57 protein-coding genes (1 of these 57 running past the window's edge) are annotated in these 55,670 nt (G+C 67.0%); 37 read left to right on the forward strand and 20 right to left on the reverse strand.

The annotated features are described in order from the left end of the window. Window positions 1-73: 73 nt before the first annotated feature. From accB to ACFPPA_RS16355, 7 genes are all read left to right on the forward strand, one after another. Window positions 74-526 (forward strand): acetyl-CoA carboxylase biotin carboxyl carrier protein, encoded by a 453-nt coding sequence (gene accB, locus ACFPPA_RS16325; RefSeq protein ID WP_377321840.1) that lies wholly within the window; start codon window positions 74-76, stop codon window positions 524-526. 10 nt (window positions 527-536) lie between these two features. Continuing rightward, window positions 537-1,904, forward strand: coding sequence for an acetyl-CoA carboxylase biotin carboxylase subunit (gene accC, locus ACFPPA_RS16330; protein ID WP_377321842.1), 1,368 nt, complete (start codon window positions 537-539; stop codon window positions 1,902-1,904). A 92-nt stretch (window positions 1,905-1,996) separates the two neighbouring features. Next, window positions 1,997-2,962, forward strand: a complete 966-nt coding sequence (gene prmA, locus ACFPPA_RS16335) for a 50S ribosomal protein L11 methyltransferase (protein WP_377321844.1) — start codon at window positions 1,997-1,999, stop codon at window positions 2,960-2,962. A 104-nt stretch (window positions 2,963-3,066) separates the two neighbouring features. Continuing rightward, entirely contained in the window at window positions 3,067-3,924 is an 858-nt protein-coding gene (locus tag ACFPPA_RS16340; RefSeq protein WP_377321846.1) for a zinc-ribbon and DUF3426 domain-containing protein, read from the forward strand. 142 nt (window positions 3,925-4,066) lie between these two features. Then, window positions 4,067-4,369, forward strand: a complete 303-nt coding sequence (locus ACFPPA_RS16345) for a helix-turn-helix domain-containing protein (RefSeq protein ID WP_377321848.1) — start codon at window positions 4,067-4,069, stop codon at window positions 4,367-4,369. Between the two features lie 67 nt (window positions 4,370-4,436). Next, entirely contained in the window at window positions 4,437-6,047 is a 1,611-nt protein-coding gene (gene purH / locus ACFPPA_RS16350) for a bifunctional phosphoribosylaminoimidazolecarboxamide formyltransferase/IMP cyclohydrolase (protein ID WP_377321850.1), read from the forward strand. 96 nt (window positions 6,048-6,143) lie between these two features. Continuing rightward, complete coding sequence (locus ACFPPA_RS16355) at window positions 6,144-6,854, forward strand: glutathione S-transferase (RefSeq protein ID WP_377321852.1); 711 nt, start codon at window positions 6,144-6,146, stop codon at window positions 6,852-6,854. Window positions 6,855-6,863: 9 nt separating this feature from the next. Here the strand turns inward: ACFPPA_RS16355 and ACFPPA_RS16360 are convergent, their stop codons facing one another. Beyond that, entirely contained in the window at window positions 6,864-7,295 is a 432-nt protein-coding gene (locus tag ACFPPA_RS16360; protein WP_377321854.1) for an EamA family transporter, read from the reverse strand. A gap of 75 nt (window positions 7,296-7,370) precedes the next feature. After that, window positions 7,371-7,889 carry a DUF2782 domain-containing protein gene (locus ACFPPA_RS16365; RefSeq protein WP_377321856.1) on the reverse strand — a complete coding sequence of 173 codons (519 nt, stop codon included), beginning with the start codon at window positions 7,887-7,889 and terminating at the stop codon, window positions 7,371-7,373. Between the two features lie 358 nt (window positions 7,890-8,247). On the opposite strand from ACFPPA_RS16365, the gene polA reads away from it, so the two are divergent. The 4 genes from polA (at window position 8,248) to ACFPPA_RS16385 (ending at window position 14,354) form a co-directional block, all read left to right on the forward strand. Then, entirely contained in the window at window positions 8,248-11,001 is a 2,754-nt protein-coding gene (gene polA, locus ACFPPA_RS16370) for a DNA polymerase I (RefSeq protein WP_377321857.1), read from the forward strand. Between the two features lie 361 nt (window positions 11,002-11,362). Continuing rightward, window positions 11,363-11,581: a hypothetical protein gene (locus ACFPPA_RS16375; RefSeq protein ID WP_377321859.1), complete on the forward strand. Its 219-nt coding sequence runs from the start codon at window positions 11,363-11,365 to the stop codon at window positions 11,579-11,581. Between the two features lie 71 nt (window positions 11,582-11,652). Continuing rightward, the gene (gene uvrD, locus ACFPPA_RS16380) at window positions 11,653-13,848 is read left to right on the forward strand and encodes a DNA helicase II (RefSeq protein ID WP_377321861.1); all 2,196 of its coding nucleotides are present in this window, start codon (window positions 11,653-11,655) and stop codon (window positions 13,846-13,848) included. 152 nt (window positions 13,849-14,000) lie between these two features. Next, window positions 14,001-14,354 (forward strand): hypothetical protein, encoded by a 354-nt coding sequence (locus tag ACFPPA_RS16385; protein WP_377321863.1) that lies wholly within the window; start codon window positions 14,001-14,003, stop codon window positions 14,352-14,354. 19 nt (window positions 14,355-14,373) lie between these two features. Here ACFPPA_RS16385 and ACFPPA_RS16390 read toward each other — a convergent pair whose 3' ends face one another. The 3 genes from ACFPPA_RS16390 to ACFPPA_RS16400 are packed head-to-tail and all read right to left on the reverse strand — an operon-like array spanning window position 14,374 to window position 17,611. After that, on the reverse strand, window positions 14,374-15,630 hold the full coding sequence (locus ACFPPA_RS16390) for a heme biosynthesis HemY N-terminal domain-containing protein (protein WP_377321865.1): 1,257 nt from the start codon (window positions 15,628-15,630) through the stop codon (window positions 14,374-14,376). Then, window positions 15,627-16,784 (reverse strand): uroporphyrinogen-III C-methyltransferase, encoded by a 1,158-nt coding sequence (locus tag ACFPPA_RS16395; RefSeq protein ID WP_377321867.1) that lies wholly within the window; start codon window positions 16,782-16,784, stop codon window positions 15,627-15,629. Before ACFPPA_RS16395 ends, ACFPPA_RS16390 begins: the two co-directional genes overlap by 4 nt. Window positions 16,785-16,840: 56 nt before the next feature. Then, the gene (locus ACFPPA_RS16400; RefSeq protein WP_377321868.1) at window positions 16,841-17,611 is read right to left on the reverse strand and encodes a uroporphyrinogen-III synthase; all 771 of its coding nucleotides are present in this window, start codon (window positions 17,609-17,611) and stop codon (window positions 16,841-16,843) included. 90 nt (window positions 17,612-17,701) lie between these two features. Between ACFPPA_RS16400 and ACFPPA_RS16405 the strand changes: the two genes are divergently transcribed. The 3 genes from ACFPPA_RS16405 (at window position 17,702) to ACFPPA_RS16415 (ending at window position 19,183) form a co-directional block, all read left to right on the forward strand. Then, window positions 17,702-18,175, forward strand: a complete 474-nt coding sequence (locus ACFPPA_RS16405; RefSeq protein ID WP_377321870.1) for a YiiD C-terminal domain-containing protein — start codon at window positions 17,702-17,704, stop codon at window positions 18,173-18,175. A gap of 56 nt (window positions 18,176-18,231) precedes the next feature. Beyond that, window positions 18,232-18,645 carry a hypothetical protein gene (locus ACFPPA_RS16410; RefSeq protein WP_377321872.1) on the forward strand — a complete coding sequence of 138 codons (414 nt, stop codon included), beginning with the start codon at window positions 18,232-18,234 and terminating at the stop codon, window positions 18,643-18,645. A gap of 94 nt (window positions 18,646-18,739) precedes the next feature. Next, window positions 18,740-19,183 (forward strand): rhodanese-like domain-containing protein, encoded by a 444-nt coding sequence (locus ACFPPA_RS16415; RefSeq protein WP_377321874.1) that lies wholly within the window; start codon window positions 18,740-18,742, stop codon window positions 19,181-19,183. An 82-nt stretch (window positions 19,184-19,265) separates the two neighbouring features. On the opposite strand, the gene ACFPPA_RS16420 is transcribed toward ACFPPA_RS16415, so the two are convergent. Beyond that, window positions 19,266-20,321, reverse strand: a complete 1,056-nt coding sequence (locus ACFPPA_RS16420) for a 2Fe-2S iron-sulfur cluster-binding protein (protein ID WP_377321876.1) — start codon at window positions 20,319-20,321, stop codon at window positions 19,266-19,268. 60 nt (window positions 20,322-20,381) lie between these two features. Here ACFPPA_RS16420 and ACFPPA_RS16425 point away from each other — a divergent pair, with 60 nt between their 5' ends. The 5 genes from ACFPPA_RS16425 (at window position 20,382) to ACFPPA_RS16445 (ending at window position 23,980) form a co-directional block, all read left to right on the forward strand. Next, window positions 20,382-20,822 carry a hotdog fold thioesterase gene (locus ACFPPA_RS16425; RefSeq protein WP_377321877.1) on the forward strand — a complete coding sequence of 147 codons (441 nt, stop codon included), beginning with the start codon at window positions 20,382-20,384 and terminating at the stop codon, window positions 20,820-20,822. An 85-nt stretch (window positions 20,823-20,907) separates the two neighbouring features. Beyond that, window positions 20,908-21,855: a serine/threonine protein kinase gene (locus ACFPPA_RS16430; RefSeq protein WP_377322236.1), complete on the forward strand. Its 948-nt coding sequence runs from the start codon at window positions 20,908-20,910 to the stop codon at window positions 21,853-21,855. Between the two features lie 60 nt (window positions 21,856-21,915). Further along, the gene (locus tag ACFPPA_RS16435; RefSeq protein ID WP_377321879.1) at window positions 21,916-22,350 is read left to right on the forward strand and encodes a hypothetical protein; all 435 of its coding nucleotides are present in this window, start codon (window positions 21,916-21,918) and stop codon (window positions 22,348-22,350) included. A gap of 43 nt (window positions 22,351-22,393) precedes the next feature. Beyond that, on the forward strand, window positions 22,394-22,729 hold the full coding sequence (locus tag ACFPPA_RS16440) for a VOC family protein (protein WP_377321881.1): 336 nt from the start codon (window positions 22,394-22,396) through the stop codon (window positions 22,727-22,729). 60 nt (window positions 22,730-22,789) lie between these two features. Further along, a complete protein-coding gene (locus ACFPPA_RS16445) occupies window positions 22,790-23,980 on the forward strand; it encodes a class I SAM-dependent rRNA methyltransferase (RefSeq protein WP_377321883.1) in 1,191 nt (396 codons plus the stop codon). 7 nt (window positions 23,981-23,987) lie between these two features. Here the strand turns inward: ACFPPA_RS16445 and ACFPPA_RS16450 are convergent, their stop codons facing one another. Next, a complete protein-coding gene (locus ACFPPA_RS16450) occupies window positions 23,988-25,181 on the reverse strand; it encodes an NAD(P)/FAD-dependent oxidoreductase (RefSeq protein WP_377321885.1) in 1,194 nt (397 codons plus the stop codon). Window positions 25,182-25,307: 126 nt separating this feature from the next. Between ACFPPA_RS16450 and ACFPPA_RS16455 the strand changes: the two genes are divergently transcribed. The 4 genes from ACFPPA_RS16455 to ACFPPA_RS16470 all read left to right on the forward strand — a co-directional run bounded on the left by ACFPPA_RS16455 (window position 25,308) and on the right by ACFPPA_RS16470 (window position 28,668). After that, entirely contained in the window at window positions 25,308-26,753 is a 1,446-nt protein-coding gene (locus tag ACFPPA_RS16455) for a DNA recombination protein RmuC (protein ID WP_377321887.1), read from the forward strand. Window positions 26,754-26,830: 77 nt separating this feature from the next. After that, the gene (locus tag ACFPPA_RS16460) at window positions 26,831-27,634 is read left to right on the forward strand and encodes a hypothetical protein (RefSeq protein WP_377321889.1); all 804 of its coding nucleotides are present in this window, start codon (window positions 26,831-26,833) and stop codon (window positions 27,632-27,634) included. A 102-nt stretch (window positions 27,635-27,736) separates the two neighbouring features. Further along, window positions 27,737-28,330, forward strand: a complete 594-nt coding sequence (folE, locus tag ACFPPA_RS16465) for a GTP cyclohydrolase I FolE (RefSeq protein WP_377321890.1) — start codon at window positions 27,737-27,739, stop codon at window positions 28,328-28,330. 2 nt (window positions 28,331-28,332) lie between these two features. After that, entirely contained in the window at window positions 28,333-28,668 is a 336-nt protein-coding gene (locus tag ACFPPA_RS16470) for an EF-hand domain-containing protein (RefSeq protein WP_377321892.1), read from the forward strand. A 16-nt stretch (window positions 28,669-28,684) separates the two neighbouring features. Here the strand turns inward: ACFPPA_RS16470 and ACFPPA_RS16475 are convergent, their stop codons facing one another. Next, on the reverse strand, window positions 28,685-30,424 hold the full coding sequence (locus ACFPPA_RS16475) for a winged helix-turn-helix domain-containing protein (RefSeq protein WP_377321894.1): 1,740 nt from the start codon (window positions 30,422-30,424) through the stop codon (window positions 28,685-28,687). Between the two features lie 189 nt (window positions 30,425-30,613). Between ACFPPA_RS16475 and ACFPPA_RS16480 the strand changes: the two genes are divergently transcribed. Continuing rightward, entirely contained in the window at window positions 30,614-31,063 is a 450-nt protein-coding gene (locus ACFPPA_RS16480; RefSeq protein WP_377321896.1) for a hypothetical protein, read from the forward strand. 40 nt (window positions 31,064-31,103) lie between these two features. Here ACFPPA_RS16480 and ACFPPA_RS16485 read toward each other — a convergent pair whose 3' ends face one another. The 5 genes from ACFPPA_RS16485 to ACFPPA_RS16505 are packed head-to-tail and all read right to left on the reverse strand — an operon-like array spanning window position 31,104 to window position 35,446. Beyond that, the gene (locus ACFPPA_RS16485) at window positions 31,104-32,309 is read right to left on the reverse strand and encodes an ABC transporter permease (protein WP_377321897.1); all 1,206 of its coding nucleotides are present in this window, start codon (window positions 32,307-32,309) and stop codon (window positions 31,104-31,106) included. Continuing rightward, window positions 32,306-33,040: an ABC transporter ATP-binding protein gene (locus tag ACFPPA_RS16490; RefSeq protein WP_377321899.1), complete on the reverse strand. Its 735-nt coding sequence runs from the start codon at window positions 33,038-33,040 to the stop codon at window positions 32,306-32,308. The genes ACFPPA_RS16485 and ACFPPA_RS16490 overlap by 4 nt, the downstream gene beginning before the upstream one ends. Further along, window positions 33,037-34,593, reverse strand: coding sequence for an alpha/beta hydrolase (locus ACFPPA_RS16495; RefSeq protein WP_377321901.1), 1,557 nt, complete (start codon window positions 34,591-34,593; stop codon window positions 33,037-33,039). The genes ACFPPA_RS16490 and ACFPPA_RS16495 overlap by 4 nt, the downstream gene beginning before the upstream one ends. A 4-nt stretch (window positions 34,594-34,597) precedes the next feature. Continuing rightward, complete coding sequence (locus ACFPPA_RS16500) at window positions 34,598-34,795, reverse strand: helix-turn-helix transcriptional regulator (RefSeq protein ID WP_377321903.1); 198 nt, start codon at window positions 34,793-34,795, stop codon at window positions 34,598-34,600. Window positions 34,796-34,828: 33 nt separating this feature from the next. After that, complete coding sequence (locus tag ACFPPA_RS16505; RefSeq protein WP_377321905.1) at window positions 34,829-35,446, reverse strand: hypothetical protein; 618 nt, start codon at window positions 35,444-35,446, stop codon at window positions 34,829-34,831. 404 nt (window positions 35,447-35,850) lie between these two features. Here ACFPPA_RS16505 and ACFPPA_RS16510 point away from each other — a divergent pair, with 404 nt between their 5' ends. From ACFPPA_RS16510 to ACFPPA_RS16525, 4 genes are all read left to right on the forward strand, one after another. After that, window positions 35,851-36,390 (forward strand): fimbrial protein, encoded by a 540-nt coding sequence (locus ACFPPA_RS16510; RefSeq protein ID WP_377321906.1) that lies wholly within the window; start codon window positions 35,851-35,853, stop codon window positions 36,388-36,390. A 101-nt stretch (window positions 36,391-36,491) separates the two neighbouring features. Next, window positions 36,492-37,217 (forward strand): fimbrial biogenesis chaperone, encoded by a 726-nt coding sequence (locus ACFPPA_RS16515; RefSeq protein ID WP_377321908.1) that lies wholly within the window; start codon window positions 36,492-36,494, stop codon window positions 37,215-37,217. After that, window positions 37,214-39,997 (forward strand): fimbria/pilus outer membrane usher protein, encoded by a 2,784-nt coding sequence (locus ACFPPA_RS16520; RefSeq protein WP_377321909.1) that lies wholly within the window; start codon window positions 37,214-37,216, stop codon window positions 39,995-39,997. The genes ACFPPA_RS16515 and ACFPPA_RS16520 overlap by 4 nt, the downstream gene beginning before the upstream one ends. Further along, entirely contained in the window at window positions 39,994-41,010 is a 1,017-nt protein-coding gene (locus tag ACFPPA_RS16525) for a fimbrial protein (protein WP_377321910.1), read from the forward strand. Before ACFPPA_RS16520 ends, ACFPPA_RS16525 begins: the two co-directional genes overlap by 4 nt. Window positions 41,011-41,030: 20 nt before the next feature. Here the strand turns inward: ACFPPA_RS16525 and ACFPPA_RS16530 are convergent, their stop codons facing one another. Then, window positions 41,031-41,387 (reverse strand): fimbrial protein, encoded by a 357-nt coding sequence (locus tag ACFPPA_RS16530; protein WP_377321912.1) that lies wholly within the window; start codon window positions 41,385-41,387, stop codon window positions 41,031-41,033. Between the two features lie 297 nt (window positions 41,388-41,684). Further along, complete coding sequence (locus ACFPPA_RS16535; RefSeq protein ID WP_377321914.1) at window positions 41,685-42,431, reverse strand: FAD-binding oxidoreductase; 747 nt, start codon at window positions 42,429-42,431, stop codon at window positions 41,685-41,687. A gap of 92 nt (window positions 42,432-42,523) precedes the next feature. Here ACFPPA_RS16535 and ACFPPA_RS16540 point away from each other — a divergent pair, with 92 nt between their 5' ends. The 3 genes from ACFPPA_RS16540 (at window position 42,524) to ACFPPA_RS16550 (ending at window position 45,070) form a co-directional block, all read left to right on the forward strand. Then, window positions 42,524-43,477 carry an ABC transporter ATP-binding protein gene (locus tag ACFPPA_RS16540; protein WP_377321916.1) on the forward strand — a complete coding sequence of 318 codons (954 nt, stop codon included), beginning with the start codon at window positions 42,524-42,526 and terminating at the stop codon, window positions 43,475-43,477. Then, entirely contained in the window at window positions 43,474-44,250 is a 777-nt protein-coding gene (locus ACFPPA_RS16545) for an ABC transporter permease (protein ID WP_377321918.1), read from the forward strand. Before ACFPPA_RS16540 ends, ACFPPA_RS16545 begins: the two co-directional genes overlap by 4 nt. Before the next feature lie 100 nt (window positions 44,251-44,350). After that, complete coding sequence (locus ACFPPA_RS16550) at window positions 44,351-45,070, forward strand: pseudouridine synthase (RefSeq protein WP_377321920.1); 720 nt, start codon at window positions 44,351-44,353, stop codon at window positions 45,068-45,070. A gap of 7 nt (window positions 45,071-45,077) precedes the next feature. Here the strand turns inward: ACFPPA_RS16550 and tsaD are convergent, their stop codons facing one another. Next, complete coding sequence (gene tsaD, locus ACFPPA_RS16555) at window positions 45,078-46,142, reverse strand: tRNA (adenosine(37)-N6)-threonylcarbamoyltransferase complex transferase subunit TsaD (protein ID WP_377321922.1); 1,065 nt, start codon at window positions 46,140-46,142, stop codon at window positions 45,078-45,080. 68 nt (window positions 46,143-46,210) lie between these two features. Between tsaD and rpsU the strand changes: the two genes are divergently transcribed. The 6 genes from rpsU to ACFPPA_RS16585 all read left to right on the forward strand — a co-directional run bounded on the left by rpsU (window position 46,211) and on the right by ACFPPA_RS16585 (window position 51,154). After that, window positions 46,211-46,426: a 30S ribosomal protein S21 gene (gene rpsU / locus ACFPPA_RS16560; protein ID WP_007081639.1), complete on the forward strand. Its 216-nt coding sequence runs from the start codon at window positions 46,211-46,213 to the stop codon at window positions 46,424-46,426. Window positions 46,427-46,629: 203 nt separating this feature from the next. Beyond that, window positions 46,630-47,076: a GatB/YqeY domain-containing protein gene (locus tag ACFPPA_RS16565; protein ID WP_377321924.1), complete on the forward strand. Its 447-nt coding sequence runs from the start codon at window positions 46,630-46,632 to the stop codon at window positions 47,074-47,076. Window positions 47,077-47,272: 196 nt separating this feature from the next. Continuing rightward, on the forward strand, window positions 47,273-47,446 hold the full coding sequence (locus ACFPPA_RS16570) for a DUF1328 domain-containing protein (protein ID WP_377321925.1): 174 nt from the start codon (window positions 47,273-47,275) through the stop codon (window positions 47,444-47,446). Window positions 47,447-47,655: 209 nt separating this feature from the next. Then, window positions 47,656-49,392, forward strand: coding sequence for a DNA primase (gene dnaG / locus ACFPPA_RS16575; protein WP_377321927.1), 1,737 nt, complete (start codon window positions 47,656-47,658; stop codon window positions 49,390-49,392). Between the two features lie 130 nt (window positions 49,393-49,522). Then, a complete protein-coding gene (locus ACFPPA_RS16580; protein ID WP_377321929.1) occupies window positions 49,523-50,143 on the forward strand; it encodes a DedA family protein in 621 nt (206 codons plus the stop codon). Between the two features lie 9 nt (window positions 50,144-50,152). After that, entirely contained in the window at window positions 50,153-51,154 is a 1,002-nt protein-coding gene (locus ACFPPA_RS16585) for a bile acid:sodium symporter family protein (protein ID WP_377321930.1), read from the forward strand. Between the two features lie 20 nt (window positions 51,155-51,174). Here ACFPPA_RS16585 and mgtA read toward each other — a convergent pair whose 3' ends face one another. The 4 genes from mgtA to ACFPPA_RS16605 all read right to left on the reverse strand — a co-directional run. Then, window positions 51,175-53,793, reverse strand: coding sequence for a magnesium-translocating P-type ATPase (gene mgtA, locus ACFPPA_RS16590; RefSeq protein ID WP_377322238.1), 2,619 nt, complete (start codon window positions 53,791-53,793; stop codon window positions 51,175-51,177). Between the two features lie 184 nt (window positions 53,794-53,977). Then, on the reverse strand, window positions 53,978-54,229 hold the full coding sequence (locus tag ACFPPA_RS16595) for a hypothetical protein (RefSeq protein ID WP_377321932.1): 252 nt from the start codon (window positions 54,227-54,229) through the stop codon (window positions 53,978-53,980). A 312-nt stretch (window positions 54,230-54,541) separates the two neighbouring features. Next, window positions 54,542-55,444, reverse strand: a complete 903-nt coding sequence (cyoE, locus tag ACFPPA_RS16600; protein ID WP_377321934.1) for a heme o synthase — start codon at window positions 55,442-55,444, stop codon at window positions 54,542-54,544. After that, window positions 55,445-55,670, reverse strand: partial view of a COX15/CtaA family protein gene (locus ACFPPA_RS16605; RefSeq protein ID WP_377321936.1) — the end only. It continues 953 nt past the right edge of the window; the window shows 226 of its 1,179 coding nt (coding positions 954-1,179); its start codon lies off the right edge, out of view; the stop codon is at window positions 55,445-55,447.

Genomic DNA, 55,670 nt, shown 5'->3' on the forward strand with positions numbered 1-55,670 from the left:
AACTCCCGGCCGCGAGGCCGACCTCATTCCCTTCCAGCCACCCCGGTGGCATGACTGACCAAAGGCTGATCCTATGGATTTGCGCAAAATCAAGAAACTGATCGACCTGCTCGAGGAATCCAACCTCGCCGAACTGGAAATCAAGGAAGGCGAGGAAGTGGTTCGCCTGTCGCGCGTGCCCAAGAACACCGCGCCGGTCGCCGCACCCGTCGCCGTGGCCGCGGCACCCGCACCGGTCGCGGCACCCGTCGCCGCGGCGGTCGAAGTCCCGGCAGCCGATGCCTTGCCCGCCGGCCATGTGGTGAAGGCGCCGATGGTCGGCACGTTCTACGCGTCGGCCAGCCCGGGCACGCCGGCCTTCGTCAAGGTCGGCCAGCAGGTCAAGGCCGGCGAAACACTGGGCATCATCGAGGCGATGAAGATGTTCAACCAGATCGAGGCCGACGTGGCCGGCACCGTGCAGGCGATCCTGGTCGAGAACGGCCAACCGGTGGAATTCGACGAACCCATGTTCGTGATTGCCTGAGGCCGCCCGGATGCTCGAGAAGGTCGTCATCGCCAATCGCGGCGAAATTGCGCTGCGTATCCTGCGCGCCTGCCACAGTCTGGGCATCAAGACCGTGGCGGTGCATTCCACCATCGACAGCAACCTCAAGCACGTCGGTCTCGCCGACGAGTCGGTATGCATCGGACCGGGGCCGTCGGTCGACAGCTATCTCAATATTCCGCGCATCATCGCCGCGGCGGAAATCACCGATGCCCAGGCGATCCATCCGGGTTACGGTTTCCTGTCCGAGCGCGCCGATTTCGCCGAGCAGGTCGAGCAGTCCGGCTTCATCTTCATCGGCCCGACCGCCGAGGTGATCCGGCTGATGGGCGACAAGGTGGAGGCGATCCGCGCCATGAAGGCCGCGGGCGTGCCCTGCGTGCCCGGCTCCGGCGGCCCGCTGGGCGAGGAGACCGACGAGAACATCCGCATCGCCCGCGAGATCGGCTACCCGGTGATCATCAAGGCCGCCGGCGGCGGCGGCGGCCGTGGCATGCGCGTGGTGCGCACCGAGGCACACCTGGCCAACGCCATCACGATGACCAAGCAGGAAGCCAAGGCCGCCTTCGGCAACGATCAGGTGTACATGGAGAAGTTCCTGGAAAATCCGCGCCACGTGGAGATCCAGGTGCTGGCCGATGGCCAGGGCGGCGCGATCCACCTGGGCGAGCGCGACTGCTCGATGCAGCGTCGCCACCAGAAGGTGGTCGAGGAGGCACCGGCGCCCGGCATCACGCCCGAACAGCGCGCGCGGATCGGCAAGGTCTGCGTCGACGCCTGCCTGCGCATCGGCTATCGCGGCGCCGGCACGTTCGAGTTCCTGTACGAGAACGGCCATTTCTACTTCATCGAGATGAACACCCGCATTCAGGTCGAGCATCCGGTGACCGAGTTGATCACCGGCGTCGACCTGGTGCGCGAACAGCTGCTGATCGCCGGTGGCGAGAAGCTGACGATCACGCAGGACGACGTGACGTTCCATGGCCACGCCATCGAATGCCGCATCAACGCCGAGGATCCCGACAGCTTCATGCCGTCGCCGGGAACGGTGAAGCGTTTCGAGGCCCCCGGTGGCCCCGGCGTGCGCGTCGACACGCACCTGTACGACGGTTACAAGATTCCGCCCAACTACGACTCGATGATCGGCAAACTGATCGTGCACGGCCCCGACCGCGAAACCGCGATCGCGCGCATGCGCCTGGCGCTGGCCGAAACGGTGATCGAGGGCGTGAAGTGCAACATCCCGCTGCAACAGCGGATCATGGCCGACGTCGGTTTCCAGCAGGGCGGCCAGAACATCCACTATCTGGAAAAGCGGATGGCGGAACAGAAAGGTCATCCGCCCGCCGATCATTGATCGGAGCACTGGACCGGCACCATGGCGAACCCCGCCGCCTGCTCTCGGCATGCGGCGGGCATCGCCCTGCTCAACTTATCCATGGACTTCCCATGCCCTGGCTCGAACTTTCCCTTACCGTGCGCATCGACCAGCAGCCCGGCGCCGAAGAAGCGCTCGGGGATCTCGGCGCGCTGTCGATCACGCTGCGCGATGCCGATGCGGAGACACCGGACGAACAGGCCATCTTCGAGCCCGGCGTGGGCGAGCTGCCGCTGTGGCCCACGATCACCCTGAACGCACTGTTCGATGAGCACGCCGATCGTCGCGGACTCGTCGAAGCGCTGGGCGAATTGCTGCCATGGCTGGAGCCGGCGCACCTGCAGTTTCACGAGGTTGCCGACCAGGATTGGGAACGCGCCTGGATGGACCAGTTCAAGCCGATGCCGTTCGGCCGGCGCCTGTGGATCTATCCATGGAACATCGAGCCGCCCACGCACAACGAGAGTGGCGACGAGGAACTGGTGGTGGTGCGGCTCGACCCCGGCCTCGCGTTCGGCAGCGGCACCCATCCGACCACCGCGCTGTGTCTGGAGTGGCTCGACGGCCTCGAGCTCCATGGCAAGACGCTGACCGACTTCGGTTGCGGCTCGGGCATCCTGGCAATCGCCGCGCTGAAGCTGGGCGCCGCCAGCGCGGTGGGTGTCGACAATGACCCGCAGGCACTCATCGCGTCGGCCGACAACGCCGAGCGCAATGGCGTGGCCGAGCGACTGACGTTGTTCCTGCCGCAGGATTTTGCCACCGCGGCCACTCCTGCGCATCCTGCGCCCGCGGCACTTGTGCATCCATGCATATCGCCGGCCGACGTCTTCATCGCCAACATCCTCGCCGGACCGCTCGGTGAACTTGCCCCCACGTTTGCCGCAGCCGCCAGAGCGGGAGCACCGTTTGCGATCTCAGGCATCCTGCTCGGCCAACAGGACGAACTGCTGCAGCGTTACGCCGAATGGTTCGAGGAGCTGCGCGTGGACACGCGCGATGACTGGGTCCGCATCAGCGGTCGCCGCCGCTCCTGAGCCGCGCGACGATACCGGTCAACCGGATCGTCGCGATGCATGACCCATGCAGGCGACCCTGGTCATCCTGCTAAGCTTGCGCGGTATTGATCGAAGCGGCCTGCATGTATACCCAATGCCCCGAATGCCTGTCGGTCTATTCGCTGGATGTGCACACCTTTGCGCAGGCGCACGGCCATGTGGTGTGCGGTCACTGCGGAGCCGGCTTCGACAGCGTCGCCACCCTCACCGAACAGCTGCCGCCCGAACCGTTCGTCGAGCTGCCGGTGAACGAGCCCGCGCTCGAACCGCCCTGCGTCGACCTGGTGGTCTATCGCCCGCGGACCGAGCCACCGGCGGTGATCGGGGAAGAGGCGGTCGTCGCCGCCGCGCCGGCAACCGAGGACTTCACCCAGCTGGTGTTTGCGCCCCGTTTTGCCCGCGAGCCGCGGGCGCGCCGCCAACCCAGGCATCCCAGGCACAGCGCACGTCCATCCCGCGCACGTTCTTCCGGGATGCGCCAGTGGCCCTGGGTCATTGCCTGCACCCTGTTGACCCTGTCGCTGGTGGCGCAGCTGGCCTGGGCCGAGCGTGACCCCTTGCTGCGCAACCCCACCGTCGGCGGCTGGCTGCGCAGCAGCTGCAGCGTGCTCGGCTGCGAACTGCCGCTGGTCGCTGCTCCGCAGCAACTGCACCTGATCGCCAGCAACGTGCAGGCCCACCCCAGCGTACCCGGAGCACTGATGATCAGCGCCAGCGTGCGCAACGACGCGGCTTTCGCGCAGCCGTATCCGGTATTGACCATCACCTTGTCCAACGCCCGGGGCCAGCGCGTGGCCATGCGCCGGCTGCAGCCGCGCGAGTATCTCGACGACAGGGCGATTCTTCAGCGCGGCCTGGCCCCGGGAGCCAGTGCCGTACTGCTGCTGGAGGTCGAGGATCCCGGCGACAAGGCTGTCGCGTTCGAGTTCGGCTTCGATTAGCACTTAAAATTATCCCCGCGCACGGGTAGACTCGACCCTCGCGCAGAGTGCCGACCGGCATTCGAAACCCGCCGCGAACTTCAACACCAGTCATAACCACAATCCGCGGCCCATGCAGCCGTCGCTTCGTACGTGAGGGGAGATGCCCGTGAATGCCGTAAGACTGCCTGCTGCCGGGGCCGCAACACAGACCTCGTCGCAAAGTGCAGGCTCGCAAAGTGCATTGAGCGAGTGCGTCAGCCGCACGGTACGCCGCTACCTGGCCGACATCGGCGATACCGAATGTGCCGAGGGACTGCATGCTCTCGTGCTTCGAGAGGTCGAGGTTCCGTTGCTGCGCGAGGTGCTGGCGTTCCATGACGGCAACCAGAGCCGCGCAGCCAGCGCGCTGGGTATCAACCGCGCCACCCTGCGCAAGAAGCTGGCCGCCCACGGCCTGCTGTAACTCCCGCGAAAACAGCCGATCATCCAGACGGCTATAATGAGCGGCTTTCCCCTCCTGGAAACCCGCCATGCCCTCCCCCCAGCTCGTCCCGATTCGTCGCGCCCTGCTCAGCGTCTCCGACAAGACCGGACTGATCGATCTGGGCCGACGCCTCGCCGCGGCCGGCGTGGAACTGCTGTCCACCGGCGGCAGTGCGAAGGCGCTGCGCGAGGCCGGTATCGCGGTCATCGAGGTCAGCGACGTCACCGGCTTTCCCGAGATCATGGACGGTCGGGTCAAGACGCTGCACCCGAAAGTGCATGGCGGCCTGCTCGGCCGACGCGGCACCGATGACGCGGTGATGGCCGAACTCGGCATCGCGCCGATCGACCTGCTTGTGCTGAACCTGTATCCGTTCGAGAGCACCGTGGCCAGGGCGGATTGCACGCTGGAGCAGGCCATCGAGAACATCGATATCGGCGGGCCGGCGATGCTGCGTTCGGCCGCGAAGAACTGGAACGACGTGGGCGTGCTGACCTCGCCCGACCAATACGACGACGCGCTGGCCGAGATCGAGAGCCAGGGCGGCCTCGGCCGGGCCACCCGTTTCAGGCTCGCCGTCGCCGCATTCAACAACGTGTCCAACTACGACGGCGCGATCAGCGACTACCTGTCGGGCCTGCAGCTCAACCCGACGCAGGACGCGATCGCCGGCCACGCCGCCTTCCCGGCCCAGGTCAACAGCCGCTTCGTCAAGCTGATGGACCTGCGCTACGGCGAGAACCCGCATCAGCAGGCAGCGTTCTATCGCGACCTTCATCCGGCGCCGGGGACGCTCGCCACCTTCCGCCAGTTGCAGGGCAAGGAGTTGTCGTTCAACAACATCGCCGATGCCGATGCGGCCTGGGAATGCGTGCGCAGCTTCAGCAAGCCGGCCTGCGTGATCGTCAAGCACGCCAACCCGTGCGGTGTCGCGGTGAGCCTGGAGGGCATCGGCCGCGCCTACGACCTCGCCTACCAGACCGATCCCACCTCGGCGTTCGGCGGCATCATCGCATTCAACCGCGAGGTCGACGGCGCCACCGCGCGCGCGATCGTCGAACGCCAGTTTGTCGAGGTGGTGCTGGCGCCGGCCTATGCCGATGACGCGCTGAAAGCCTTCCTGAAAAAGGGCAACGTGCGCGTGCTGGTCATTCCGCTGCCGACGGAGGGCGAGCTGCTGCACGCCCATCCCGGCAACCACTCGAAGCGGGTCGGCTCGGGTCTGCTGATCCAGACCGCCGACCTCGGCATGATCGACGCGGCGGACCTCAAGGTGGTCACCCGGCGTGCGCCGAGCGAAGCGGAAGTGCACGACCTGATCTTCGCCTGGAAGGTGGCCAAGTTCGTCAAGTCGAACGCCATCGTCTACGCGAAGAACCGCCAGACCATCGGCATCGGCGCCGGCCAGATGAGCCGCATCTACAGCGCACGCATCGCCGGCATCAAGGCGGCCGACGAGAAGCTCGAGGTGCGCGGTTCGGTGATGGCCTCCGATGCGTTCTTCCCGTTCCGCGACGGCATCGACGCCGCCGCCGACGCCGGCATCCGCGCGGTGATCCAGCCGGGCGGCTCGATGCGCGACGCCGAGGTGATCGCCGCCGCCGACGAGCACGACATCGCGATGGTGTTCACCGGCATGCGCCACTTCCGCCACTGAGAGCGCGTGCAACCCTGCAGGAGCACGCTGTGCGCTCCTGCACGCTCCGTAGAGGTGCTCCGTTCCAGCATCGACCTCTTCGCTCCGGAGGCTGCCATGCATTATCAGCTGTATTACTGGACGGGCATTCAGGGCCGCGGCGAGTTCGTCCGACTGGCACTGGAGGACGTCGGCGCCAGCTACGAGGACGTGGCCCGTGTCGAGGGAGACGGCGCCATCGCGCGCTTTCTCGACGGCAGCCATGAAGGTGCCCTGCCGTTCGCCCCGCCGTTTCTCAAGGCCGGGCGACGGGTGATCGCGCAGGTGGCGAACATCCTGCAATACCTCGGGCCGCCGCTCGACCTGGTGCCCGACAGCGAAAGCCAGCGGCTCTACGCGCATCAATTGCAACTGACCGTCAGTGATCTGGTGGCCGAGGTGCACGACTGCCACCATCCGATCGCCAGCAGCCTGTATTACGCGGATCAGCGCACCGAAGCGTTCCGCCGGGCGGCGAATTGGCGGGAGCATCGCCTGCCCCGGTTCCTGGGCTATTTCGAACAGGTGCTGGAGCGCGCCGGCGGTCGCCATGCCCTGCGCGAACATTCGTATGTCGATCTTTCGCTGTTCCAGCTGATGGTCGGGCTGGGCTATGCATTCCCTCGCGCGATGCAGCGCCTGGAGCCCGGATTGCCATGCTTGCGTGCGTTGGCCGCGCGGGTGGCGGAGCGTCCCCGCATCGGAGCCTACCTGCGATCCCCGCGGCGGCTGGCGTTCAACGAGGACGGCATCTTCCGGCACTACCCGGAACTGGACGATTCGCGCTGAACCCGGCGCTCAGAACAAGGCGATCACCATCGCGCCGGCGACGATCAGCATGCCGCCGATCAGCAGCGGCCAGCTCGGCCGCTCACCGAGAAACACCAGGCCGAGCACGATCGCCAGTGCGACGCTGAGTTTGTCGATCGGCGCCACCTTGCTGACCGGCCCCAGTTGCAACGCCCGGTAGTAGCACAGCCACGACAGGCCGGTGGCGATGCCGGACAACACCAGGAACAGCCAGCTGTGCCACGGCAGACCGGTCGGCTTGACCCATTCCTGCCGCAGGCTGAGGATGCCCGCGGTGACGATCAGGATGACGATGGTGCGGATGAAGGTAGCGAGGTTGGAATTGATGCCGACCACGCCGAGCTTGCCGAACAACGCCGTCAGCGCCGCGAACAGCGCCGAGCCGAGGGCAAACAGCAGCCAGCTTTCACGCAGTTGCATCGCGCCGCCCTTCGCTGAAAGTGGGACTCCGATGGGTCCGCTGCCGGGTAACCCTCGGGTCACCCGACGGGAAACTCAGTGGCTGCCGTCGCCCGGCGCCGGCGTGGCGGATTCCGCTTCGCCCGGTTCCGCGGCGGGCGGTTTGCTCTTGCCCCATTCCAGGATCTTGTACATCACCGGACCTACCGGCTTCTGCCCGTGCTCGTCCACCAGCCGCCCCTGGGGATCGACCATGTAGGTTTGCTGGATACCGTTCTTCGGCGTCACCACCACCATGTAGACACGGCCATTGCGGCTGTATTCCTGGATGCTGTTGTCGCCTTGCTGGCGCACCTGCACGTCCGGTATCGAGGCATCCCTGCCCAGTCGGCTATCGCCGCTCTTCATCGCCGGCAGGGTCAGCGGTTGCAGGTTCGGCTTCGCAGTGCCGGCCGGCGACGCCTTGGCGGGCGACTTCGTTGGCGGCGCCACCGCCTTGACCCCCGGATCGTTGATCCCGGGCGGCGGCGGCACCGGTGCCGGTGACGATGACTGGGCGAACACGCTTGCAGCGAACAGGACGCTGGCGGCAGCCAGCAAGGCAGCGGTTTTCATGGCAGCAACCTCGATCGGGGATTTGAGCATAGCAGCGCCTTCGGCGGACTTTCGTGAAGCGCGACGTTTCGCCGTGCATGCGAGAATGGTCGGGGTGTGCTGACCCGTGCGAAGCAGGCCGCGTTGCGCTGCCGTGGTTGTCAGGCGGTGATGTGCAGCGCAGGCCTTGCTCATCGCATGGTCAAGCTGCGCGCCGCCGCATGGCGGACACGACAGGGCAACCCGCAGGGCCGGGTCTGTCTGCCGGCAGCCCCGCGTCATCATTCGGTCGTGTATCGACATACACTTCCTCACTCTTCCTTGTCCCGCCGGCAAACAGCTTCCGGCGCGACCTGCTTCGCATAGGCCAGCCCACCCCATGCCCAAACTCATCCTGATCGACGGCTCTTCCTACCTGTACCGCGCGTTCCACGCGCTGCCGCCGCTGAGCAATGCGCTGGGCGAACCCACCGGCGCCCTGTTCGGGGTGGTCAACATGCTGCGCGCCACGCTGAAGGCGAAGCCGGATTACCTGGCCTTTGTCAGCGACGCACCGGGGCCGACCTTCCGCGATGCGCTGTATGACCAGTACAAGGCGAACCGCCCGCCGATGCCGGACGACCTGCGCGCCCAGGTGGAACCGATGCTGGCGATCGTCGGTGCACTCGGCTTCCCGATCCTGCGCGTGCCCGGTGTCGAGGCCGACGACGTGATCGGCACGCTGGCCATGCAGGCGCAGGCCCTCAGCATCGAGGTCCTGGTGTCCACCAGCGACAAGGACATGGCGCAGCTGGTGGGTCCGCACGTCACCCTGATCAACACCATGAGCAACACCGTCATGGACCGCGCGGGCGTGATCGAGAAATTCGGCGTGCGTCCGGATCAGATCATCGACTTCCTGACGCTCACCGGCGACACCGTCGACAACGTGCCGGGTGTGCCGAAGTGCGGCCCGAAGACCGCCGCCAAGTGGCTGGCCGAATACCCCACGCTGGACGAGGTGATCGCCAACGCCGACAAGATCGGCGGCAAGATCGGCGAGAGCCTGCGCGAGGCATTGCCGCGACTGCCGCTGTCGCGCGAACTGGTGACGATCAAGACCGATGTGCCGCTCGACGTCGCTCCCACCGATCTGACCCAGCGTGCGGCGGACACCGAACAGCTGCGTGCGCTGTACAGCCGTTACGAATTCAAGGCGGCGCTGAAGGACCTCGATGCCGGCACCAGCGCAAGTGGGAGCGACTTCAGTCGCGATGCCTCTGCTCCGGATTCACCAGAGAGCATCGCGGCTGAAGCCGCTCCCACAAACCCGCCCGAATTTTCCGCGCCCGGCGAGTACGAACTGGTCACCACCCAGCCGGCATTCGAGGCCTGGCTGGAGCAGCTGCGCCATGCCGCATTGATCGCATTCGATACCGAGACCACCAGCATCGACGCGATGCGCGCGGACATCGTCGGCATCAGCTTCGCGGTCGAGCCGGGCAAAGCCTGCTACATCCCGCTCGGCCACGACTATCCCGGCGCACCGCAGCAGCTCGATCGCGATGCGGTGCTGCACGCGCTGAAGCCGATCTTCGAGGATCCGGCGCGACCCAAGCTGGGCCAGCACGCGAAGTACGACATCAATATCCTGTCGCTCTACGGCATCGTGGTGCAGGGGTTGCGGCACGATTCGATGCTCGAGTCCTACGTGTGGAACGCTACCGCCACGCGGCACGACATGGATTCGCTGGCGAAGAAATACCTGGGTTACGAGACGATCAAGTACGAGCAGGTGGCCGGCAAGGGGGCGAAGCAGATCTCGTTCTCGCAGGTCGATCTGGACACCGCCTGCCGTTACGCCGCCGAAGACGCCGACATCACCCTGCGCCTGCATCATGCGCTGTGGCCGAAGCTGGAGAGCGCGCCGGCGCTGCGCAAGGTCTACGAGGAGATCGAGATCCCGCTGGTGCCGGTGCTGGCGGCGATGGAGCAACGTGGCGTGCTGATCGACGGCGACGTATTGCGCCGGCAGAGCCAGCAGCTGGGCAAGCGCATGCTGGAGCTGCAGCAGCAGGCCCATGCCGTGGCCGGGCACGAGTTCAACCTGGATTCGCCCAAGCAGCTGCAGGCGGTGCTGTTCGACGAGCTGGGCCTGCAGGCGAAGCTGAAGACCCCGACCGGCCAGCCATCCACCAACGAGGAAGCGCTCGAGGCGATTGCCGACACGCACGAACTGCCACGGCTGATCCTCGACTATCGCAGCCTGGCCAAGCTGCGCTCCACCTATACCGACAAGTTGTCCGGCATCGTCAATCCGCGTACCGGACGCGTGCACACCAGCTATCACCAGGGTTCGGTGGCCACCGGCAGGATCTCCTCGTCCGACCCGAACCTGCAGAACATCCCGGTACGCACCGAGGAGGGTCGGCGCATCCGCCAGGCCTTCATCGCGCCGCCGGGCTGGAAGGTGCTGGCGGCGGATTACTCGCAGATCGAGCTGCGCATCATGGCGCACCTGTCCGGCGACGAGGGCCTGCTGCGTGCGTTCCGCGAAGGCGGCGACGTGCACCGCGCGACCGCGGCGGAGGTGTTCGGCGTGCCGCCGGAGCAGATCAGCACCAACCAGCGCCGCGCCGCCAAGGCGATCAACTTCGGCCTGATGTACGGCATGAGTGCGTTCGGCCTGGCCCGCCAGCTCGGCGTCGACCGCGGCGAGGCCAGCGACTACATGGGCCGTTATTTCTCGCGCTACCCGGGCGTGCGCGCGTTCATGGAAGCCACCCGCGAGCGGGCGCATCGCGATGGCTACGTGGAAACCATCTTCGGGCGCCGGCTGTATCTGGAAAACCTCACTTCCCGCAACCAGGGCCTGCGTCAGGGCGCCGAACGCGCCGCGGTGAACGCACCGATGCAGGGCAGCGCGGCGGACATCATCAAGCGCGCGATGATCGCCGTGGCGGCGTGGCTGAAAGATCGCGATGACACCCACATGTTGATGCAGGTGCACGATGAACTGGTGTTCGAGGTGCGCGCGGATGCCGTCGATGCGGTGCGCGCAGGGGTGGTCGAACGGATGTCCGGTGCCGCGGAACTGGCGGTACCGCTGCTGGTCGATGTAGGCGTCGGTGCGAACTGGGACGAGGCTCACTGAACCGGGGATGCCGTGTCCAGGGCAGCAAACGGAATGCAAACAAGGGTCTGCGCGTTAATGTTTCATCAGGATGAACCGGCGGTAAATTCGATCCCGGGCGCTGCAACTTTCCCCGGAATCCACGTTCGAAGTCTTCGGATGCACGCAACGGCATCCATGGCTGGCTCACCTCCCTGAGCCGCCACGGCCGCGAACCTCTCCCCTGGGTATTCGCGTCCGCCCGGCCCCGAAGGTTCCCCCCTAACCTTCGGGGCCTTTTTTTGCCCGCGATCCGCATGGCCACCCCAATGGAATATGCCTGTACGGTTTCTGCACACCGATTCCCGGCATACTCGATCCACATTCACGAAGGGGAATATCCATGCGCGCAGGACTGATCGTTGTCGGCATCATTCTGGTGGTCGCCGGCATCTGGGTTGTCGCCGGCCATGCGTTTTATCAGGACACCGACACGCTGGTGCAGATCGGCTCGGCCAAGATCACGGCCACTCAGGACAAGGGTGTCCCGCAGTGGATCGGTTTCGCCGGCCTCGTGGTCGGCGGACTGCTGGTCGCCGGCGGCTTCATGACGAAGCGCTGAGCCACACCGATGCATCCGGAAAACCGCCGCCACGCGGCGGTTTTCCCTTGTGGCCCGTTACAATCGACAGGATGGATGTCTCGTACCTGATCGACCCGCTCAACGAAGCCCAGCGCGAAGCCGTCTGCGCCCCGCCCGGTCACTACCTGGTGCTGGCCGGCGCCGGTTCCGGCAAGACCCGCGTACTCACCCACCGCATCGGCTGGCTGACCCGGGCCGAACACGTGCCGCCGTGGGCGATTCTCGCCGTCACCTTCACCAACAAGGCGGCCGGCGAGATGCGCGCACGGCTGGACGCGCTGATTCCCGGCGGCACCCAGGGTCTCACCGTGGGCACGTTCCACGGCATCGCTCATCGGCTGCTGCGGCGGCACTGGCGCGAGGCAGGGCTGCCGGAGACGTTCCAGATCCTCGATGCCGACGACCAGCTGCGACTGGTCAAGCGGGTGGTGGCAGGACTGGGACTGGACGATGCAAAGTTTCCGCCGCGCCAGGCCAGCTGGCAGATCAACCAGTGGAAAGATGAGGGCAAGCGCCCGGCCGGCATCGAGCATCGCGATCATCCGGTCACCCACACCTTCGTGCAGATCTATCAGGCCTATGAAGACGCCTGCCGACGCGCCGGACTGGTCGACTTCGCCGAACTGCTGCTGCGCGCGCACGAGTTGTGGCTAAAGCATCCTGCCGTGCTCGAGCACTACCAGCAGCGCTGGCGCTACCTGCTGGTCGATGAATTCCAGGATACCAACACATTGCAGTACGCCTGGATCCGCGTGCTGGCCGGCGCCACCGGACAAGTGTTCGTGGTCGGCGACGACGACCAGGCGATCTACGGCTGGCGCGGCGCCAAGGTAGAGAACGTGCAGCAGTTCCTGAAGGATTTCCCTGGCGCGCGCACGATCAAGCTGGAACAGAACTACCGCTCCACCTCGACCATCCTGAAGGCCGCCAACAGCGTGATCCAGCGCAATGGCAGCCGGCTCGGCAAGCAGTTGTGGACGGCCGGCGACGAGGGCGAGCGCATCGCGCTGTACGCCGCCTACAACGAGCAGGACGAGGCGCGCTTCGTGATCGAGCGCATCCGCGAATACATCGACGAACAGGGCAACGCCAGGGATTGCGCGATCCTGTATCGCTCCAACGCGCAGTCGCGCAACTTCGAGGAGCAGCTGGTTCAACGCAAGATCGGCTATCGCGTCTATGGCGGCCAGCGCTTCTTCGATCGCGCCGAGGTGAAGGACGCGCTGGCCTATCTGCGCCTCAGCGCGAATCGCCACGACGACGCGGCGTTCGAGCGCGCGGTGAACACCCCCACGCGCGGCATCGGCGACCGCACGCTGGATGTGTTGCGCCGGCGCGCGCGCGGCGAGGACACCTCGATGTGGGAGGCCGCGCTGACGGAATTGACCGGCGGCAGCGAGCTGGCGGGTCGCGCCAGGAATGCAGTGAAGGGGTTCCTGGCGCTGATCGACGAGATGGCGCGCACCTTCGCCGGCCAGGCGGAAGGCGAGGGCCTGACCCTGGCCGAGCAGATCGACCACGCCATCACGCATACCGGCCTGCGCGATTTCTACGAGAAGGACAGCCGCGGCAACGCCGAATCGCGGGTGGAGAACCTGGACGAGCTGGTCAACGTGGCCAGCCGTTTCGAGCGCAGCGCCGAGGACATCGAAGCCGGCCTTGGCGAACTTTCCGCGTTCCTGTCGCACGCCACGCTGGAAGCCGGCGAGAACCAGGGTGAGGCAGGGGACGACTGCGTGCAGCTGATGACCCTGCACTCGGCCAAGGGCCTGGAGTTTCCGATCGTGTTCCTGGTCGGCATGGAGGAAGGCCTGTTCCCCAGCCAGCGCTCGGTCGACGACGAAGGCCGGCTCGAGGAGGAGCGCCGGCTCGCCTACGTCGGCATCACCCGCGCCCGCGAACGACTCGTCGTCACCCACGCCGAATCGCGCCGCATGCACGGCACCGAAATGCTGGCACGGCCCTCGCGCTTCCTCGGCGAGATGCTGGCCGAACTGATCGACGAAGTGCGCCCGCGCGTGCAGGTCAGCCGTCCGCTCTACGGTGGTCGCCGCAGCGAGGTGTCGTCATCGCTGGAGGAAGCCCTGCCGGTGAAACTGGGCCAGCGCGTCAGCCACCCCAGCTTCGGCGAGGGCGTGGTGCTCAGCGCCGAAGGTAGCGGTGCGCACACCCGGTTGCAGGTGAATTTCGAGGCGGCCGGCAGCAAGTGGCTGGTGGCGGCGTATGCGAATCTCACGCCGTTGTAGGCGGCCATCGGGTCCACGCCCGCGAGTCGCGGCCATTCGTAATATCGCGCGGTCCGGCACGACTGCAGCATGAACGCAAGAACATCACGCCGAAACTCTTTCCTGCCCGTTGCGTTCGGAGCGAGGTAACCCGATCGCCATGAAGCAGCCCCATGAAATCCTTCCTCGCCACTCCGAAGTCCCCTGAGCGCAGCCGACTCGACGACGACATCTGCGTGCACATTTTCACCGCATCGGCGGCCATGGTCGGCGTATGCCTCACCGTGATCGGCATCATCCGCGTGGTGATCTCGTTGCGCCGATCCGACCAGGTCGCGGAGGACATGCTGGCGGTGAACGCCCTGCTCTACCTGGGCTCCTGCCTGCTCTCCTACTGGGCCCTGCGCACGCGGCGGCTGGCTCGAAACCATCGGCTCGAACGCGTGGCCGACATCCTGTTCCTGCTGGCGCTGACCCTCACCGCCATCAGCGCCAGCTACATGACCTGGGCGATCTCGGCATATTGAGCGCCGCGGCGACCGCCAGCTACTCGCGCAGCCGCGGCATGCCGTGCACGTCGCGCTCCTCGATCGCGATCGGATGCGTATCCGGCTGACCGGCGTGCGCACTCTGCTTCAGTGGCGCGACCGGCTCGCCGCGAGCGAACGCCAGCGCGTTGCGATAACAGCGTTGGGCCTGCGCCGCATCGCCCTGTCCGGCGAAGGTGTCGCCCAGCGCTTCCCACGCCGCCGCCCCCGGCTCCAGCGCGAGCGAGCGTTCGAGGTGCTGGCGTGCCTTGCCCCACAACTTCAGTCGCGCGCACATGCGCCCCAGCGTGAGCAGCAATCGGGCATCGTTCGGATGGGCATCGAGCCAGCCTTCGGCCCGGCGCAGGCGTGCCTCGACATCGTCGCCGCCCAGCACCCCGTAGGTTTCGATCAGCAGCGGCGACCATTCACGCCGCAGCGCGGACTCCACTTCGTCCATCGCCGGCAGGATCAGCCCGAACGACGCCGCGCGGCGGGCATAGGCGTCGACTACCGCGGGTACCCGCCGCTGTGCCTTGGGCAGTTGCGACCACAGGGTATTGAGGGCGACGCCGTCCGGCGCCGCATGGATGGCCGCCGCCAGCACCTGCGCTTCCAGCGCCGCGTAGGCCCGACCACCGAGGGCCCCGCTCTTCTGCAGTGGCTCGAGTGCCTCGCGCGCACGCCGGATCTCGCCGCTGGCCAGCGCCGCCAGCGCCAGCTCGCGCCAGCCCGCCGGGGTCAGGCTGCCCTTGTCGGCTTCGGGGATCAGCAGCGCCAGCGCCTCGGTCGGCTTGCCTTCGCCACGCAGGACGCGGGCGCGCAGGACACGTGCGGCCTGCGGCACGGATTGCGAGGCCTGATTCAAGGCCTCCAGCGCACGGCCATGTTCGCCGCGACGCGACGCGGCCTCGGCCGAGGCCAGCAGGGCCGGTCCGCGCAGGCTGTCCAGCCGCGCGGCACGATTGAGGTCGCGTTCGGCATCTCCGTGGCGGCCTTCGATCAGGGCGATCAGGCCTTCACCCAGCCGTTGCTGGCCGAGTCGACGTTGCCGTCGCGTGAGCGCGCCGAAAGGCCAGCGCAGCAGCCGCCACAGCGCGCTGAGCAGCGCCCATCCCAACAGCAGGATCAGGATCGCCGCCACCACGGTGGTCTCCACCCGCCAGCCGCGCAGGCGCAGCAGGACATAACCGGGGTCCTCGGCCACCCAGTGCCAGCCGAACGCGGCCAGCGCGGCGGCGAAAACCAGCAGCAGGATCCAGCGCCATACCCTCATGGCCGGGCTCCACCGGTCCGGCCGACACTGCTCGCGGGTGCCGGCAGGTTGCCGGTGGCCGGGCTCAGCGCACGCACCGCACGCAGATTGCGCAGTTCGGTCAGCGCGGCACCGAGCTGCACCGGGGCGTTCGGCGGCAGCTGGCTGGCGAGTTGGGTCAGCGTCCTGCGCGCCTGCTGCACGGATGGGGCGCTGTCGTCGAACTGGCTCGACAGGCTGCTGTCCACCCGCTGCAGCGCCGCCTCATAGTCCTGGCTGTCATGGGCCAGCAGCGCCGCTTCCGCCTGGGCCAGATCGAGCGCTGCCAGTTCGCGCGCGAATCGCGCGTCGGCCACGGCCGACGGTGCGCCGTTGTCGCGTTGCACACTGATCACGCTGGCCAGGGCATGCCGGATACGCGACCACGCATCGGTCGCCGAGCCGGCCGGCGCGCTGTCCAGCGGCTTCAGCGGCAGGCTGGCCAGGCGGCCGCGCAGCTCGACCAGCTGCTGCAGGGCAGCGGCCTGGCTGGCCGGCTGGCTCTTCACCAGCGCCTCGTGCTCGGCCTCGATGCTCTGGCGCAAACCGCTGAATGCCCCATCGTTGACCGCCGACAGGGTCTGGTCGGCCAAGGCAAACGCGGCGGCCGCGCCTTGCGCGTCATGGAACAGCGCGTAGCGCTCGCCGCCCATGCGCAGCAGCGACTCGGTTTCGTCCAGCAGCATCGCGTCGTGACCGGACAGGCTCTTCTCGGCCAGCTTGGCCACCGCATCCTCGAGATTGCGGGTGCGCTCGGCCTGGCCGAGCAGTTCCTCGCGCAGCGACCGGTTGACGGCCGCCGCATCGCTGAGGCGCTGGTCGAGGCTGGCCCGCTGGCTGCTGATGCCGGCCAGCGTGCCCTCCAGTGCACCGACGCGCTGTTCCAGGCTGGCCACGCCCTCGCTCTCGACCGCCCTGCCCTGTTCCTGTTGCCACTGTTGCCAGCCGACGTAACCGGCGGCGGCCAACGCCACCAGCGACAACAGCAGCGCCAGGCTGCCACCGCCGAGCGAACGCGGCCGGGGGCGTGGCGCCGCGGGTCGGGATGGACGAGTCGACAACGGATCGACCGCGGCGGGGTCGGGACGGGCGCCCTCGGGCGCGGTGGGCTCGTTCGGCTTGTCTGCTGGGCTCATGCACGCATGCTAGCAGCCCATACGCCCGCGTTCGTAGCACGGCCGCGTGAACGGACTCAACCGGCCAGACTGGCCGCGGCGAGCAGGTCGGCCGGCAAGGCCGAGGATGCCTGCGCGACCCGGCGGAAGCCGGCCGCCCGGGCCGCCGCCGCCAGGCGTTCACTGCTGACCACGACCGTCGCCGCCTGCAAGCGTGCCAGCGCCGGCGCCGGCAGCAGCCGGCACAGGTGCTGCAGGGCCTCGGCGCTGGACAGCAGCACCCGCGCCGAGTCCGGCAGCTGCAGCAGCGCCGTGATGTGCCGGCGATCGAGCCGCGGCGGCACGCGTCGATAGACATGCACTTCGCGCAGTTGCGCGCCCCGGGCGACCAGCTGCTCGCGCAGCATGCCGCGGCCACCGGCGGCGCCGATCAGGGCAACCCGGCGGCCGTGCAGGTTCTGCAACGCGGCATGCTCGAGCAGACCCTCGCTGTCCTGCCGTGCCGGGGCCAGCGGTTCGTGCACGCCATGGCGGCGCAGCGCCCGGGCCGTACCCTGCCCCACCGCCAGCACCGTGGCCGTGGTTCGCAACGGGGCCAGCCTCGCGGCATGACTTGCCGCCGCGGGACTGGTGAAGATCAGCACCTGATCGGTCAGCGCGGCACGCAAGCCCTCGCGTGCCGCTGCCTGATCGTCGGCGGCTTGCAGAGCCAGGCCCGGCAGCAGCAGGGGTACGCCGCCCAGCGCGCGCACCTGCCGCTGCAGCGGAGTCGCGCTGCCGGCGGGGCGGGTGATCACCACGATCCGGCCCTGCAGCGCATGGTTGTCCCGTGGGGTTTGTCGCTGCATTCGCGCACTGCTTCCGGTCACCGGCATGACGCCAGTGTAGCGGCCGCTCTACACTGGGGGGTCTTCCCCTCCCCACGGCTTCTTCCCCACGTGACCACGACCGACGACGCGACCACCCAGGCGCAGCAACTGATCCGGTTCATCCGCGATGAAATCCCGCTGGCCCACACCATGGACCTGCAACTGGCCGGCTATGACGACGACACGCTCAGCCTGCTGGCGCCACTGGCGCCGAACGTGAACGACAAGGGCTGCGCGTTCGGTGGCAGCCTGGTCAGCCTGATGACCCTGAACGGCTGGGCCCTGGTGGAACTGGCGCTGCGCCGGCGCGGCCACGACTGCGACGTGTTCGTGGCCGAATCCAGCGTGCGTTACCTGGCGCCGCTGTGGCGGGATTTCCGCAGCGAGGCACGACTGCCTGCAGATACCGACTGGACCGCGTTCTTCAGCACGCTGGCCGCCCGCGGCAGGGCGCGTATCAGCGTCGACTGCATGATTCCCGGCGACGACGGCAAACCCGCTGCCACCCTGAGCGCGCGTTTCGTGGCCAAGCGGCGCGGCTGAGTCGATGATGCCCGCTTGAGGCAGAATGGGTCGATATTCACCGGAAGGAGATACCCATGCGCCGCATTCCGAGCATCCTTGTCATGCTGTCCGTGCTGCTGCTGGCCGGCTGTGCCACCCGGACCCGCAGCAACGAGCTGACCACCACGCTCACCTCCTACGGCAGCACCCTGCGCTGGGGCGATTTCCGCAGCGCGGCGCAATTCATCGATCCCGCCATCCGCGCCGCCCACCCGACCAGCAAGCTCGACCTGAAGCGCTACCAGCAGGTGCGGGTCACCGAATACGACGACGGCGCGGGGCCGGTGCCGATCGATGACTTCGATGTGCAGCAGACCGTGCACATCAGCCTGGTCAACATCCATACCCAGTCCGAGCGCAGCATCGTCGACCACCAGACCTGGCACTACGACCAAAAGACCAAGCATTGGTGGCTGACCAGCGGGCTGCCGGACATCACCCAGGATTGAGTCGTCGTGGCGCGACCGCCTGCCGGGCGCACGCTACCCGTATAATCGTCGGTTTACCCGGATCGGCGCGGTCGACGCGCCCGTGGACTGACTGATGAACGATATCCTGCACAAGCTACCCGAATTTATCGGCCATCATGTGGCCTTGTCGGCCCTGTTCGTGATCCTGCTGGTGGCGCTGATCGCCACCCAGGTCGCCAGTCTCTTCAGCAAGATCACCGAACTGAGCCCGGCCGGCCTGACCGGGCTGATCAACCGCGACAACCCGCTGCTGATCGATATCTCCCCGCGCGAGAGCTTCGAGAAGGGGCACATCCCGGGCGCGCGGCATGTGGCGATGAGCCAGTTCGACCCGGAGAACAAGAGCCTGGCCAAGGCCAAGGATCTGCCGGTCGTGCTGATCTGCCGCTCCGGCCAGACGACGGGAAAGGCCGCCCAGCGCCTGGTCAAGGCCGGTTTTACCCGCGTCTACACGCTCGCCGGCGGCATGGCTGCCTGGCAGCAGGCGCAGCTGCCGGTCGCCAAGGGCAACCGCTGAGCAGCAGAAATGAGTGGAGAGGAGTGACAAACGAGCGGGCAGCCTCACCTTCTCTCGTTCCTCACTCCTCTCCACTCTCTATCTAGCGATCATGGATGCCGGCGCGCCCGGCGATGATCGACGCCAGCACATCCGGCGCGTACTCGAACGAGTCGTAGTACAACCGGTCCTCCGGCAGGCCGGCATCCAGGAAGCGCTGATGGCTGGCGTCGATCATCGCCGGCGGCCCGCTCATGTACAGATCATGGCCGGACAGATCCGGATGATCGGCCAGCACGGCCTCGTGCACCAGGCCCTGGCGCAAACCGGCCGCCTGTTCCGGATCGGATACCACCGCGTGGAATTGCAGATGCGGCAACTCCCGCTCCCAGTGTTCCGCCAGCGGACGCAGGTACAGATCCGCCGCCCTGCGCGCGCCCCAGTAGATCTGGATCGAGCGGCGCGTACCCAGCGCGATGAAATGCTCGACGATCGCCTTGATCGGCGCGAAACCGGTGCCGCCGGCCATGAAGATCATCGGCCGCTCCGAATCCTCGCGTGCGACGAAGGTACCCAGCGGGCCCTCGACGCGCAGGTGCTCGCCCACCTGCAACGTATCGTGCACCCAGGAAGTGAATCCGCCGCCGACGACATGCCGCACGTGCAGTTCGATCGCACCATCGGGCTGCGGTCCATTGGCAATCGAGAACGGCCGCCGCTTGTCGTCGGCCAGCAACACATCGAGGTACTGACCCGGCAACCAGTTCAGCCGCGCTCCGCCGTCCAGCGGCGACAGGCGCAGCCCGGTGACGTCCGGCGCCAGCGCCCATTTCTCTGCCACCACCACGTCGAGCTGGCGTCGCGTCACGTCGTGCACCGAGGTGACTTCGCGCGCCTCCAGCAGCAGATCGCTGGTCGGCACCGCCTGGCACAACAGCACCGCGTGATGCGCCAGGGCGTCGGCGTTCAATGCCAGCGGCGGGTTGCGCGGATACTCGCAACGCCCGCGCAGCAGGATCGCCTTGCAGCTGCCGCAGACCCCGGCGCGACAGGAATACGGCAGCGCCACGCCCGCCCGCTGCGCCGCTTCCAGCACGGTTTCGCCGGCGGCCACCGGAAACCGGCGACCGGAGGACTTGAGGGTGACGGTATGCACCATGCACATTGTCGCGGCGATGAGAGCGGACAACAATGCGGGTTCGACCCGAAGGAATCAACGATGAGCATCTGGAAACAGCCGGCCGACCTCGCCCGCATCAACGCCTGGAGTGCCAACACCATGATGGAGACGCTCGGCATCCAGCTCACCGCGATCGGCGACGACTGGCTGCAGGGCACCATGCCGGTCGACCACCGCACCCACCAACCGTACGGCCTGTTGCACGGCGGCGCCTCGGTGGTACTGGCCGAGACCCTGGGCAGCACCGCCGCCATGCTCACGCTGGATCCGGAAAAGGAACTGGCGGTGGGCCTGGAGATCAACGCCAACCATGTCCGCGGCGTGCGCAGCGGCGTGGTCACCGGCACCGCGAAGGTGCTGCACCTGGGCCGCAGCACGCAGGTATGGGAGATCCGCATCGAAAGCGAGGAAGGCGCGCTGGTATGCATCTCGCGCATCACCATGGCGGTCGTCCCGGCACGCGTCGTGGGGCCGCGTTGATGGCTGCGCCGAGCCGGCACCCGCCGCTCACCTCGACCCGCTCCCCGCCGGGGAGCACAGGCGAACGCACGAGGCGCGGCCCGTGTTGAGCACCGACACGCCGTACGCCCGGCTCACCCCCGACCTGGTGCTGGATGCGATCAGCGCCTGCGGGCTGTGGCCGGACGGGCGCCTGATGGCGCTGAACAGCTACGAGAACCGGGTATGGCAGGTCGGCCTCGAGGACGCCGCGCCGGTAATCGCCAAGTTCTACCGGCCGGGCCGCTGGAGCGATGCGGCGATCGTCGAGGAGCATACGTTCGCGCAGGAACTGGCCGACGCCGAACTGCCGGTGGTCGCGCCGCTGGCTTTCGAGGGACACACCCTGCTGTTCCACGAAGGCTTCCGTTATGCGCTGACCCCGCGCCGCGGCGGCCGCGCGCCGGAACTGGAAGCGCCTGATCAGCTGCAGTGGCTGGGCCGCCTGATCGCGCGCATGCACGTGGTCGGCGCGCGCCAGCCGTTCGTGCATCGCGGCCGGCTCGATCGCGACAGCATGGTGCGGCAGCCGGTACAGGCCGTGCTCGCAGCGACCCTGCTGCCGACGTCGCTGCAGACGAATTACCGGGCGGCGGCCGCGCGCCTGGACAGCGCCATCGCCGCACGCATGGAAGCGCTCGGGCCGGTGCGGCAACTGCGCCTGCACGGCGACTGCCACCCTGGCAACCTGCTGTGGACCGACGCCGGCCCGCACTTCGTGGATTTCGACGACGCCCGCACCGGGCCGGCGGTGCAGGACCTGTGGATGCTGGCCAATGACGACCGCGCGATGGCAGCGGTGCTCGAGGGCTATCGCCAGTTCCGCGACTTCGACGACACCGAACTGATGCTCATCCCGGTCCTGCGCGCGATGCGCCAGCTGTACTATGCCGGCTGGATTGCGGCCCGCTGGCACGACCCCGCCTTCCCGGCGGCATTCCCGTTCGCGGCCGAATCGCGCTGGTGGGAACAGCACATCGCCGATCTGCACGAACTGGCCGATGAACTGGAATAATCCACGCCTCGCGCAGGGACGCCCCCTGCCGTTTAGACCGTTTTCCTTCCGGAGTCCTGCATGCGCAACATCTTCTTCCGCCTGATCGGCATCCTCGAAATCGCCGGCGGCCTGTACGGCATGGCCGCGATGCTGCGCCGGCTGCTGCCGCTGGGCTCGCACGACAGCATCGTGGCGCTGATCGGGCTGGCGCTGTTCGGCTTCGTGCTGGTCGCCGGCGTGCTGCTGCTGGAAGGCAGCGAGAGCGGGGTGCGGCTGTCGCGCTGGGCGCAGCTGTTGCAGCTGCCGCTGATCGCCACGCCGGTGTTCAGCTATGCGCTGCACAGCGGCGCGTTCGTCAACGTGTTCGCCACCCTGCAGACCGCGCCGCGACTGGGCATCGACTGGCGCCTGGGCTCGCACGGCTTCGTGCTGGCGGTGGCCGGCCCGGCGGTATCGCGGCTCGGCATCAACCTGCTCGCGCTGCTGTCGTGGCTGCTGTTGAAACTGCGCTGAGCCGCGCACCCTCTTTCGTTCATCCACGCAAGCGAGGCAGACCATGGCACGCCCCAGTTTCATCGAGCTGCCGGCCAGCGATATCGCCGCGGCAAAGACGTTCTACGCCCGCGCCTTCGGCTGGGAACTCACCGAGTTCGGCCCGACCTATGCCTGCACCATGACCGGCGACGTCGACATCGGCCTGCAGGGTGACCCGGCCGAGGCCACCCACGCACCGCTGCCGGTGATCGCGGTGGACGACCTCGAGGCGGCACTGGCCGAGGTCATGGCGGCCGGCGGGGACATCGTCCGCCCGATCTTCGCGTTCCCCGGCGGGCGTCGCTTTCAGTTCCGCGACCCGCACGGCAACGAGCTGGCGGTGATGCAGGCCGACTGAGGCATGCGCTGAACACGCGGTCGATCCGGTGAAACGGGGCGCGCACGCTATCATGGGCGGATGAACTCAACCGACCAGCTGCCCGCGGCATCCACCCTGCCCGTCATTCGCCTGAAGTCCGACCGCAATCCCGGCCATCCCTGGGTGTGGTCGGCGCAGTTGTACAAGCCCGAGCAGAAGCTGCCGCCGGGCAGCCTGGTCGAGGTGCAGGATGCCAAGGGTCGCTTCGTCGGTCGCGCGTTCTGGAACGGCCACGCGCGCATCGCGCTGCGGCTGCTCGGCAACGATGCGGCCGAAGCGATCGACGCCGACTGGATCGCCGCCCGCATCGCCCGCGCCGTGCAGCTGCGCCGCGAGTGGCTGCAGCTGGACCAGGTCAGCGACGCCTGGCGCGTGGTGCACAGCGAGGGCGATGGCCTGTCCGGCCTGATCGTGGATCGCTATGCCGACATCCTGGTGATCGAGTACTTCGCCGCCGGCATGTGGCGCTTCCGCGAGGCGATCCACGCCGCCCTGCTCGGTCATTTCCCCGGCGCCCGGCTGTACTGGTTCGCCGAATCGCACGTGCAGAAGCAGGAGTCGTTCGACTGCCGCAGCCCGGACGTGCCCGAGGCGGTCGAAGTGCACGAGCACGGCCTGCGCTTCCGCGCCGCGCCGGGCTCGGGCCACAAGACCGGCTTCTTCGCCGACCAGCGCGACAATCGCAAGCGCTTCGCCGAGCTGGCCAAGGGCCGCCGCGTGCTCGACCTGTGCTGCAACGCCGGCGGTTTCGCCGTGCATGCGATGGCGGCCGGCGCGCGCGAAGCGGTCGGCGTCGACCTCGACGCCGGCGTCCTGGAGATCGCCCGCGCCAATGCCGCCGCCAACGACGTCGCGGTGACGTTCGAGCAGGCCGACATCTTCGACTGGGTCCGCGCCGCGGTGGCGCGAGGTGAGCGCTATGACGCGGTGGTCCTGGATCCGGCCAAGCTCACCCGCGACCGCAGCAAGGTGATGGACGCGCTGAAGAAATACTTCGCGATGAACCGCATGGCGCTGGACATCATCCCGCCCGGCGGCCTGCTGCTGACCTGCTCGTGCACCGGCCTGGTCGGCGAAAGCGAGTTCCTGGAAATGCTGCGCCGGGTCGCACTCAATGCCGGCCGCGAGATCCAGGTGCTGGAAATCGGCGGCGCCGGCGCCGACCACCCGTTCCGCACCGACGTGCCGGAAGGGCGCTACCTGAAGGCGGTGTACTGCCGGGTGGACTGAGGCTGCTTCAAGCGCTGCGCGGCAGGTATCCACGCAGCGACGCGGCATCGAACGGCCCCGGCTGCGCGATCAGCTCGCGCGCGGCGTCCACCTGATCCCACACATTCCACAGCAGCACGCCACGCACGCGACCGCCGTCGAGGTAATACACCACGCCTTCGCGATACGCTTCGCGCCAGTCCTCGACTATTTGCAGCCGGCTGTCCAGCAGGCCGACCGCCTCGTAGCCGAGGTCGAACAGATCCGAGTAGAAGAACGGCAACGTGATGTAATCGCTGGTGATCCCGGCCATCGCGAGGCCGGCGTGCCGGCCCATGCCGAGCGCGGCGTCCTCGTGTTCCACGCGCAGCCGGCGGCCCAGTGCCGGGTTGTGGAAATTCGCCACGTCGCCGGCGGCCCAGATGTCGGGATCGCTGCTGCGCAGCTGCGCATCGACCACGATGCCGTTGTCCACGAGCAACCCGGCCTGCTCGGCCAGCGCGGTGTTCGGCTCCACACCGAGACCGGCCACCACCGCCTCCACCCGCAGCACTTCACCGTCGGACAGCTCCAGCTCCACGCCGCCGTCGGTGCGGCTGCCACCGACCACGCGGACCCCGCTGGCCAGCGTCACGCCGTGGCGGCGGTAGTACTCGTCCAGATGGTTCGCCAGCCCGTCGGGATATCGTCCGGCGCCGATGGAGGCGCCGGGAAACAGCAGCGTCACCTTGCAGCCGATGCCGCACAACGACGCCGCCAGTTCGCTGCCGATGAAGCCGCCACCGACCACGGCGATATAGGCACCGGGCCGGGCGTAGCGGCGCAGGGCCTGGTAATCGTCCAGCGTGCGGAAATGGATCGCCCGTTCGCCGCCATCGAACGGCAGCCGCCGCGGCGTGGCGCCGGTGGCCAGCAGCAGCCGGCGATAACGGTAGCTGTCGCCGCGGTCGTCGCGTGCCGTGTGCGCGGCCCGATCCAGTGACTCGACACGGCGCCCCAGGTGCAGCACGGCGCCACTCTTCACCGTCCCCAGATCGATCTCGGCCGTCGACTTGTCGCCCTTCCACAAGGCCTTGCTCAGCGGCGGCCGCTGGTACGGCGGCGCCGCCTCGTCACCGACGAGGCCGATGTCCGCCGCCGCATCGACCTCGCGGATCGCCCTGGCGGCCGCATCGGCGGCCATGCCGCCGCCGATGATCAGGTAATCGTGGATGTGTTCCATGATGCCCTCCCGAGCCGATGAGTCGCTCGATGATGCACCGCCTTTCGCGGCGGCAAAGTGAAATCCGGGTGCAGCCGACGAGACGGCTCGACGTACACTGGATGCATCGACCCGGGAAAACGTTCCATGCCGCCCAATGAAATCCTGCTGATCATCCTCGTCGTCCTCGCCGCGCTGGTGCTGCTGTTGCAGGTCATGCTGTTGCTGCGCGGCCGCGGCGACGCCGGGGTCAGCGCCAGACTGGATGCGCTGAAGGACGACAGCGCCCGCATCGAGCGGGCCGTACGGGAAGAACAGCGTGCCGGGCGCGAGGAGCAGCAGCAGGGCTTCGACCGTTTTCGCGGCCACCTCGGCGAGCAGCTGGCCGGGATGTCGCAGCAGCAGGCCGAACGCATCGACGGCTTCAGCCAGCGCCTCGGCCTGCTCACCGAACGCACCGATACCGGGCTGCAGGCACTGGCGCAGCGACTGGCCGAGGACGCGCGCAAGAGCCGCGAGGAGACCACGCTGGCGCTCAACCATTTCGGCGAACAGCAGCAGCAGCGCCTGGCTGCGCTCACCGCCGACCACGAGAAGCGCATGGGCGAGGTGCGCGCCACGCTGGAGGCGAAACTCGGCGCGATCCAGCAGGACAACGCGGCCAAGCTCGAACAGATGCGCGCCACCGTCGACGAGAAACTGCACGCCACCCTGGAAACCCGCCTGGGCGAATCGTTCAAGCTGGTCTCCGATCGGCTGGAGGCGGTGCAGCGCGGGCTCGGCGAGATGCAGACCCTGGCCATCGGCGTGGGCGACCTCAAGCGCGTGCTGACCAACGTGAAGAAGCGCGGCATCTTCGGCGAAGTCCAGCTGGGCGCGCTGCTGGAGGACATGCTCACTGCCGAGCAATACGCCTCCAACGTGATCACCGTGCCCGGCAGCAACGACCGCGTCGAGTTCGCGATCCGCATGCCCGGCCAGGACGAGGGCGAGCACGTCTACCTGCCGATCGACGCGAAGTTCCCGGTCGAGGACTACCAGCGCCTGCTCGACGCGCAGGAGATCGCCGACGTCGAGGCCGCCACGCGCGCCGGCAACGCGCTCGAGCTGCGCGTGCGCGAGGAAGCCAGGCGCATCCACGGCAAGTACGTGGCACCGCCCCACACCACCGACTTTGCCGTGCTCTACCTGCCCACCGAAGGTCTCTACGCCGAGGTGATCCGGCGCCCCGGGCTGTTCGAGAACCTGCAGCGCGAGCACCGCGTCACCGTCGCCGGCCCGACCACGCTGAGCGCGCTGCTCAACAGCCTGCAGATGGGTTTTCGCACCCTGGCGATCGCCAAGCGCAGCAGCGAGGTGTGGAAGATCCTCGGTGCGGTGAAGACCGAGTTCGGCAAGTTCGGCCTGGTGCTGGACAAGACCCGCAAGCAGCTCGACGCCGCCCGCAACAGCATCGACAGCGCCGGTGTGCGTACCCGTGCGATCGAGCGCAAGCTGCGCGACGTGGAATCGCTGTCGGGCGAGGCCAGCCAGCAGCTGCTGGGGGATGCGTCGGCACTGGATGAGGGTAGCGAGGACGATCTCGAGGTTTGAACGTCGATTGACCCCGAACGCCGCGGCGCGACGTTTCACCCCATGCATCGATCCCCGATGCATGCCGGAGTCGCCCGATGAAAACCCTGTTGCTCACCCTGACCGTCATGGCCGGCCTGGCCCACCCCGGCGGCGCTGCCGCCGCCGGCCGATGGGTCGACCTCGGCGTGTACGACCGCACCAGTCAGCGCGCGCTGCCGGTCTACCGGCACGATGGGCGCTACTACATCGCCGGCGAGCCGGGGCATCGCTACCAGCTCAGCCTGCGCAACCGTTCCGCTGCCGACCTGATGACCGTGCTCTCGGTCGACGGGGTGAACGTGATCTCCGGCGACACGGCGGACTGGTCGCAAGCCGGCTATGTGCTGGCTCCCCACGAAGCCACCGACGTGCTGGGCTGGCGCAAGAGCCTGGCGCAGGTCGCCGATTTCGTCTTCGCGGATTTTGCCCGGAGCTACGCGGTGCGCACCGGCCGGCCCGATAATGTCGGCGTGATCGGCGTGGCGGTGTTCCGCCGGCAACGGGTTTATCCACCGCCGATGCCTGCCGCGCAAGCCGACGAGGCCCCGGCTCGCGCGGGCCAGCTGTCCGCGCCGCCGGTCGAGACGGGGATGGCCCGGCCCGGCGCGGCTTCGTCGCGAGATGCGTCCATGACCGAGGCGACCAGGGCACGCGCCGACGGCCCGCTCGGCACCGGCCACGGTCAGCGCGAGGATTCCCCGATCAGCATGGTCGATTTCGAACGCGCCTCCAGCACGCCCGATGAGGTGATCACGCTGTACTACGACACCCGCGCCCACCTGCTTGCCCAGGGCGTGCTGCCGGCACCGGTTCCGCGCACGCCGCAGCCGTTCCCCGACCATTTCGTGCCCGATCCCTGAACGGCCGGCGTGGCGTGCCGGATGCCGCGATCCGCCAAGACTCGCGGCAAGGCTTGACGCATTCGCTAAACTGGGGGAATCCGCAGAACCGAAGGAAGCTCCATGAGCGATCAGCGCGACGTCAGCCAGGAACAAGCCGAAGAGGCCGTGCGCACGCTGCTGCGCTGGGCCGGCGAGGATCCGGCGCGGGAGGGTCTGCTGGACACGCCCAAGCGGGTGGTCAAGGCGTACCGCGACTGGTTCTCCGGCTACGCCGAAGACCCGGCCGACTATCTCAAGCGCACCTTCAAGGAGGTCGAAGGCTACGACGAGATGGTGGTGCTGCGCGACATCGAGTTCGAGAGCCACTGCGAGCACCACATGGCGCCGATCATCGGCCGTGCCCACGTCGGCTACCTGCCGACCAACCGCGTGGTCGGCATCAGCAAGCTGGCCCGCGTGGTCGAGGGTTATGCGCGCCGCTTCCAGGTACAGGAAAAGCTCACCGCGCAGATCGCCCAGTGCATCCAGGAAACCCTGCAGCCGGCCGGCGTGGCGGTGGTGATCGATGCCAGCCACGAATGCATGACCACCCGTGGCGTGCACAAGCGTGGCGTGTCGATGGTGACCAGCCAGATGCTGGGCACCTTCCGCGACGACGCCCGCACCCGTGCCGAGTTCCTGCAGTTCATCGGCATCCACGGCGGCAGCCGCTGAACGTGGGCAAGGGTCGCAACGCGCGGGTGCTGACCCTGCTGTTCGCGGCCTCGGCGGTCCATGCGCAGGACTCCCGCGCCGACTACCTCAGGCAGTTCGACAGCAACGGCGACGGCAAGGTGAGCGTCGCCGAATATGTCGCCTACATGAGCCGTGGCTTCGAAAGCATGGATCTCGACCGCGACGGCATCCTGGAAGCCGGCGAACTGCCCGGCGGCCGGGGCCGACCGATCACCCTGAAGGCATATCAGGGCAACCTGCGCCGCCAGTTCCATCAGCTCGACCGCCATCACCATGGCTACCTCGACGCGCGGGAGCTGACCGCTCCACCCCGCTGAGTGCCGCCGCGGCGGATCAGTCCGCCGCCGCGGTCCTCGCACGCTCGATCCCGACCCGCGCATACAGCTGGGGCATGCGTGTATCGCGGCGGAACGGGTCCATGATCGGATTGACTCCGAGCGTGTCCAGGTGACGCGCGCGTTCCCGCTCGGCGCGATCCAGCCACGCGAAAACCCGTTCGGTGTCACCGAGGCCCGCGTACACCTGCGCGAGGTCATAAGGCGGCACGTAGTGATGGCGTGAACGTTCCAGCAACGTCGCCAATTGCGCCAGCGCCTCGCCCTGCCTGCCCGCCGCCGCGTGGGTCCAGGCCACCAGCCACGATGCACCGTCATCGCCGAGCAGTTCGTTGGCGCGTTGCGCACTGGTCGCGGCGGCGGCGTGTTCGCCATGGAAGGCCAACGCCTGCGCCAGCCAGTAGTGCGCCATCCAGAAATGCGGCTCGCGCTGCAGCGTGCCACGCAGATGCTCGATCGATCGTGTGTACTGGCGATCCCAGTGATACAGGAAGCCCTCGGTCACATCGATCGGCAACGAGGTCGGGTCCAGCGTGCGGGCGTGCCGGATCTGCACGAATGCCTCGTCCGGTCGCCCCGCGGTCATCAGCAGGATCGCATAGCGGTGATGGGCGTTCACGCAGTTCGGATCGAGTTCCAGCGCGCGTCGGTAGGCCAGCTCGGCGCCCACCCAGTCGCGCTCGTATTGCACCAGCGTGTGCCCCAGTGCGTAGTGCGCCACCGGCAATTGCTCGTCGATCGCCAGCGCCTGCAGCGCCGCCTGGCGCGCCGGCTGGCCGACCTCGCTCGGCGGCCGGGCGCCCATGACACCCTGGATCGTGTACACGTCGGACAGCCCCGCGTGGGCCAGGGCATAGCCCGGGTCGAGCGACAACGCCTCCCTGAAATAGTCGACTGCCCGTTTCAGTGCGGAGGGCGAGCGCTGCTCGACGAAGAACCGCGCCAGCGCGTAGCAACGCCAGGCCTCGGGGTGCTCGGTGTAGCGCCGGGTCAGCCGGATGCGCTGGTCGTAGGTCAGGCGCAGGGCCAACGCCGCCGCGGCCTTCTTCGCGACCGCGTCCTGCAGGGCAAACAGGTCGTCGGACTGCGCATCGAAGATGTCCGCCCAGTGCTGCCGGCCTTCGGCCACGTCGAGCAGACGCATGCTCACCCGCACCCGGCGCTCCGATTGCTGGACGGTCCCGTCCAGCACGGCATCCACGCCCAGCCGCCGCCCGATCTCCATCGGCTCATGCTGCCGCCCGCTGAACCGGCTCACCGCCGACAGCGGCCGCACGGCCAGCGCGGCAAGACCGCTGAGCCGCGTGATCAGGGTGTCGGCCAGGCCCATCTCGAGCGCTGCATCCTGCCGCGGCGGCAACAGCTTGAAGGGCAGTACGGCCAGCGTACGCAACGGCTTCGGGACCGTCGTCGCCTCGGCAGCCGAAAGCACCTGCACCGGCGCGACGAAACGGTAGCCGCGCCCCGGCACGGTCAGGATGCAGCGATGCTCCCCGCGCCGCTCGCCCAGGGCCCGACGCAAGGCCGAGATGGCCTGGTCGAGATTGTTCTCCTCCACCACGCGTGACGGCCAGACCGCCTGCATCAGTTCGTCCTTGCCGACCAGTTCGCCGCCACGCCTGAGCAGATGCAGCAGGGTGTCGAAGACCCGTGGCGTCAAGGCAATCGACGCACCGGCGCGGGACAGGACGCGGCTGGCCTCATCCAGGCAGAACTCGTCGAACGCATAGCGGGTCACGGTCACCCCCGGGGTCGCGATGCCGGCTTTCAGAAATTTTCAGGTCGATTCTAAGGACTCCAGGGCCCGGCGGCGCAAAAGATGCGGATACGGCAATCCTGCGCCGCCCCGACAACCTGCGAGGTCCACGTCATGAAACTGCACCGCCACGGCAAATCACTTTTGACTGCAGCCGCGCTGGCTGCGTGCATGAGCCTCGGCTCCGGCGCTGCCGCCGCCGGCATCGACGGCATGCCACCGTCCTGGCTGCCGACAACCCTCCGGCTGGTCGGCGTCTGGGACGTCAGTGTCACCTTGCGCAATTGCGTCAGCAAGCAGGCGCTGGCGACGTTCCCGGCCACGAACCAGTTTTCGGCGGACGGCAGCGAACTGGAATTCGGCGTCAAGACGCCGCCGTCGAGCCGCTATCCCAGCCTGGGTACGTGGCACTACATCGGCCCGAACCGGTACACGTCGGCATTCCGCTTCTTCCGCTTCAATCCCGACGGCAGCTATGCGGGCACCCAGGAAGTACAGCGCACCATCACCCTGGGCATCGACGCCAGCCATTTCAGCACGGTGGCCAGCGTGAGCATCTACGACACGCAGCACCATCTGCTGCAGAGCGGCTGCGCCACCGAGACAGCGACGCGCCGCTGAACCGTCGATCCTGCCGCGCGCGGGGCGACCCGCACGCGGCTCAGGCCGAGATCGCCAACCGTTCGGAGCGGTACAGCTGGATCGTGACCAGCACTGCGACCAGCGCCGCCAGCAGGCTGCCGGCCAGGCACAGACCGACCTGCGCCGCGCTGACGCCGTCGCCGCGCAGCAGCTGCATGATGCCCAGGTTCTGGCCCAGCAGGGGCACGGCATACATCCACGCCTGCGCCTTGATCGGCATGAACGACAGCACCGCGCTGGGAATGATCGGCACCAGCATCAGCAGCGACAGATAGGTCTGCGCCTCTCGATAGCTCTTGGCGAAAGCCGCCACCATCGACTGCAGCGCGGACAGCAACAGCACCAGCGGCAGCAACAGCAGCAGCACGTAGGCGGCGAAGTGCAGGCCCAGATCGATCTCCATGCCGATCTTCTCGGCCGGTATGAACTGCCCGACCATGGCAAAAGCCGACAGGCTGATCAACAGGCTGGCGGTGGAAAACACGCCGATCGCGGCCAGCTTGCCGCACAGGATCCTCCAGCGCGGTACCGGATTGGCGAACAGCGGCTCCAGCGACTGCCGCTCGCGTTCGCCCGCCGTGAGGTCGATCGCCAGGTACATGCCGCCCATGAAGATGGTGATCACGAAGAAATACGGCAGCATCGCGAACATCAGTACCGCGCGCGATTGCGGCGTGGCCTGGTCGCGCCTGGCCACCTGCAGCGGCCACGCCGTCGCCGGCGACAGGCCGCGTGCGACCAGCCGCATCGCGCCCTGCTCCCGCGCATAGTTCTCCACCAGTCGGGTCACCCGTTCCACCGAGGTGCCGGCATCGCGCTGGGACGAGTCGTAGAACAGCTCCACCTGCACCGGCTCGCCCTTGCGCCAGGCCTTGCCGTAATCGGGGGCAATCCGCAGCACCACGTCGGCATCCTGCTTGCGCACGGCTCGTGCCGGATCGGCCACCGCTGCGCCCGGCACCACCCCACCGGCCTTCAACGCGTCCAGCAGGTTCGGCGCGTACTCGGCACCGATCACCGGCACCGGCAACGGCTTCTCGGCCTTGTCCAGTTCGCGGTTGAGAGTGAAGTTGATCAGCATCACGAACAGGATCGGGCCCAGCAGCGGGCCGGTGAGAAACGCGCTGATCAGGGTGCGCCGGTCACGCAGGTTCTCCCGCACCTCCTTCAGGAACACGGTGAGGATGGCGCGGGTGCGCGGGGGCCTGGGTGTGATGGCGTTCATGCGGCCAGGCCCTCGTCGCTGCCGATGATCTTCACGAACGCATCCTCCAGATTGCTCTCGCCGGTCTGCGCGCGCAGCGCATCCGGTGTGTCGTCCGCCACCACGCGGCCGTGCGCGATCACCACGATGCGGTCACACAGCGCGGCGACCTCCTGCATGATATGGCTGGAAAACAGCACGCAACGGCCTTCGGCCTTCAGCTTCGCCATGAACTGGCGCAACGCCCGCGTCGCCATCACGTCGAGGCCGTTGGTCGGCTCGTCGAGGATCACGTTGCGCGGGTCGTGCACCAACGCACGGGCAATCGCGGTCTTCACCCGCTGGCCCTGCGAGAAGCCTTCGGTGCGACGCTCGGCGATGTCGCCCATCTCCAGTGCCTCGATCAGCGCGTCGCGACGGCGCTTCAGCAGATCCTCCGGCAGGCCGTGCAGGCGGGCGAAATAGTCGATGTTCTCGCGTGCGGTGAGCCGCTTGTACAGGCCACGGGCATCGGGCAACACGCCAAGCTGGCGGCGCACGCCCAGTGGGTCGGTCGCCGCGTCGATGCCGTCGACCAGCACCTGGCCGCGATCGGGCGCCATCAGTGTGTAGAGCATGCGCAACGTGGTGGTCTTGCCGGCGCCGTTGGGGCCGAGCAGGCCGGTGATCTCGCCGTCGCGGGCGCTGAAACTGACGCCGTCGACGGCCTTCACCGTGCCGAAGGCCTTGTGCAGATCCCTGACCTCGATCATGGCGTGGCTCCGTTGAAGTCGATGAAGATCGGGGTGGGTCGCAGGCGATCCAGGCAACTCGCGTCCAGCGTTTTCGGGTCGAGTTTCTCGACGAAGCGCTGGATCAGCTGAGGCGTGCAGCCGGCCGCCATCACGCTGTGGGCTTGGCCCTTGAGCACCAGCACCCGGGCGTTCGGCAAGCCCCTGGCGACCTCCTCGGCGTAGCGCGGCGGTGTCACCGGATCGTACTGGCCAGCCAGCAACAGCACCGGCTTGTCGGTCTTCAGCGGCGCATGGAAGTCGGCCGGCCGGCTGCCCCGGGGCCACACCGAGCAGACCGCCTTCAGCGCATCGGTCATGTGCGTGCCCAGGATGGTGTCGGCGTCCTGCGGCCGCGGCTTGAGCAGGTCGATATCCTCGCTGCAGATCACCGAATACTGCATGCCGCTGCCCATCAATTCGGCCAGGTCACTGGACAGGATCTTGGCCTGGCCCAGCAGCGGGCCGACGTCGCCGTGGGCGGCCGCATCGATCGACAGCGGCAACAGCGCCGCGGTCTGCGGGGTGTAGGCGAACATCCGCACCACGCTGGCCAGCGCGTTCTCGTTCAACACCCGCTTCACGCTCCGATAGCTCTGCGGGTCGCGGAAACTGACCTGGTGCGGGTTCGCGCGCAGCGCATCGCGCAGCTGGTAGAGCGTCTGGTCGGGATCACCGAACTTCTTCCGGCAGGCCGGCTCGGCGGTGCAGCGCGCGAACTGCGCCTTGAGCGCCTCGTCGAGGTTGCGCGCGAAGTCCTCGCCCAATGCCAGCGAGTTCGGCACCACGCTGTCCAGCACCACGCTGCGCACCGCCTGCGGGTAGTGCATCAGGTACTGCTGCGCCATCCGCGTACCGTAGGACACGCCCAGCAGGTCGAACTGCGGCGACCCGATCGCCTTGCGCACATCCTCCAGATCCTGTGCCGCGATCGTGGTGGTGTAGTAGCGGGGATCGGCGCGACCCTTCAGTTGCTGAAGACAATCGGCGGCGGCGCGGCGCATCTTGTCGGTATCGAAGGCGGTGTCGTCGCCCGCCGGCGTGCTCTCGTCGGAATCCTTGCAGGTCAGCGCGTTGGAGCCGCCGGTACCGCGCTGATCCAGCAACAGCACGTCCCGATGCGCGCGCAGCGGCTGCAGCACCCCGGCCACCGAGCCGGCCGAGTCGGTGGCCGCCTGACCGGGCCCGCCGGCGAGGAATACCAGCATGTCCCTGCTCGCCACCTGGGCGCGCGAGCGCAGGATCGCCAGGCGCAGCTTGATGATCCGGCTGTGCGGATCGGCGCGATTCTCCGGCACCGGAAAGTCGGTGCACCACGCCGCGGTGCTGAGCCCGCTGTTCGGCTGGGCCAGTTCGCATGCGCTGAGCGTCAGCGAGCCCAGTGTCCAGCGGGCCGGCTCGATCGCGAGCGCCGGGCCGGTGACCGTCGTCGCCGAAGCGGTCGGCGCTGCATCATGAAAGCGGAACCAGGCCAACACGGCCAGTCCCGCGATCAGCGCGCCGACGCGAAGCTTGCCACGTCCATTCAAAGCCATGCTGTCATTCCTCACCCGGTACAAAAATCGATTCGATCGGACGGCCGAAAAGCCGCGCGATCTTGAACGCCAGCGGCAGGCTGGGATCGTACTTGCCGGTCTCGATCGCGTTGATGGTCTGCCGCGAGACGTCCAGCCGCTCGGCCAGATCCGCCTGCGACCAGCCCTGATCACCGCGCAGTTCGCGCACGCGGTTATTCATGGGCGGGCGCCGAAGCCATGCGTCGGCCGGGCATCACGACGCTTCGTGGTCGCCACGCCGCTGCCGGCGCCAATGCAGGATCGCCAGCAGCAGGCCCCATGCCGCCAGCGCCGCGCCGATGCCGCACAGCATGCCGAGCTGGTAGTCGCGCATCCGATGGCGCCCGAGCCAGGCGACGGCAGCGAGCAATCCGGCGATCAGCAGCAGCCGCCAATGCGAGGCGGCCCCGTCGCTGCACAGCACAGCGCCCCCGCCACCGTAGCGGCGACTGGCCCAGCCACGCCCCACTGCATACATCACCACCAGGGCAGGCCAGATCCAGATCAGGACCGCGCCATCCAGCTTGACGATGCCGGCTGCCGCCAGGAACCCCCCGGTCAGACTGAACGTGCTCACCACGGTCGTCGCCACGGCCAGGCCGATCAGGTGGATCCGCTGCTCCAGCTCGTCGCTGCCCTGCACCAGCCGGACCATGGCGCGCACCACAAAAAGCACCGGCACCACCGGCAGCAGGGCCAGCACGGTCGCCAGCAGCCGGCTTTGCACCTGCGGCAACAGCGGCCACAGGAAAAACATGATCAGCACATAGGCCGCGATCGCCGGCCAGAACTCACGCTGGTAACGCCGATGGAGCTGACGAACCTGACTCAAGGGACTCTCCGGTTGTATGTCAAGGACACTTGACAAATCGAGCTTAATCAAGCGTCAGCCTCATGTCAAGTTAACTTGACATTTCGCAGCAAACGCGTGATCCAAGTCTCACTTCAATGGAGGAATTGTGATTTCTATGTTAATAAAGGTGACGCAGTTCGCACTTTCCCGATGACAGTTTTTGTCAGGTATGTCCTACAACGCTACAGATGCCGGTCGCCATCTGGAGCCAGCGGATTCTGGGAAGTCAACCCCGATGCCCGCGAAATCGTTTACATGATATTTGGCATGCAGCTTGCTTTAACTCCTGCCAAAACCTGCTATGAACCGGGCTGCTAACGAAACAGCCCTCAAACAACTTCAGCCTTCCAATCAAGAATCTCCACCCAATTAGGAAAGAACGCATGAACAAGACCCTGCTCTCCGCCGCCCTGATTGCCAGCTTCGGCTTTGCCGCCTTCGCTCCGAGCACCGCACGCGCCTCCGACGGCACCATCACCATCAATGGCCAGGTCAACGCAGCAACCTGCACCGTGGCCGTCACCGGCACCTCGGGCTCCACCGTGACGCTGCCGACCGTAGCCACCACGGTGCTCGGCGCTGCCGGCAACACGGCAGGCCAGACGGCCTTCAGCATCGGCTTGACCGGCTGCAGCTCTGGCGTGACCAAGGCCGCCACCTATTTCGAGGCCGGCCCGAACGTCAACGCCGCCGGTCGTTTGAACAACAGCGGCCTCGCCTCCAACGTCAACGTGCAGCTCGTCAACAGCGATGGCACTACACCGATCGTCATCGGTTCGGCCGCCCCGAGCAGCGGCGTTGGTTCTTTCGCGGTGAGCGGTGGCACCGCCACGCTGAACTATTTCGCCCGTTACTACGCCACCGGTGCCGCCGGTCCCGGCGACGTAGCGACCAGCGTCACGTTCTCGATGGTCTACAACTAAGCGCCACCCCGGGCACCATCTCGAGCCATCGAGATGGTGCCCGATCGCTTTGATCAACAGTTTCCCTTGAGGTGCTTCCGATGAAGAATTCAGTCTGCGCCGTGGGCGCGGCTTTCCTCGCGATGTGCCTCTGCATCTCGGCTGCTGCACACGCCAATGTCCTGATCGCCGGTACCCGGGTAGTCTTTCCGGCCAAGGATGGTGAAGTCACGCTGCGGCTGACCAACGACAACACCAAGCCCGCGCTGGTCGAGGCCTGGATCGATCGCGGCGATGTGCACTCCACGCCGGACAAGGTCGACACGCCGTTCCTGATCACGCCACCGCTGTTTCGCATGGAAGCGCACAAGGACCAGAGCCTGCGCATCATCTACATGCACGGGCGGCTGCCTGCCGATCGTGAGTCGCTGTTCTGGCTAAATGTGCTGGAAGTCCCACCCAAGCCGAGCGGCCCGCAGAGCGCGGACACGAATTTCCTGCAACTTGCGATCCGGTCGCGGCTGAAGCTGTTCTATCGCCCCGCTGATCTGCAAGGCGATTCGACGAAGGCACCAGCTCTGCTGACTTTCAAGGCTGCCGCTGACGACAAGGGTGTCGCGCTGCTGGTGCACAACCCTACGCCGTACTACCTCACCTTCGCCGACCTGACGGTGGATGTGGCGGGGACGTCATACGCAGCAGACACCGGCATGGTCGCGCCGATGGCCGACCTGCGCCTGTCCGTGCCGAAACTCAAGCAGGCGCCGGCTGCCGGCACTCCCATCCACTTCAACACGATCAATGACTACGGTGCCCTAGCGCCGCTCACGGCCACGGTCACGCCGTGACCCCAAGGCATGCCAGCGCCCATGCTTCGTTTGCATATGGCGGCTCCGCCGCCTGCAAGCGCGGTGTGCTGGGCGTGGCCATTGCCTGCGCACTTCTCGGCTGGATCCCGAATTGCCGGGCGGCCGCCTCGGCCTCGGCGACGGCCGCCACTGCCGATGGCAGCGGTCCGGTTGAAGCCGAATTCGACCGCAGCATGTTGTCCGGGGCGGGGCAGAACACGACCGACCTGTCGCGATTCGAGCGTGGCAACCCCGTGTTGCCGGGCACGTATCGGGTAGACATCTATCTCAATGACCTCTGGGTCGGCCGCAGCGATGTGCGCTTCGCCGCCAGCAAGCCGGACGCAAGCGCCACGGCATGCATCAGCAACACGCTGCTGGAGCAGCTCGGTCTGCCACTGGACAAACTGTCCGGCAAGCAGCGGGCCGCACTGGCCAACCCCGACTCGTGCGCGGACTTCGAAAGCCTGATTCCCGGGGCGAGCCTGACATTCGATCAATCCGGCCTGCGGCTCGACGCCAGCGTGCCACAGGCGTGGCTGGGACGTCGTCCGCGGGGTTACGTAAGCCCCGAAAACTGGGACGCCGGCGTGCCGGCCATGCTGCTCAACTACAACTTCAACAGCTATCGCAGCAGCAATGCCGGCTTCGCCCAGACCTCGGCCTACCTCGGCCTCCGGGCGGGCGTGAATCTGGGCCTGTGGCACCTGCGTGAGGATTCGGCGCTCAACTGGCAGTCGGGCGTAGCTGGCCAGCCTTCGCGTCGGCAGTGGCAGAACATCGACACCTACGTGCGTCGTGATCTGCCGGCCTGGCATGCCGCGCTTACGCTGGGGGACGCCTATACCAGCGGTGACCTGTTCGACAGCGTCCGCCTGCGCGGTGTGAGCATCGCCACCGATGACCGCATGCTGCCGAACTCGCTGCGTGGCTACGCTCCCACCGTGCGCGGCGTGGCCGAAAGCAACGCCAAGGTCAGCGTGCGTCAGAACGGCGTGGTGATCTACGAAACCACCGTCTCGCCGGGACCGTTCGTCATCGATGATCTCTACCCGACCGGCTACGGCGGTGATCTGCAGGTCACCGTCACCGAGGCCAACGGGCGGGTGAACACGTTCTCCGTCCCGTTCGCCTCGGTGCCACAGCTCTTGCGCCCGGGCGTCTCCCGCTTCAACGTCGCGCTCGGCCAATTGCGCGATACGTCCATGCTGCACACCCCGCTGCTGGCGGAGACCACCGTGCAGCACGGCTTCACCAATCTGCTGACCGGCTACGCCGGCCTGGTCGGTACCAGTGGTTATTCCGCAGCCCAGATCGGGACCGCGCTGAACACACACTATGGCGCATTCGCGATGGACCTGACCGCCGCACATACGGTCATCCCGGGTCAGTCGAGCCTGACGGGCCAGAGTCTGCGATTGAGCTACAGCAAGATCCTGCCCGAGACCAACACGTCATTGACCGTGGCCACCTACCGCTATTCCACCAGCGGTTACCTGGGATTGCGCGACGCCATGCTGGCACGCGACTACGCGCGTGGCGGCCTCTACCCCGCGGGTACCGATCCCTTGCTGCTGTCGCAGCTCAACGGCGGTGCTCCGACCAACCTTCCCGGCGTGCTGACTCCGGCCCAGCGCAACCTGCTGCTGGGCAGCAGCGGACTCGACCCGATCACCGGGCAGCTTGATCGCCAGCGCAGTCGCTTCGACCTCACCCTCAACCAGCAGCTGGGCACCCGCGGCGGCGCGTTGTATGCCAGCGGCTCCGCCCGCGACTACTGGAACCGCACCGGTACCGACCTGCAATTCCAGCTCGGCTACAACAACCGCTTCCATCGGCTGAGCTACAGCATCTCGGCCACCCGCGTGCGCGACCTCGACCAGCATTACCGCAACCAGTATTTCATCAGCTTCTCTCTGCCCCTCGGCGAGCGTGCCTACGCGCCGAACCTCACCGGCAACCTCAATCGCGACGACAGCGGCCGCGCGCTGGAACAGCTGTCGGTCAATGGCAGCGCGGGCGTCGACAACCGTTACAACTACGGCGCCACTGCATCGCATGGCGACGGTGCCGGCACCGCGGCCAGCATCTACGGTGGCTACCGTGGATCCTATGCGCAGCTCAATGCCAGCTACGGCAGGGGCAGCGGCTACTCGCAGGCTTCACTCGGTGCATCCGGCGCCATCGTGGCCTATCCGGGTGGCATCAGCTTCGGCCAGTCGATCGGCGATACCGTCGGCATCGTGATAGCGCCGGATGCAGCCGGAGCCCGGGTCAACAACACGGTAGGATTGCGGGTCGACCATTCCGGCCATGCGCTGGTGCCCTATCTCACGCCCTACAACCTCAACACGGTGGAGCTGGATCCCAAGGGCATGCCGCTCAATGTGCAACTGGAGGCCACCAGCGCCCAGGTGGCACCCTACGCCGGATCCGTGGTGATGTTGCGTTTCAAGACCAAGGCCGGGCGCATGCTGATCGTGCAGGTACGCATGGCCGATGGCAACGCGGTACCGTTCGGCTCCGAAGTGGTCAATGCCGGCGGACAGGTACTTGGCGTCGTCGGTCAGGCCGGACACATCCTGTTGCGCGGGGTCGGCGACGCCGGCGCACTGACCGTGCGCTGGAAGAACGACGCGGGCGTCGCGCGCGCATGCTCGTTCGCCTACCGGGCAGCACCGGCGACGGCTGCACCCGGTTCGAGCGGCTACACGACGGTCAACGCTACCTGTCAGATGACAACTCCCACAATCGCCACGGCCGACCGAGGGCAGCCATGATCCATACGAGCCGATGGTATCCAGCGCCGGCAGAAGACGGTGGAATTCCCGGCAGGCATCCGCCTGTCGGATATGCTTACGCCGTCGTCCTGGTGCTGGTACTCATGCTGGGCATGTGCGAACGAGCCCATGCCGACTGCAGTTTCAACGGCAACAGCAGCACCGGAACCTACTTCGTCACCCTACCCACGACGATCACCGTCGATCCCAATGCTGTCGTAGGGGACACGATTTACACGTCGTCACCCACAGGCATCAGCCCAACCGTCACTTTCAAATGCAGCGGCAGCGGCAATGCATGGGGGCTGCAGAATATCGCCACCGCCAACACCCCGCCCAAGAACGTGAACCTGTTTGAAAGCGGCGTGGCTGGCGTGGGCTACCGGATCTTGCAAAAGGGCAGCTACATCTACCCCTATCCCTATTTCAGCCTGGATGGCAGCAAGTCGTGGCAGGAATCTGACGCGGTCACCATCGAGTTGGTCAAGACTGGCACCATCAACAACGGCAGCCTCTTGCAGACGGGTCAGCTCGCCAGGTTCCAGGCGGGCAGCAGCACCGGCCAGATCACCGACGCCGTCATCCAGATCACCAACACCACCACCTTTGTGGCGCCGGCCTGCACGGTAACCACAAAGAGCATCACCGTCACGCTACCTGCTGTTTCGAACGTCAACTTTTCTGGCGTGGGCTCGGTCGCTGGCACCACGCCGTTTGCGATCGGCCTGACCTGTTCATCCGGCACGACATTGCGAATCCAGCTGGATTCACCTGCAGCCGTTGCAGGCAAGCCGGGCGTCATCGCCCCATCCAGCGGGGGGGCCAACGGAATCGGCGTGCAATTGCTGGACAGCACCGGCACGGCGGTGAACTTCGGCAGCGCGCAGACCGTCGGCGCGACTCCGAATGGCAATCTCTCCGTGAATTATTTTGCTCGCTACTTCCAGACAGGCACCCCGGTGGGAGCGGGGGCAGTCCAAGCCAGCGCGACGTTCACATTGTCCTATCAATAAGCCACGCCTGATCCCGCCCCCTAGTCGTAGGTTTGGGTGACCAAGCGGGCAGCCGCAATATCGGCGCCACCTTCCTTGACATAGCCAGCGAAATATCGCAGCAGACGATCCGGCGTTTCGGTTGAAAGATGCGTAATGTTCAGTGTGTAGGCCTGCGGAGCCACAGAGGTAACGCCAGAGGCGCCAGCACAGGCAACCCGAGAGGGCGCCGGAACCGCGCTCGCCATATCGAGATTCCGCTGGTCGACATGACAGGTGGGTTCAACGATGGCGCCAGAAAATATTACCCGGCCATCCGCCGCCCTGGCGTTCAAGGCAACAAGGCTCAGTGCAAGCGCACATCCCACCAGGCTGAAGCTGAAAAACGGACCTGTCATACCGTTCACCTCTTGAGGTGCACTCCGCAGATTGCGGGGCCTCATGAGTGGCTCTCGGCCGGTTCGGTACGATCTTGACGGGGCTGGAGCCACCGGCTCTCGGTAATGAGACGGAGGTCACACTATGCGGTGATATCCGGACGCTGGGCCGCGGTCAGGCTCGGTCTCCGGGGACGCCCATATAGGCGCGCAGGACGTGAAACGGCCGTGATCAATCGCCAGACAGGCACCCGCGATTCCGTGACAGGCGGAACCAGCGGGCTGTCAATGGTATCGGCGCTGCCGGACCAAACTTGATCAACGCGAGCTGATGTATTTCTCGCGACGGATCTGCGGTACCGGCAGGCCGAACTCCTTCAGCGTGGCGAACGCCGCGTCGACCATGTTCGGGTTGCCGCACAGGTAGGCGATGTCACGCTCGGCGCTGGGGCCCAGTTCGGCCAGCACGTTCTGCACGTGACCACTCCGATCGGTGGAACGTGGCACGGCCCGCGCCTGGCGGCTGAGGCAGCCGTGGAAGATGAAGCCGGGGTGGCTCTGCGCGAACGCCTCGAACTCCTCGCCATACAGAAGCTCGCCCTCGTTGCGTGCGCCATACAGCAGCACCACTTCGCGGCCCCCGCCGGCCAGCAGCTTCTCGATCTGCGGCAGCATCGCGCGGTAGGGCGTGACGCCTGTGCCGGTGGCCAGCAGCAGGTAGCGCGGGTGGGTGTCGGTCGGCTGCAGGCAGAATCGACCGTACGGGCCGCTGGCCTCGATGACGCCGCCATGCGGCAGTTCCCCGAGCAGCCTGGTCGCCGCGCCGCCTTCGACATAACTCACCGCGATCTCGATGCGTTGCACCGGCGAGCTGCCGTCGCCGACCGTGGCCACCGAGTAGCTGCGCTTGGTCGCGGTGCCGTCGTCGTAGTGGAAGTGGACCTGCAGGAACTGGCCCGGCTGGAATGCCAGCGGCTGGCCGTCGACCCGCTCGAACACGAGGTGACGCACCGCCGGGGCGAGCATGAAGCTGTCGACGAGACGGAGCTGGAAGTGGTCGGCCATGGGGGTTCCCGGAACGGTGCGTGCGCCGGGCAGGGCCGGACGAAAGGAGACAGCCCCGTATAATAGGCGGCTTGACCCCCACGGTGCAGCCCATGTCCCCCACCCCCGCGCTTGTCGTAGACAATCTGCGCAAGACCTACAGCAATGGCGTCGAGGCCCTCAAGGGCATCAGCCTGACCGTTGAACCCGGTGATTTCTTTGCCCTGCTCGGCCCGAACGGCGCCGGCAAGTCCACCCTGATCGGCATCCTGTCCTCGCTGGTGAACTCCACCGGCGGCGACGCGCAGGTGTTTGGCGTGTCGGTCAACAAGCAGCGCAACGAGGCGATGCGGCTGATCGGGCTGGTGCCGCAGGAGATCAACTTCAACCAGTTCGAGAAGCCGTTCGACATCTGCGTGAACGAGGCGGGCTTCTACGGCATCCCGCGCAGGATCGCCGCCCAGCGCGCGGAGAAATACCTGAGGGAGCTGCGCCTGTGGGACAAGGCGCATCACCAGGCGCGCGAGTTGTCCGGCGGCATGAAGCGGCGCCTGATGATCGCCCGGGCGATGATGAACGAGCCGAAGCTGCTGATCCTGGACGAGCCCACCGCCGGCGTCGACATCGAGATCCGCCGCTCGATGTGGCAGTTCATCAGCGGCATCAACGCGGCCGGCACCACGGTGATCCTGACCACGCACTATCTGGAGGAAGCCGAGCAGCTGTGCCGCAACATCGCGATCATCGACCACGGCACGATCATCCAGAACAGCACCATGAAGCGCCTGCTGGCAACCCTGGACGTCGAAACCTTCGTGCTCGATCTGGCCGAGACGCCCGCCACGCTGCCGACCGTGGCGGGGATCACCCTGCACCGTATCGACGATCACACCCTGGAAGCGGAGATGGCGCGCAAGCAGGATCTCAACACGCTGTTCGCCGCACTCACCGACTGCGGCATCACGGTGAACTCGATGCGCACCAAGACCAACCGGCTGGAGGAGCTGTTCGTGCGACTGGTCGAGAACGGTCGACTCGAGCCGGCACGCCAGGAGAAAACCGCATGAGCACCTCGACCAACCTGGTGGCGCTGTACACCATCACCCGTCGCGAAATCATGCGCGTGGTGCGCATCTGGACGCAGACGCTGATTCCGCCGATGGTCACGATGACGCTGTATTTCGTGATCTTCGGCAAGCTGATCGGCAGCCGCATCGGCAGCATCGAGGGCGGCTTCACCTACATGCAATACATCGTGCCGGGGCTCGTGATGATGAGCATCATCAACAACAGCTACGCGAACATCTCCAGCTCGTTCTTCGGCGCCAAGTTCCAGCGCTCGGTGGAGGAAATGCTGGTGTCGCCGATGCCGAACTGGGTGATCCTGACCGGCTACGTCACCGGCGCGGTGGCGCGCGGCCTGGTGGTTGGCCTGCTGGTGCTGCTGATCGCGCTGTTCTTCACCAGCCTGCAGGTGGTGCACCCGCTGATCACCTTCCTGTCGGTGCTGCTGGGCGCCACCATCTTCGCCCTGGCCGGCTTCGTCAACGCGGTCTACGCGAAGAAATTCGACGACATCGCGCTGGTGCCGACGTTCATCCTGACCCCGCTGACCTACCTGGGTGGCGTGTTCTATTCGGTCAACATGCTGGGTGAGCCGTGGCAGGCGATCTCGCGGATCAACCCGATCCTGTACATGGTCAACGCGTTCCGTTTCGGCGTGCTCGGCATCAGCGACGTGGGCATCGGCACCGCCTTTGCGGTGATGCTGGCGTTCGTCGTCGGACTGTCGCTGATGGCGCTGCACCTGCTCAAGCGCGGCATCGGGCTGCGGTCCTGAGCGCAGGAAAGAGTGGAGAGGAGTGAGAAATGAGTAAAAGCTCCAGCCCGCCTCGCTTCCTACCTCTCGTTTCTCACTCCTCTTTACTCACTGCTGCCCCATGCGCGTAAACAAGTACATCAGCGAGGCCGGCCTGTGCTCGCGCCGCGAGGCGGACGAGCTGTTGCTGGCCGGCCGCGTCACCATCAATGGCGAGGTGGTCACGACCGGCGCCAAGGCGCTGGACGGCGACGAGGTGTGCGTGGATGGCGAGGTCGTGCGCATGCGCCAGCTGGCCGCCACGCCGGCGGCGAAGAAGGCCGTCTACATCGCCCTGAACAAGCCGGTCGGGATCACCTGCACCACCGAGAAGAATGTCGACGGCAACATCATCGATTTCGTCGATCATCCGCAACGGATCTTTCCGATCGGACGGCTGGACAAGGATTCGGAAGGGCTGATCCTGCTGACCAGCAACGGCGACATCGTCAACGAGATCCTGCGCTCGGAGAACCACCACGAGAAGGAATACCTGGTCGGCGTGAACAAGGCGGTCACCGACGAGTTCCTGGCCGGCATGGCCAGGGGCGTGCGCATCCATGGCCAGATGACCCAGCCTTGCCGGGTGCGCCGGATCGCCAGGTTCGGCTTCTCGATCGTGCTGACCCAGGGCCTGAACCGGCAGATCCGGCTGATGGCCGCCGCATTCGGCTACCGCGTGACCCAGCTGCGCCGCGTGCGCATCGACAACGTGAAGCTGGCCCATCTCAAGGTCGGCCAGTGGCGCAACCTCACCGAAGCGGAGCTGAAGGGCCTGCTGCCCGGTCGCAACCAGTGGTGACCGCGCGTTACGCCGCCGGCAGCGTCTGCAGATCCCAGCGCGGATGGACCTCCACCGAGGCATCCTGATGCTGGCCACTGGCCAGCCGGATCGCGCCGGCCAGGGCGATCATCGCACCGTTGTCGGTGCAGAAATCCAGTCGCGGAAAGTACACCCGGAACCCGTCCTTCGCCGCTGCCGCGGCCAGTTCGCCGCGCAATCTGCGGTTCGCGCCGACCCCGCCGGCGATCACCAGGCGGCTTGCCCCGCAGGCCTGCAGGGCGCGGCGGCACTTGATGATCAGGGTGTCGACGATCGCCTCCTCGAACCCGCGGGCGATGTCCGCGCGGGTCTGGTCGGCCTGGTCTGATTGCTGCCAGGCCAGCAGGACCTGGGTTTTCAGGCCCGAAAAACTGAAATCCAGCCCGGGCCGGTCGGTCATCGGCCGCGAGAAGCGGAACGCGCCCGCACGCCCCTGTTCGGCCAGTCTTGCCAGCGTCGGCCCGCCGGGATACGGCAGCCCCATCATCTTGGCGGTCTTGTCGAACGCCTCGCCGGCGGCATCGTCCAGCGTGTCGCCGAGGATCGTGTACTGCCCGATCGCCTCGACCTCGACCAGCATCGAATGGCCGCCGGACACCAGCAGCGCCACGAACGGCGGTTCCGGCGGGTCGTCCTCCAGCAGCGGTGCCAGCAGGTGGCCCTCCATATGGTGCACGCCGATGGCCGGCACCCCCAGCGCCCAGGCCAGCGCCCGCCCCGCGGACGCCCCGACCAGCAGCGCACCGACCAGTCCCGGGCCGGCGGTATAGGCCACCCCGCCCAGATCCTGCACGGTCAGTCCCGCCTCGGCCAGCGCCTCGCGGATCAGCGGCAGCAGCTTGCGCACGTGATCGCGGCTGGCCAGCTCCGGCACCACCCCGCCGTAGTCGGCATGCAGCTTGATCTGGCTGTACAGCGTATGTGCCAGCAGGCCGCCGCCCGGCGCCGCCGGCTCCCAGCGCAGCAGCGCCACGCCGGTCTCGTCACAGGACGTTTCGATACCCAGAATCGGCTTGCGCTGAAGGGACTTTGAAAATTCTTTGTTATCCACGGTATAATTCGCGGCTCACCATATTTGACTGTCCTGCAACCGCGGGCAGATTACCACTCGGAGTTTCCATGCCCAACGTAAAAGTTCGCGAGAACGAGCCGTTCGAGATCGCTCTGCGTCGTTTCAAGCGTACCTGCGAAAAGGCCGGCGTGCTCGCTGAAACGCGCAAGCGCGAGTTCTACGAAAAGCCGACCCAGGAGCGCAAGCGCAAGCGCGCCGCCGCCGTGAAGCGTCACCTGCGCCGCCTGTCGCGCGACGTCTCGCGCAAGGTCCGCCTGTACTGAGTTTCCCCTGATCCGGCCGATTCGGCGGATCCAGCGGCGCTGCGGCGCCGCCTGCACAGGAAACGCGGTCGGCGCGGGTTCTCGCAGCCACCGCAAACTCTCGGATTCGAACCGGCCGGTGTTGTCCCCAGGGACAACGCCGGCTTTGTCGTTTTCGTAGAATGGATACTCCGCCCGCCTCCCCCACTTCAAAGGCTCCCGCCATGACGCTCAAGCAGCAGCTCACCGAAGACATGAAGAACGCGATGCGCGGCGGCGAGAAGCATCGGCTGGGTGTGATCCGGCTGATGCTGGCTGCGATCAAGCAGCGCGAAGTGGACGAGCGGATCGAGCTGGACGATGTGCAGATCCTCGCCACGCTGGAAAAGATGCTCAAGCAGCGGCGCGATTCGGTCAGCCAGTTCGATGCCGCCCACCGCGAGGACCTGTCGGCGATCGAACGTGCCGAGATGGCGGTGATCGAGACCTACCTGCCGGCCAAGCTGGACGAGGCGGAGATCGACGCCCTGATCACCGCCGCGATCGGTGAAACCGGCGCCAGCTCGCCGCGCGACATGGGCAAGGTGGTGGCGGCGGTGAAGGAAAAGGCCGCCGGCCGCGCCGACATGGCCGTGGTCTCGGGCAAGATCAAGGCACGCCTGGCGGGCTGAGCTTCGGGTTCCGCGCAACGCCGGCAGAAACATCGGCAACCACTCCGTCAGCAGGCGGAACGCCCAGGGCTTGCCGGCCGGCAAGCACGGCGCCGGCAAGCTCGACCATGCATCGCGTTCACACCGGCTTGGTTACAAAACCTCCTCGACTCGCTGGATCTACCCCGCGCGAGCGATCATCGCGCAGGAGAAACACATGCTGAAGTGGGCCATCGTTTTCGCCGTCGTTTCGCTGATTTCCGGCTGGCTCGGCTTTGGCGGCGTTTCCGGCGCCACCGCCACGATCGCCAAGGTGCTGTTCGTGTGCTTCGTGATCCTGTTCGTGCTGGCCATGCTGGCCGTGATAGGCGTGTTCAGCATCGTGCTCTGACCGACCCGTCACGGATCGCGCAGGCACCACGCCGCGGACAGATAGTCAAACCCCGCCGGCCCGGAGCGGTGGCTGGGTGGATCCGCGCCGCCCAGTGCCTGGAGCAAGGCCGATCCGACCATCGCATCCCGCCCCGGCCGGAATTCCGGCCCAGGCTGGTGCAATCCGGTCGAGCCTCCCCGGCGGCAACCGACTAAACTAGCCCCCTTATGCGCGGCCTCATTCCCGACAGCTTCATCGATGAACTGCTTGCCCGCGTCGACATCGTCGACGTGATCGAGCGGCGCGTGCCGTTGAAGAAGGCCGGACGCGAGTGGACCGCATGCTGCCCGTTCCACAACGAGCGCTCGCCGTCGTTCTCGGTCAGCCCGGCCAAGCAGTTCTTCCACTGCTTCGGCTGCGGCGCGCACGGCAGCGCGATCAAGTTCGTGATGGACTACGACCGGCTGGAATTTCCCGATGCGGTCGAGGAACTGGCGCAGACGGTCGGCCTGAAGGTACCGCGCGAAGGCGGCCGCGAGGCCGCTCCGCGCGAGGACAAGACCGACCTGTACGCACTGCTCGACGGCGCCGCCAGCTGGTATGAGAGCGAGCTGCCGCGCAACGCCGAGGCCCAGGCCTATTGCCGCAAGCGCGGTCTCGACGCGGAGACCATTGCCCGTTTCCGCCTGGGTTGGGCCCCGGCCGGCTACGACGGCGTGATCAAGGCGCTGGGCAACAGCCCGCGGCGGATGGAGTTGCTGAATGAGGCCGGCATGGTCGCCAGCAACGAACGCGGCAGCAAATACGACCGCTTCCGCGAACGGCTGATGTTCCCGATCCTCGATCGACGCGGTCGGGTGATCGCCTTCGGCGGCAGGGTGCTGAGCGCGGAGCAGTCGCCGAAATACCTCAATTCGCCGGAGACCCCGCTGTTCCACAAGGGCCGCGAGCTGTTCGCGCTGTGGCAGGTCAAGCAGGCCAATGCGAACCTGCTGCGGATCGTCGTGGTCGAGGGCTACATGGACGTGATCGCCCTGCACCAGGCCGGGCTGCCGATCGCGGTGGCCACGCTGGGCACCGCGACCACGCCGGAGCACACCGAGGTGCTGTTCCGCGCCGCGCCCGACGTGGTGTTCTGTTTCGACGGTGACCGCGCCGGCCGCGCTGCCGCCTGGAAGGCGCTGGAATCGGCCCTGCCGCGACTGCGCGACGGACGCCAGGCGTATTTCCTGTTCCTGCCCGATGGCGAGGACCCGGATTCGCTGGTGCGCAAGGAAGGCCGGGAAGGCTTCGAGAAGCGCACCAAGGAAGCGATGCCGCTGTCGGACTACTTCTTCAACGAGCTGTCGCACGACGTGGACATGGCCAGCCTCGACGGTCGCGCCCGGCTCGCCGAACGCGCCCGTCCGCTGATCGCGAAACTGCCCGATGGCGCGTTCCGCGACCTGATGGCGCAGGAGCTGGAAAAGCGCAGTGGCGCGCGCGCCATATTGCAGGCCGATCCGGCCGCCCATCGCGCGCTGCAACGGCCGGTGGCTGTGCAGCGCAGCCTGGTGCGCAGCGCGATATCGCTGCTGCTGGCGCAGCCGGCGCTGGCCGATCAGGTCGAGAAGCCGTATCGCTTCCTGCGCCTGGACAAGCCCGGCGTGGAGCTGCTGGCCGAATTGCTCGACATCGCGCGTTCGCGCCCCGGCATCAACTCCGCCATGCTGGTGGAGCATTTTGCCGAGCGGCAGGAGTATCCCTCGCTGCAGAAGCTGATGGCGACGATCTCGGTGGGGGAGCCGGAAACCCAGCGCACCGAATTTCTCGACGCCCTGCTGCGGATGGAGGATCAGGCGACCACCCAACGCCGTGACGCCCTGCACGCCAAGATGAGCCAGGGCCCGCTGGACAGTGCCGAAAAGGCCGAACTGCGCGAACTGCTGGCAGCCCGCAACCGGTCGCCGGCCGCTTCGGCCTGATCCCGATGAGCCGTCACCGCCCGAGCGACCTCGCAGGTCATCCTGCCGCGCATCCCATCCACCGTCATCCTGCTGTGGGATCATGTCCCGCTTCGACCGGGCAGGTTTCGCCAGAGGCACCAGGATCTTGATGGATCTGCTGCAACACCTGATCACGATCTTCGCCGAGAACGGGTATATCGCGGTGTTCATCGCGCTGATGATCTGCGGTGCCGGACTGCCGCTGCCGGAGGACATCACCCTGGTCGCCGGCGGCGTGATCGCCGGGCTCGGCTACGCCAACGTGCACGTGATGTTCGCGCTGGCGATGTTTGGCGTGTTGCTGGGCGATTCGGCGATCTTCCTGCTCGGTCATCACTACGGCGCGCGCATCATGCAGTGGCGTTTCGTGGCCCGCGTGCTCACCCCGTCGCGCTACGCCAGGGTGCAGGACAAGTTCCACCGCTACGGCAACCGCATGCTGTTCATCGCGCGCTTCCTGCCCGGCATGCGCACCACCGTCTACCTCACTGCCGGCATGACCCATCGGGTCTCGTTCCTGCGCTTTCTGCTGCTGGACGGACTGGCTGCGCTGATCAGCGTGCCGTTCTGGGTCTACCTGGGCTATCTCGGGGCGGACAACCACGAATGGCTGGTGACCTGGATCCGTCGCGGCCAGACCAGCCTGTGGATTCTGGCCGGCGTGCTGCTGCTGATCGTGCTGGTGTCGTGGTGGCGCCATCGCCGCCGGGCCCAGTGCGAGCAGGATTGAATCGACGACATGGGGTGGGGTCGCTGGCGTCCGGACAACTTCACGCTGAGCCTGCTCGCCACCGTGGCGCTGGCCTCGCTGTGGCCGTGCCGGGGCGAGGCGGCGCGGGCCTTCGACCTGATCACCGATGCGGCGATCGCGCTGCTGTTCTTCCTGCATGGCGCCAAGCTGCCCCGGGCCGCGATCATGCAGGGCATGAAGCACTGGCGGCTGCACCTGTGCGTGTTTGCCAGCACGTTCGTGCTGTTCCCCCTGCTCGGGCTGGCGTTGCGGCCGCTCGGTCATGCGCTGCTGACACCCGAGCTTTACCTGGGCGTGCTGTTTGTCTGCATGCTGCCCTCGACGGTGCAGTCCTCGATCGCGTTCACCTCGATCGCCGGCGGCAATGTCGCCGCGGCCGTGGTCAGCGCCTCGATGTCGAACCTGCTCGGGATCGTGCTGACCCCGCTGCTGGTCGGCCTGTTGCTGGCCAGCCACGGCGGTGGCCCCTCGTGGCACGGCGTGCTGTATATCGTGCTGCAACTGCTGCTGCCGTTCGTGCTGGGCCATGTCGCGCGGCGCTGGATCGGCGGCCTGGTCGATCGCCACAAGCCGCTGCTCGGACTCACCGATCAGGGCACGATCCTGCTGGTGGTCTACAGCGCCTTCAGCGCCGCGGTGGTCGGTGGCCTCTGGCGCGACACGCCGCTGTCCGCCCTGCTCGCGACCCTGGCGATATGCGCGCTGCTGCTGGCACTGGTGATGCCGACGCTGACCTGGGTTGCGCGACGGCTCGGCTTTCGCCGCGAGGACGAGATCGCGATCGTGTTCTGCGGCTCCAAGAAGAGCATGGCCAGCGGCATCCCGATGGCCAGGGTCCTGTTCGCCGGACACCTCGGCGGCCTGGGTGCGCTGGTGCTGCCGTTGATGATCTTCCACCAGCTGCAGTTGCTGGTGTGCGCGGTGGTGGCCCGGCGCTATGCGGCGCAGGGCCTTCAACCCGCACTGGAGGACAGCCGTGAAGCCGACTGAGCCGATGCCCTCGGCAACGGTTACAGCCAGCGGCCGTAGCGCCGCATGTAGATCAGCTTCATCAGCTGGGTCAGCACGCTGTAGCTGACCAGGGTCAGCGCCAGCCAGGCGAAGTACACCAGTGGCAGCGGCGCCATGCCGATCTTCGCGCCCAGCGCGCTGGACGGAATCAGCATGCCGATGACGATGATCGCCAGGGTCAGTCCCAGCACCGGCGCCGCCGCGACGCTTTGCAGGAACGGGATCTTGCGGGTACGGATCATGTGCACGATCAGCGTCTGCGACAACAGGCCCTCGATGAACCAGCCGGACTGGAACAGCGACTGGTGGGCCGGCGAACGGGCCCCGAAGTAGTGCCACATCAGCCAGAACGTGGTGAGGTCGAAGATCGAGCTGACCGGACCGATCCACACCATGAAGCGGCCGATGTCGCCGGCATCCCACTTGCGCGGCTTGCGCAGGTATTCCTCGTCCATGCGGTCGAACGGGATCGACAGCTGCGAGATGTCGTACAGCAGGTTCTGCACCAGGATCTGCAGCGGCAGCATCGGCAGGAACGGCAGGAAGGCGCTGGCCACCAGCACGCTGAACACGTTGCCGAAGTTCGAGCTGGCCGTCATCTTGATGTACTTCATGATGTTGCCGAAGGTGACCCGGCCCTCGATCACGCCCTCCTCCAGCACCATCAGGTTCTTCTCGAGCAGGATGATGTCGGCCGACTCCTTGGCGATGTCGGTGGCGGTATCCACCGAGATGCCGACGTCGGCATCGTGCAGCGCCGGCGCATCGTTGATGCCGTCGCCGAGGAAACCCACGGTGTGGCCGAGCCGCTGCAGCGAGCGCACCACCCGCGCCTTCTGCAGCGGCGACATCTTGGCGAACACGGTGACCCGCGCCACCAGCGCGTCCAGCGCGACGTCATCGAGTATCTCGATGTCCCGGCCCTGCACGGAATCGGTGACATCCAGCCCCACTTCGCGGCAGATCTTGCGGGTCACCGCCTCGTTGTCGCCGGTGATCACCTTCACCTCGACCCCGTGCTGGTGCAGCGCGCGGATCGCGGTGGCGGCCGAGTCCTTCGGCGGGTCCAGGAAGGCCAGGCAGCCGACCGCGATCAACCCGCTCTCGTCGGCCACGCCGTAGGCGCTCGCGCGCGCCGGCTCGCGCCGCACCGCCACCACCAGCACGCGCAGGCCATCCTCGTTCAGGCGATGGGTCATCGCCTTGATCTGGTGACGGCGCTCGTCGGTCATCGGCTCGACTATCCCGCCGCTGCTCGCGTGGCTGCAGATCGCCAGCATCTCCTCCACCGCGCCCTTGCAGATCAGCAGGTGCTCGCCGGCGCCGTCGGCGACCACCACCGACATGCGCCGGCGCTGGAAATCGAACGGGATCTCGTCGACCACCCGGTAACGCATCGCCGCCGCTTCGAGGTCGCGATGCGCCAGCACCGCCTTGTCCATCAGGTTCTTCAGGCCGGTCTGGAAGCGGCTGTTGAGATAGCCGTATTCCAGCGCCTCGCCGGACTCCTCGCCGTCCAGGTCGAGATGCCGCTCGAGCACGATCTTGTCCAGCGTCAGCGTGCCGGTCTTGTCGGTGCACAGCACGTCCATCGCACCGAAGTTCTGGATCGCGTTGAGCCGCTTCACCACCACCTTGCGCCGCGACATCGCCAGCGCGCCCCTGGACAGGTTCGCGGTGACGATCAGCGGCAGCATCTCCGGGGTCAGGCCCACCGCCACCGACAAGGCGAACAGGAACGCCTCGGTCCAGTCGTGCTTGTCCAGGCCGTTGATCAGGAACACGATCGGCACCATCACGGCCATGAAACGGATCAGCAGCCAGCTGACGCTGCTGATGCCCCGGTCGAAGCTGGTCTGCACGCGCTGACCGGTCATGCTGTGTGCCAGCGAGCCGAGGTAGCTGTGCGCGCCCGTGGCCAGCACCACCGCCGTGGCGGTGCCGCTGACCACGTTGGTGCCCATGTAGCAGACGGTGGGCAGATCCAGCGGATTGCCGTGGCCGGGAGCGTCGGGCGGCACGCGGGCCGGAGCCGACTTTTCCACCGGCAGCGATTCACCGGTGAGGATCGCCTGGCTGATGAACAGGTCCTTGGCGCTGAGCAGGCGCAGATCCGCCGGCACCATGTCGCCGGCGCCCAGGTGCACGATGTCGCCGGCGACCAGCTCGACCACCGGCACCTCGATCTGCTCGCTGTGCCCGTCGGAGGCCCGCCGGGTTACCGTGGCGGTGTTGCGCACCATGGCCTTGAGCTGTTCGGCCGCGCGCGAGGAGCGGTACTCCTGGGTGAAGCTCAGCAACACGCTGATCGCCACCATCACCGCAATGATGATCGGCCCGGTGAGGTCGCCGCGATCGGTGAACAGCTGCACGCCGGCCAGCACCAGCAGCACCACGATGAACGGGTTCTTGAACGCACGCAGCAGCTGCAGCGACCAGTGCGGCGGCTTTTCGCGCGATACCTCGTTCGGGCCATCGCGGTGCAGCCGTTCGCTGATCTGCCCCTCGTCGAGGCCGTGCGGCGCGGTATCCAGCGCCGCCAGCAGCGACGCCGTATCGCGAAACGCCTGCTGCACCACCGCGGCCGGCACGGAGCGGGAGCCGCTGTTGCCCGCCATCCTGCCGACGGATGGGTTGGAAATCTTGCTCATGCGTTGCTTCCGTATGCCGGATGGCTGCTGTCGCGAAGCGCTGGCGGCGTCAGCCCGCCCTCACCTTACAAAGTCGGGTCGCCCGTGCGCCCATGCCTGCAACCCCGTCGAGGCGGGGGAGGCCAGTTGTTGCGGCGGATGGATACGACCATCAGCGGCCGGAGCCCATCCGCCGATGGCGGACAGCCTTGAGGAACGACGCCGGCTCGCGCCGCCGCGTCGATACACCCACGGCGGTCACGCGCGGCAGCTCGGTTACCGCCACGGCGCTGTCGTCGTTGGCCGACCTGGCCAGCGGCGCCGGCACGGTCACGTTGAATGCGCACGGCACGGCGGCACGCCGACCGGAGGCGGCACGCATGCCTGCAACGCACAGGCGGGAAAATTCGCGAAGGAGCTTCATCGGCCCATCTCCTCGTAACGACGCCATGGGCGTCGTCGGAGGTGGGCCGGACTTTCCCCTAGTTCAGGAAAGCACCAGCCGACCGCAGGCGGTCGCCGCAGGCGTTCAAGTTGTTGTGCGGCGCCGGCACCCGAAGCGAGCGGATGTCGACGTTGCGACTAGGGTAAACGTCCATATGCCTTGTTTTGTCAGGACTGGGAGCCCACCGGCACAACGCGCCGGAGGGCGCGCGCATTGTCGTGCTGCGTTGCGGAACTGTCAACGCCGGCACGCGCGAAAGTTCCTGCGCGATCGCGGCGGCCATCCGGCGGTTCAGATGACCTGCCTCAACAGCAGGCTCTGCTGCACCATCGGTTCGACCAGCCAGTGGTCGAACAGCAGGAACGCGAACAGCGCCATCAGGTACACGATCGAATACTTGAACACCTTCATCGCGAACCACTCGTCCGGCGGATTCAGCAACCGCACGGCGTAATACAGGAAACCCACGTCGAGCACGACCGCGCCGCCGAGGTAGATCAGCCCACTCATCCCGGTCAGTGCCGGCAGCAGGGTCACCAGCACCAGCAGGATCGTGTAGAACAGCACGTGCCAGCGGGTATAGACCACGCCATGCGTCACCGGCAGCATCGGCACCTGGGCCCGCGCGTAATCGTCGCGGCGAAAGATCGCCAGCGCCCAGAAGTGCGGCGGCGTCCACACGAAGATGATCAGGCACAGCTGCAGGGCGAACGGATGCAGGTGGCCGGTCACCGCGGTCCAGCCCAGCACCGGCGGGATCGCCCCGGCGAGTCCGCCGATCACGATGTTCTGCGGCGTTGCCCGCTTCAGGTACGCGGTGTAGACCAGGGCATAGCCGATCAGTCCGCCAAACGTCAGTACCGCGGTCAGCGTGTTGACCAGCAGCACCAGCACCAGCATCGAGGCGATGCCGAGCAGCACGGCGAACACCAGCACCTGGCGCGGCGTCAGCGAGCCGGTGGCCAGCGGGCGCCGCGCGGTGCGCGCCATCAGCTTGTCGATGCGCTCGTCGATCAGGTGGTTGAACGCGGCAGCCGAGCCCGAGGCCATCCAGATGCCCAGCGTGCCGAACACCAGCGCCCGCCACGGCGGGATGCCCGGCACCGCCAGGAACATGCCGATCACCGCACAGAACACCAGCAGCGCCACCACGCGCGGCTTGGTCAATTGCAGATATTCGCGAAACGTATCCATTCAACGTGGCTCCAGCGGCAGGGACATCGACTCGTCACGCCGGATCTGCGTGCGCGCCAGGGTGGCCAGCAAGGTGAACAGCAGCAGCGCGGCCACGCCATTGTGCGCGGTCGCCACCGCCAGCGGCAGCCCGAAATACACGTTGCTGATGCCCAGCAGCACCTGGCTGGTCAGCGCCAGCGCGATCGCGAAGCCGAAGCCGCGCAGGCCCCGCCGGGCCAGCTTG

The organism is Rhodanobacter ginsengisoli, assembly GCF_042657065.1.
Taxonomy (GTDB): domain Bacteria; phylum Pseudomonadota; class Gammaproteobacteria; order Xanthomonadales; family Rhodanobacteraceae; genus Rhodanobacter; species Rhodanobacter ginsengisoli.

Coding starts and splice junctions, on each gene's coding strand:
- ACFPPA_RS16450 (WP_377321885.1), bottom strand. CDS start 25,181: ATGGAACACATCCACGATTACCTGATCATCGGCGGCGGCATGGCCGCC.
- purH (WP_377321850.1), top strand. CDS start 4,437: ATGCCCTCCCCCCAGCTCGTCCCGATTCGTCGCGCCCTGCTCAGCGTC.
- ACFPPA_RS16400 (WP_377321868.1), bottom strand. CDS start 17,611: ATGCAGCGACAAACCCCACGGGACAACCATGCGCTGCAGGGCCGGATC.
- ACFPPA_RS16365 (WP_377321856.1), bottom strand. CDS start 7,889: ATGAAAACCGCTGCCTTGCTGGCTGCCGCCAGCGTCCTGTTCGCTGCA.
- ACFPPA_RS16535 (WP_377321914.1), bottom strand. CDS start 42,431: ATGGCCGACCACTTCCAGCTCCGTCTCGTCGACAGCTTCATGCTCGCC.
- ACFPPA_RS16565 (WP_377321924.1), top strand. CDS start 46,630: ATGACGCTCAAGCAGCAGCTCACCGAAGACATGAAGAACGCGATGCGC.
- accC (WP_377321842.1), top strand. CDS start 537: ATGCTCGAGAAGGTCGTCATCGCCAATCGCGGCGAAATTGCGCTGCGT.
- ACFPPA_RS16480 (WP_377321896.1), top strand. CDS start 30,614: ATGAGCCTCGGCTCCGGCGCTGCCGCCGCCGGCATCGACGGCATGCCA.
- ACFPPA_RS16530 (WP_377321912.1), bottom strand. CDS start 41,387: ATGACAGGTCCGTTTTTCAGCTTCAGCCTGGTGGGATGTGCGCTTGCA.
- ACFPPA_RS16525 (WP_377321910.1), top strand. CDS start 39,994: ATGATCCATACGAGCCGATGGTATCCAGCGCCGGCAGAAGACGGTGGA.
- ACFPPA_RS16440 (WP_377321881.1), top strand. CDS start 22,394: ATGGCACGCCCCAGTTTCATCGAGCTGCCGGCCAGCGATATCGCCGCG.
- uvrD (WP_377321861.1), top strand. CDS start 11,653: ATGGATGTCTCGTACCTGATCGACCCGCTCAACGAAGCCCAGCGCGAA.
- ACFPPA_RS16355 (WP_377321852.1), top strand. CDS start 6,144: ATGCATTATCAGCTGTATTACTGGACGGGCATTCAGGGCCGCGGCGAG.
- ACFPPA_RS16540 (WP_377321916.1), top strand. CDS start 42,524: ATGTCCCCCACCCCCGCGCTTGTCGTAGACAATCTGCGCAAGACCTAC.
- ACFPPA_RS16345 (WP_377321848.1), top strand. CDS start 4,067: ATGCCCGTGAATGCCGTAAGACTGCCTGCTGCCGGGGCCGCAACACAG.
- ACFPPA_RS16585 (WP_377321930.1), top strand. CDS start 50,153: ATGGGGTGGGGTCGCTGGCGTCCGGACAACTTCACGCTGAGCCTGCTC.
- ACFPPA_RS16375 (WP_377321859.1), top strand. CDS start 11,363: ATGCGCGCAGGACTGATCGTTGTCGGCATCATTCTGGTGGTCGCCGGC.
- accB (WP_377321840.1), top strand. CDS start 74: ATGGATTTGCGCAAAATCAAGAAACTGATCGACCTGCTCGAGGAATCC.
- ACFPPA_RS16595 (WP_377321932.1), bottom strand. CDS start 54,229: ATGAAGCTCCTTCGCGAATTTTCCCGCCTGTGCGTTGCAGGCATGCGT.
- ACFPPA_RS16580 (WP_377321929.1), top strand. CDS start 49,523: ATGGATCTGCTGCAACACCTGATCACGATCTTCGCCGAGAACGGGTAT.
- ACFPPA_RS16510 (WP_377321906.1), top strand. CDS start 35,851: ATGAACAAGACCCTGCTCTCCGCCGCCCTGATTGCCAGCTTCGGCTTT.
- ACFPPA_RS16460 (WP_377321889.1), top strand. CDS start 26,831: ATGAAAACCCTGTTGCTCACCCTGACCGTCATGGCCGGCCTGGCCCAC.
- mgtA (WP_377322238.1), bottom strand. CDS start 53,793: ATGGCGGGCAACAGCGGCTCCCGCTCCGTGCCGGCCGCGGTGGTGCAG.
- ACFPPA_RS16420 (WP_377321876.1), bottom strand. CDS start 20,321: ATGGTGCATACCGTCACCCTCAAGTCCTCCGGTCGCCGGTTTCCGGTG.
- ACFPPA_RS16545 (WP_377321918.1), top strand. CDS start 43,474: ATGAGCACCTCGACCAACCTGGTGGCGCTGTACACCATCACCCGTCGC.
- rpsU (WP_007081639.1), top strand. CDS start 46,211: ATGCCCAACGTAAAAGTTCGCGAGAACGAGCCGTTCGAGATCGCTCTG.
- ACFPPA_RS16425 (WP_377321877.1), top strand. CDS start 20,382: ATGAGCATCTGGAAACAGCCGGCCGACCTCGCCCGCATCAACGCCTGG.
- ACFPPA_RS16390 (WP_377321865.1), bottom strand. CDS start 15,630: ATGAGGGTATGGCGCTGGATCCTGCTGCTGGTTTTCGCCGCCGCGCTG.
- polA (WP_377321857.1), top strand. CDS start 8,248: ATGCCCAAACTCATCCTGATCGACGGCTCTTCCTACCTGTACCGCGCG.
- prmA (WP_377321844.1), top strand. CDS start 1,997: ATGCCCTGGCTCGAACTTTCCCTTACCGTGCGCATCGACCAGCAGCCC.
- ACFPPA_RS16455 (WP_377321887.1), top strand. CDS start 25,308: ATGCCGCCCAATGAAATCCTGCTGATCATCCTCGTCGTCCTCGCCGCG.
- ACFPPA_RS16395 (WP_377321867.1), bottom strand. CDS start 16,784: ATGAGCCCAGCAGACAAGCCGAACGAGCCCACCGCGCCCGAGGGCGCC.
- ACFPPA_RS16340 (WP_377321846.1), top strand. CDS start 3,067: ATGTATACCCAATGCCCCGAATGCCTGTCGGTCTATTCGCTGGATGTG.
- folE (WP_377321890.1), top strand. CDS start 27,737: ATGAGCGATCAGCGCGACGTCAGCCAGGAACAAGCCGAAGAGGCCGTG.
- cyoE (WP_377321934.1), bottom strand. CDS start 55,444: ATGGATACGTTTCGCGAATATCTGCAATTGACCAAGCCGCGCGTGGTG.
- ACFPPA_RS16490 (WP_377321899.1), bottom strand. CDS start 33,040: ATGATCGAGGTCAGGGATCTGCACAAGGCCTTCGGCACGGTGAAGGCC.
- ACFPPA_RS16385 (WP_377321863.1), top strand. CDS start 14,001: ATGAAATCCTTCCTCGCCACTCCGAAGTCCCCTGAGCGCAGCCGACTC.
- ACFPPA_RS16410 (WP_377321872.1), top strand. CDS start 18,232: ATGCGCCGCATTCCGAGCATCCTTGTCATGCTGTCCGTGCTGCTGCTG.
- ACFPPA_RS16550 (WP_377321920.1), top strand. CDS start 44,351: ATGCGCGTAAACAAGTACATCAGCGAGGCCGGCCTGTGCTCGCGCCGC.
- ACFPPA_RS16485 (WP_377321897.1), bottom strand. CDS start 32,309: ATGAACGCCATCACACCCAGGCCCCCGCGCACCCGCGCCATCCTCACC.
- ACFPPA_RS16360 (WP_377321854.1), bottom strand. CDS start 7,295: ATGCAACTGCGTGAAAGCTGGCTGCTGTTTGCCCTCGGCTCGGCGCTG.
- ACFPPA_RS16500 (WP_377321903.1), bottom strand. CDS start 34,795: ATGAATAACCGCGTGCGCGAACTGCGCGGTGATCAGGGCTGGTCGCAG.
- ACFPPA_RS16570 (WP_377321925.1), top strand. CDS start 47,273: ATGCTGAAGTGGGCCATCGTTTTCGCCGTCGTTTCGCTGATTTCCGGC.
- ACFPPA_RS16495 (WP_377321901.1), bottom strand. CDS start 34,593: ATGGCTTTGAATGGACGTGGCAAGCTTCGCGTCGGCGCGCTGATCGCG.
- ACFPPA_RS16415 (WP_377321874.1), top strand. CDS start 18,740: ATGAACGATATCCTGCACAAGCTACCCGAATTTATCGGCCATCATGTG.
- ACFPPA_RS16445 (WP_377321883.1), top strand. CDS start 22,790: ATGAACTCAACCGACCAGCTGCCCGCGGCATCCACCCTGCCCGTCATT.
- dnaG (WP_377321927.1), top strand. CDS start 47,656: ATGCGCGGCCTCATTCCCGACAGCTTCATCGATGAACTGCTTGCCCGC.
- ACFPPA_RS16435 (WP_377321879.1), top strand. CDS start 21,916: ATGCGCAACATCTTCTTCCGCCTGATCGGCATCCTCGAAATCGCCGGC.